Annotated in this window: 43 protein-coding genes and 3 tRNA genes (1 of these 46 running past the window's edge); 31 read left to right on the forward strand and 15 right to left on the reverse strand. The window is 35.5% G+C overall.

Going from position 1 to position 57,671, the window contains the following annotated elements; genetic code table 11:
* From dnaB to V7S76_RS06800, 3 genes are all read left to right on the forward strand, one after another.
* Positions 1-880, forward strand: partial view of a replicative DNA helicase gene (gene dnaB / locus V7S76_RS06790; protein ID WP_459509305.1) — the 3' portion only. 710 nt of this gene lie to the left of the window's left edge; the window shows 880 of its 1,590 coding nt (coding positions 711-1,590); its start codon lies beyond the left edge, outside the window; the stop codon is at positions 878-880.
* Positions 881-1,053: 173 nt separating this feature from the next.
* Entirely contained in the window at positions 1,054-2,229 is a 1,176-nt protein-coding gene (locus tag V7S76_RS06795) for a retropepsin-like aspartic protease (protein WP_459509306.1), read from the forward strand.
* A 16-nt stretch (positions 2,230-2,245) separates the two neighbouring features.
* On the forward strand, positions 2,246-2,701 hold the full coding sequence (locus tag V7S76_RS06800; RefSeq protein WP_459509307.1) for a GNAT family N-acetyltransferase: 456 nt from the start codon (positions 2,246-2,248) through the stop codon (positions 2,699-2,701).
* Positions 2,702-2,757: 56 nt separating this feature from the next.
* Here V7S76_RS06800 and V7S76_RS06805 read toward each other — a convergent pair whose 3' ends face one another.
* Positions 2,758-3,564 carry an SDR family oxidoreductase gene (locus V7S76_RS06805; protein WP_459509308.1) on the reverse strand — a complete coding sequence of 269 codons (807 nt, stop codon included), beginning with the start codon at positions 3,562-3,564 and terminating at the stop codon, positions 2,758-2,760.
* Positions 3,565-3,654: 90 nt separating this feature from the next.
* Here V7S76_RS06805 and rlmD point away from each other — a divergent pair, with 90 nt between their 5' ends.
* The 3 genes from rlmD to V7S76_RS06820 all read left to right on the forward strand — a co-directional run bounded on the left by rlmD (position 3,655) and on the right by V7S76_RS06820 (position 7,257).
* The gene (gene rlmD, locus V7S76_RS06810; RefSeq protein WP_459509309.1) at positions 3,655-5,073 is read left to right on the forward strand and encodes a 23S rRNA (uracil(1939)-C(5))-methyltransferase RlmD; all 1,419 of its coding nucleotides are present in this window, start codon (positions 3,655-3,657) and stop codon (positions 5,071-5,073) included.
* Between the two features lie 1,087 nt (positions 5,074-6,160).
* A complete protein-coding gene (locus tag V7S76_RS06815; protein WP_459509310.1) occupies positions 6,161-6,739 on the forward strand; it encodes a TetR/AcrR family transcriptional regulator in 579 nt (192 codons plus the stop codon).
* Positions 6,740-6,744: 5 nt separating this feature from the next.
* Complete coding sequence (locus V7S76_RS06820; protein WP_459509311.1) at positions 6,745-7,257, forward strand: SRPBCC family protein; 513 nt, start codon at positions 6,745-6,747, stop codon at positions 7,255-7,257.
* Positions 7,258-7,314: 57 nt separating this feature from the next.
* Here the strand turns inward: V7S76_RS06820 and hemF are convergent, their stop codons facing one another.
* On the reverse strand, positions 7,315-8,238 hold the full coding sequence (gene hemF, locus V7S76_RS06825; RefSeq protein ID WP_459509312.1) for an oxygen-dependent coproporphyrinogen oxidase: 924 nt from the start codon (positions 8,236-8,238) through the stop codon (positions 7,315-7,317).
* 12 nt (positions 8,239-8,250) lie between these two features.
* A complete protein-coding gene (locus V7S76_RS06830; protein WP_459509313.1) occupies positions 8,251-8,622 on the reverse strand; it encodes a cyclic nucleotide-binding domain-containing protein in 372 nt (123 codons plus the stop codon).
* Positions 8,623-8,755: 133 nt separating this feature from the next.
* Here V7S76_RS06830 and V7S76_RS06835 point away from each other — a divergent pair, with 133 nt between their 5' ends.
* From V7S76_RS06835 to V7S76_RS06870, 8 genes are all read left to right on the forward strand, one after another.
* On the forward strand, positions 8,756-11,209 hold the full coding sequence (locus tag V7S76_RS06835) for a heavy metal translocating P-type ATPase (protein WP_459509314.1): 2,454 nt from the start codon (positions 8,756-8,758) through the stop codon (positions 11,207-11,209).
* Positions 11,210-11,288: 79 nt separating this feature from the next.
* Positions 11,289-11,453 (forward strand): cbb3-type cytochrome oxidase assembly protein CcoS, encoded by a 165-nt coding sequence (gene ccoS / locus V7S76_RS06840; RefSeq protein ID WP_459509315.1) that lies wholly within the window; start codon positions 11,289-11,291, stop codon positions 11,451-11,453.
* Between the two features lie 7 nt (positions 11,454-11,460).
* Entirely contained in the window at positions 11,461-13,590 is a 2,130-nt protein-coding gene (ccoN, locus tag V7S76_RS06845) for a cytochrome-c oxidase, cbb3-type subunit I (protein WP_459509316.1), read from the forward strand.
* 194 nt (positions 13,591-13,784) lie between these two features.
* Positions 13,785-14,522 carry a cbb3-type cytochrome c oxidase N-terminal domain-containing protein gene (locus tag V7S76_RS06850; protein ID WP_459509317.1) on the forward strand — a complete coding sequence of 246 codons (738 nt, stop codon included), beginning with the start codon at positions 13,785-13,787 and terminating at the stop codon, positions 14,520-14,522.
* Positions 14,523-14,551: 29 nt separating this feature from the next.
* Positions 14,552-14,755 carry a YgaP family membrane protein gene (locus V7S76_RS06855; RefSeq protein WP_459509318.1) on the forward strand — a complete coding sequence of 68 codons (204 nt, stop codon included), beginning with the start codon at positions 14,552-14,554 and terminating at the stop codon, positions 14,753-14,755.
* 39 nt (positions 14,756-14,794) lie between these two features.
* On the forward strand, positions 14,795-16,198 hold the full coding sequence (gene ccoG / locus V7S76_RS06860) for a cytochrome c oxidase accessory protein CcoG (RefSeq protein ID WP_459509319.1): 1,404 nt from the start codon (positions 14,795-14,797) through the stop codon (positions 16,196-16,198).
* Positions 16,188-16,640, forward strand: a complete 453-nt coding sequence (locus V7S76_RS06865) for a FixH family protein (RefSeq protein ID WP_459509320.1) — start codon at positions 16,188-16,190, stop codon at positions 16,638-16,640. Before ccoG ends, V7S76_RS06865 begins: the two co-directional genes overlap by 11 nt.
* Complete coding sequence (locus V7S76_RS06870; protein WP_459509321.1) at positions 16,600-17,328, forward strand: sulfite exporter TauE/SafE family protein; 729 nt, start codon at positions 16,600-16,602, stop codon at positions 17,326-17,328. Before V7S76_RS06865 ends, V7S76_RS06870 begins: the two co-directional genes overlap by 41 nt.
* Before the next feature lie 123 nt (positions 17,329-17,451).
* On the opposite strand, the gene V7S76_RS06875 is transcribed toward V7S76_RS06870, so the two are convergent.
* Entirely contained in the window at positions 17,452-18,516 is a 1,065-nt protein-coding gene (locus V7S76_RS06875; RefSeq protein ID WP_459509322.1) for a response regulator, read from the reverse strand.
* The gene (locus tag V7S76_RS06880) at positions 18,509-19,732 is read right to left on the reverse strand and encodes a PAS domain-containing sensor histidine kinase (protein WP_459509323.1); all 1,224 of its coding nucleotides are present in this window, start codon (positions 19,730-19,732) and stop codon (positions 18,509-18,511) included. Before V7S76_RS06880 ends, V7S76_RS06875 begins: the two co-directional genes overlap by 8 nt.
* A gap of 190 nt (positions 19,733-19,922) precedes the next feature.
* Here V7S76_RS06880 and V7S76_RS06885 point away from each other — a divergent pair, with 190 nt between their 5' ends.
* From V7S76_RS06885 to V7S76_RS06935, 11 genes are all read left to right on the forward strand, one after another.
* Entirely contained in the window at positions 19,923-22,352 is a 2,430-nt protein-coding gene (locus V7S76_RS06885; protein WP_459509324.1) for a TonB-dependent receptor, read from the forward strand.
* A gap of 12 nt (positions 22,353-22,364) precedes the next feature.
* Positions 22,365-25,760 (forward strand): HEAT repeat domain-containing protein, encoded by a 3,396-nt coding sequence (locus V7S76_RS06890; RefSeq protein WP_459509325.1) that lies wholly within the window; start codon positions 22,365-22,367, stop codon positions 25,758-25,760.
* A gap of 150 nt (positions 25,761-25,910) precedes the next feature.
* Positions 25,911-26,276, forward strand: coding sequence for a hypothetical protein (locus V7S76_RS06895; protein ID WP_459509326.1), 366 nt, complete (start codon positions 25,911-25,913; stop codon positions 26,274-26,276).
* A gap of 79 nt (positions 26,277-26,355) precedes the next feature.
* Complete coding sequence (locus V7S76_RS06900) at positions 26,356-28,839, forward strand: YbcC family protein (protein ID WP_459509327.1); 2,484 nt, start codon at positions 26,356-26,358, stop codon at positions 28,837-28,839.
* A 3-nt stretch (positions 28,840-28,842) separates the two neighbouring features.
* Positions 28,843-30,711: a proton-conducting transporter transmembrane domain-containing protein gene (locus V7S76_RS06905; RefSeq protein WP_459509328.1), complete on the forward strand. Its 1,869-nt coding sequence runs from the start codon at positions 28,843-28,845 to the stop codon at positions 30,709-30,711.
* Between the two features lie 18 nt (positions 30,712-30,729).
* Entirely contained in the window at positions 30,730-32,316 is a 1,587-nt protein-coding gene (locus V7S76_RS06910; protein ID WP_459509329.1) for a SulP family inorganic anion transporter, read from the forward strand.
* A gap of 99 nt (positions 32,317-32,415) precedes the next feature.
* The gene (locus V7S76_RS06915) at positions 32,416-33,819 is read left to right on the forward strand and encodes a glycoside hydrolase family 30 protein (protein ID WP_459509330.1); all 1,404 of its coding nucleotides are present in this window, start codon (positions 32,416-32,418) and stop codon (positions 33,817-33,819) included.
* Between the two features lie 2 nt (positions 33,820-33,821).
* Complete coding sequence (locus V7S76_RS06920) at positions 33,822-35,183, forward strand: Gfo/Idh/MocA family protein (protein ID WP_459509331.1); 1,362 nt, start codon at positions 33,822-33,824, stop codon at positions 35,181-35,183.
* 18 nt (positions 35,184-35,201) lie between these two features.
* Positions 35,202-36,596 carry a sialate O-acetylesterase gene (locus tag V7S76_RS06925; RefSeq protein ID WP_459509332.1) on the forward strand — a complete coding sequence of 465 codons (1,395 nt, stop codon included), beginning with the start codon at positions 35,202-35,204 and terminating at the stop codon, positions 36,594-36,596.
* A gap of 9 nt (positions 36,597-36,605) precedes the next feature.
* Positions 36,606-39,092, forward strand: a complete 2,487-nt coding sequence (locus tag V7S76_RS06930; RefSeq protein WP_459509333.1) for a PIG-L family deacetylase — start codon at positions 36,606-36,608, stop codon at positions 39,090-39,092.
* A gap of 3 nt (positions 39,093-39,095) precedes the next feature.
* Positions 39,096-41,177 (forward strand): penicillin acylase family protein, encoded by a 2,082-nt coding sequence (locus V7S76_RS06935; protein ID WP_459509334.1) that lies wholly within the window; start codon positions 39,096-39,098, stop codon positions 41,175-41,177.
* A gap of 389 nt (positions 41,178-41,566) precedes the next feature.
* Here V7S76_RS06935 and V7S76_RS06940 read toward each other — a convergent pair whose 3' ends face one another.
* Genes V7S76_RS06940 through V7S76_RS06955 form a run of 4 tightly spaced genes read right to left on the reverse strand, consistent with a single transcriptional unit; the run spans position 41,567 to position 45,388 of the window.
* A complete protein-coding gene (locus tag V7S76_RS06940; protein ID WP_459509335.1) occupies positions 41,567-42,412 on the reverse strand; it encodes a 3-hydroxyacyl-CoA dehydrogenase in 846 nt (281 codons plus the stop codon).
* Positions 42,402-43,448: a phosphotransferase family protein gene (locus V7S76_RS06945; RefSeq protein WP_459509336.1), complete on the reverse strand. Its 1,047-nt coding sequence runs from the start codon at positions 43,446-43,448 to the stop codon at positions 42,402-42,404. Before V7S76_RS06945 ends, V7S76_RS06940 begins: the two co-directional genes overlap by 11 nt.
* Positions 43,445-44,620, reverse strand: a complete 1,176-nt coding sequence (locus tag V7S76_RS06950; protein WP_459509337.1) for an acyl-CoA dehydrogenase family protein — start codon at positions 44,618-44,620, stop codon at positions 43,445-43,447. The genes V7S76_RS06945 and V7S76_RS06950 overlap by 4 nt, the downstream gene beginning before the upstream one ends.
* A gap of 9 nt (positions 44,621-44,629) precedes the next feature.
* Positions 44,630-45,388: an SDR family NAD(P)-dependent oxidoreductase gene (locus tag V7S76_RS06955; RefSeq protein ID WP_459509338.1), complete on the reverse strand. Its 759-nt coding sequence runs from the start codon at positions 45,386-45,388 to the stop codon at positions 44,630-44,632.
* A 73-nt stretch (positions 45,389-45,461) separates the two neighbouring features.
* Between V7S76_RS06955 and V7S76_RS06960 the strand changes: the two genes are divergently transcribed.
* Both V7S76_RS06960 and V7S76_RS06965 read left to right on the forward strand, forming a co-directional pair.
* The gene (locus V7S76_RS06960; protein WP_459509339.1) at positions 45,462-46,427 is read left to right on the forward strand and encodes a zinc-dependent alcohol dehydrogenase family protein; all 966 of its coding nucleotides are present in this window, start codon (positions 45,462-45,464) and stop codon (positions 46,425-46,427) included.
* Between the two features lie 11 nt (positions 46,428-46,438).
* Positions 46,439-47,635, forward strand: coding sequence for an alpha/beta hydrolase family protein (locus V7S76_RS06965; protein ID WP_459509340.1), 1,197 nt, complete (start codon positions 46,439-46,441; stop codon positions 47,633-47,635).
* A 67-nt stretch (positions 47,636-47,702) separates the two neighbouring features.
* On the opposite strand, the gene V7S76_RS06970 is transcribed toward V7S76_RS06965, so the two are convergent.
* From V7S76_RS06970 to V7S76_RS06980, 3 genes are all read right to left on the reverse strand, one after another.
* Positions 47,703-48,026, reverse strand: coding sequence for a hypothetical protein (locus tag V7S76_RS06970; RefSeq protein WP_459509341.1), 324 nt, complete (start codon positions 48,024-48,026; stop codon positions 47,703-47,705).
* A 122-nt stretch (positions 48,027-48,148) separates the two neighbouring features.
* A tRNA-Lys gene (locus V7S76_RS06975) sits at positions 48,149-48,221 on the reverse strand.
* Positions 48,222-48,264: 43 nt separating this feature from the next.
* Positions 48,265-48,340, reverse strand: a tRNA-Lys gene (locus tag V7S76_RS06980).
* 134 nt (positions 48,341-48,474) lie between these two features.
* Here V7S76_RS06980 and V7S76_RS06985 point away from each other — a divergent pair.
* The 3 genes from V7S76_RS06985 to V7S76_RS06995 all read left to right on the forward strand — a co-directional run bounded on the left by V7S76_RS06985 (position 48,475) and on the right by V7S76_RS06995 (position 53,578).
* Positions 48,475-49,212 carry a hypothetical protein gene (locus V7S76_RS06985; RefSeq protein WP_459509342.1) on the forward strand — a complete coding sequence of 246 codons (738 nt, stop codon included), beginning with the start codon at positions 48,475-48,477 and terminating at the stop codon, positions 49,210-49,212.
* Between the two features lie 122 nt (positions 49,213-49,334).
* Positions 49,335-50,804, forward strand: coding sequence for a DUF1501 domain-containing protein (locus tag V7S76_RS06990; RefSeq protein ID WP_459509343.1), 1,470 nt, complete (start codon positions 49,335-49,337; stop codon positions 50,802-50,804).
* Positions 50,801-53,578, forward strand: a complete 2,778-nt coding sequence (locus tag V7S76_RS06995; protein WP_459509344.1) for a DUF1553 domain-containing protein — start codon at positions 50,801-50,803, stop codon at positions 53,576-53,578. The genes V7S76_RS06990 and V7S76_RS06995 overlap by 4 nt, the downstream gene beginning before the upstream one ends.
* A 1,660-nt stretch (positions 53,579-55,238) precedes the next feature.
* On the opposite strand, the gene holA is transcribed toward V7S76_RS06995, so the two are convergent.
* The gene (gene holA, locus V7S76_RS07000; protein ID WP_459509345.1) at positions 55,239-56,285 is read right to left on the reverse strand and encodes a DNA polymerase III subunit delta; all 1,047 of its coding nucleotides are present in this window, start codon (positions 56,283-56,285) and stop codon (positions 55,239-55,241) included.
* 106 nt (positions 56,286-56,391) lie between these two features.
* On the opposite strand from holA, the gene V7S76_RS07005 reads away from it, so the two are divergent.
* Positions 56,392-56,925 (forward strand): FKBP-type peptidyl-prolyl cis-trans isomerase, encoded by a 534-nt coding sequence (locus tag V7S76_RS07005; RefSeq protein WP_459509346.1) that lies wholly within the window; start codon positions 56,392-56,394, stop codon positions 56,923-56,925.
* Between the two features lie 175 nt (positions 56,926-57,100).
* Here the strand turns inward: V7S76_RS07005 and V7S76_RS07010 are convergent, their stop codons facing one another.
* Together V7S76_RS07010 and V7S76_RS07015 are read right to left on the reverse strand one after the other, a co-directional pair.
* Positions 57,101-57,553, reverse strand: coding sequence for a deoxycytidylate deaminase (locus V7S76_RS07010; RefSeq protein WP_459509347.1), 453 nt, complete (start codon positions 57,551-57,553; stop codon positions 57,101-57,103).
* Between the two features lie 37 nt (positions 57,554-57,590).
* Positions 57,591-57,664 (reverse strand) — tRNA-Met (locus V7S76_RS07015).
* Positions 57,665-57,671 lie beyond the last annotated feature (7 nt).

Consider the following 57,671-nt stretch of genomic DNA (forward strand, 5'->3'; position numbering starts at 1 on the left):
AGCTCGCCCGGGTATGGGAAAGACCGCTTTTGTCGTTTCAGCTTGTCGGAATGCTGCAGTGGAATTTGGTCATGCGGTTGCTTTGTTTTCTTTGGAGATGTCGGCAGTACAATTAGTCAATCGTATTATTTCCGCGGAAGCCGAAATCGAAGCAGAGAAAATTCGAAAAGGAAAATTAGAGCCACATGAATGGCAACAATTACATACCAAAATTAAAACGCTTTTTGAGGCGCAGATGTTTATTGATGACACTCCAGCCTTGTCTATTTTGGAATTAAGAGCAAAATGTCGTCGTTTAAAAGCACAAAAAAATATACAGTTAATCGTCATTGATTACTTGCAATTAATGACAGGCGATTCATCTGGAAAAGGTGCTAGCGGTAACCGTGAGCAAGAAATTTCACAAATTTCAAGAGCTTTGAAGCAGTTAGCAAAAGAATTGGATGTTCCTGTAATTGCACTTTCACAATTGAATCGTTCCACCGAAACCAGAGGAGGAAATAAAAAGCCTCAATTATCCGATCTTCGTGAATCGGGAGCTATTGAGCAAGATGCCGATCAGGTAATGTTTATTTATCGTCCTGAATATTATCAAATCACTCAAGACGAACAAGGCAATTCTTTGTTGGGAATGGGAGAGATTATTATGGCTAAAAACCGTTCAGGATCTTTGGAAAACGTATGGTTGAAGTTTATTGGTAAATTCACGAAGTACTGTGATTTAGATTTTCAGCCTTTTGATTCTGGCAATGCAGGATTTGATTCAAGTGCATTGGGCGACACAGCGGCAGCCTTTGAAAAAAATGACTCTGTGTTCAAAGGTAGTAAAATGAACATGCAGCAGGATGATACAGATCCGTTCAATACGCCGTTTGGATGAGGGAAGAGGTAATAGGTAAAAGGTAATAGGTAATAGGTAATAGGTAATAGGTAAGAGGTAAAAGGTAAAAGGTAAGAGGTAAATGGTAATAGGTAAGAGGTAATAATTAAGAGGTAATAGGTAAGAGGTAAAAGAGAGCATAGAAAATTTATCATTAAAACCACTAATATAAGATGAGCAAACGATTATACAGTCTATTTGTCCTATTGTTAACAATTAGCTGCAATAGGAATCAAACATTTTTTAATTCTGGTCGGGTAGAATCTCTAAATGAGAAAGAAGAAATTATAATCAATCGAATCAATGATTTACCTTTTTGTTCAGTTGAAATAGGAGATAAAAAATATCAATTTCTCATTGATACGGGTGCTCCAACAGTCATTTCAGAAGAAATTTTTGAACGGCTTAATCTGAAGGTTCACCATCAATCTTCTATGTCAGATTCTCAAAACAAAAAGAAAAAAGAAAAATTTGCTATTGTACCAGAAATCAAAATTGGTCGATTAATCTTCAAGGATATTGCTTGTTCCGTTACAACCATTGAAACAAAAGAAATAAAATGTCTAGGTTTTGATGGAATTGTTGGAGCAAATTTATTAGCTAAACTTTTTTGTGAATTCGATTATCAAAAGAATAGAATTACGGTTTCTCAACATTTAAATTCATTTGACCTACACCATCCAGATTTCATCTGGAGCTTTAGACATTTTAGTCAAAAAACACCTAAAATTTTGGGTGAATTATTTAACAAGAAGTTAATGTTCACATTTGATACAGGTTTCAATGGCAACATTAAAATTTCTAGTAATCAAAATCATGTAAAACTAAATTCTACTGATTTGAACATGATAAGTACGGAAGGAATAAGTTCAACGGGATTTTATGGTGTAGGAAATTCTGAAAAAGGCTATTTTTTAAAGAATAACATCAAATTTGATCATGTTGAATTTAAAAATCAATTTATTAGCAGTGGGAAATCCACCTTAATTGGAAATGAATTTTTAAAGGACTATTTGTTTTTAATGGATTGGGAGAATCGAAAAATTTACTTTAAAAAACAAGTCAATGAGGTTGCCAAAACTTTCGATAGCTTTGGATTTAGCTATTTATTCGTGGATGGTAAAGCCAAGGTTGTTCACAAAATATCAGATAAAAATAATCCTATAAATCTAGGAGATGAAATAATTAATATTGATGATGTTGATTTTACTAAAATAGAACCATCCGAAATATGTCAACACTATCTAAACAAAGTTGAAAAAAATAAAGCATCCATTGATATTACGATTAAACGAAACGATCAATACCTCTCATTCCATTTAAACAAGCAAGTCTATTTTAAAAATTAACTGATAATTTTTGAATATGAAAAACAAGATATTTAGAGAGGCAACAAAATTTGATATTCCACAAATTCAGATTGTCCGTAATTCCGTGAAGGAAAATACCTTATCTGACCCAAATTTAGTAAGTGACCAAGATTGTGAAGAATTTTTAACCATCAGAGGTAAAGGTTGGGTGTGTGAAATCGATGATCAAATTATTGGTTTTGCGATTGTTGATCTGATTGAAAATAACATTTGGGCCTTATTTGTTGATCCCAATTTTGAGCAAAAAAGAGTTGGAAGGAAACTACATCAGTTAATGTTAGAATGGTATTTTTCACAAACCCAACAAAACATTTGGCTAGGTACCGAATTGAATACCAGAGCAGAAATATTTTATAGAAAAGCGGGATGGGCTGAGATTGGCTTACATGGAAGCAAAGAAATCAAATTTGAAATGTCTTATCAATCTTGGAAAAAAGTGCTGGATAAATAACCTTGTCGTTTAGTTGAATCATTTAATTTTTTTATAAATCAACCTTTAAATTTCAACTATTTCAACGGACTATCTTTTTCCTTTTTCAAAGTATTGTACACCAAACGGTCCATGAGGCCATTCATCCATTTGTTCAAAAAGACGGTTAATTTACCTTGAAAGGTTAATACCAAGGTTTTCTTTTTGACGGAATAGGCCAGGTAGATTTCGGAAGCTACCTCTTCAGCTGACATCATTTTCTCTTCATCGCGCATGGTTTCGCCAGTAATTTGTCCAGTGGAACCTAAGGAAGCAGAACGAATATTGGAGGCTGTAAATCCTGGACAAGCGATTAAAACATGTACTCCTGTTTCCAATAATTCTGTACGTAATGCTTCCAAAAATCCATTCATAGCAAATTTAGAAGCTGAATAACCCGTTCTTACAGGTAAACCACGATACCCTGCGATGGAAGAAATCCCAATTATTCCTCCTTTGGATGCTTTTAAATAGGGTAAGGCTGCGTGTGTTGCATAGACTGTGCCCCAAAAATTGATGTCCATCACTTGTTTCAACACATTTATATTGACCGTTTCAAACATGGAACGCATGGAAATTCCTGCGTTATTGATCAGTAAATCTATTTTTTTATAGGAATCAATCACCTCAGCTATCATTTCATTGGTTTCCGACTCAGAGCTACTGTCGCAAACAATACCTTTTACGTGTATTCTTGCTTCTTCTAATTCGTTGACTGCTTCTTGTAGTTTCTGTGGATTTCTACCCGTAATAACAATTGTATTACCTCTTTTTCCAAATTCAAAAGCCAAGGCTTTTCCGATTCCAGAGGATGCACCAGTGATGATAACAACTTTATTTTCCATAATATTAATTTACACACGAAGTTAAGCTTTTATCTTTAAATTGGTGGTTAAGACATAAGAAAGCACTATTTTTGCACATATTTTGAAATCATGAGCAGAAAGAAAGACAAAGCCCCACAAATTATTGAACAAGTTGAAATTTTAGATTTTGCCGCAGAAGCCAAATGCATCGTAAAAATCAATGATGAAGTCATTTTCGTTCAAGGGCCAGTCGCACCAGGAGATGTATGTGATTTAAAAATTTTACGTTCCAAAAAGAAATTTAAACAAGCTCAAGCGTTTAATATTACTCCCAGTTCTCCATTTAGAACGGAAGTGGCCTGTAGCCATTTTGGGATATGCGGTGGCTGTAAATGGCAACACGTATCTTATGAGGCGCAGTTAGGCTTCAAAACCAGACAAGTTAAAGATAACTTGGAACGAATTGCTAAAATACCACTTCCAACTTTCCAAGAAATCTTAGGATCTAAAGAGCAATATTATTACCGCAATAAATTGGAATTCACTTTTTCTTCCGCGAGATGGTTAACCAATGAAGAAATTGGTCAGGAGGATTTAGGCTCTATGAATGCCTTAGGTTTTCACGTCCCAGGTCGTTTTGATAAGATTTTAGAAGTAAATCACTGTTATTTACAAGCTGATCCATCCAATCAAATTCGTAACAGTGTACGAGAGTTTGCCGAGAATAATAACATTTCCTTTTACGAGTTAAAGAATCAAAAGGAGGGAGCCTTACGGAATTTAATCATCCGAAATTCAAGTTCAGGAGAATGGATGGTTAATGTTCAGTTTGCTTATGCGGAACCTTTTGAAATAGATTTGATTATGGAACATTTGAAAAATAATTTTCCACAAATCACTTCCTTAAATTATGTCATTAATCAAAAGGGGAATGATACCTTCCATGATTTAGACGTAATATGTTACGCAGGAAAACCTTACATCGAAGAAGTGATGGAAGATTTACGTTTTCAAATCGGTCCTAAATCATTTTTTCAAACGAATACCCATCAAGCCTTGCGATTATATCAATTGGTGAGAGAATATGCGGATTTAACAGGGAATGAAATTGTCTATGACTTATATTCTGGAACTGGAACCATTGCATTGTTTTTAGCTAAATTGACGCAAAAGGTAGTTGGTTTAGAATATGTTGAAATGGCGGTGGAAGATGCCAAAATGAATGCAAAACATAATAAAGTTGAGAATTCATCCTTTTTTGCAGGGGATATGAAAAAGTTATTGACGGATGAATTCATTTCCATCCATGGAAAACCGGATGTGGTGATTACAGACCCACCGAGAGCAGGGATGGATGAAGATGTGGTGCGTCAATTATTAAAAGTTTTACCTAAAACCATTGTTTATGTAAGTTGCAATCCAGCTACTCAAGCGAGGGATTTGGCTTGGTTAGATGAGGCTTATCAAGTAGATGTCGTTCATCCCGTCGACATGTTCCCTCAAACCCATCACGTAGAAAATATTGTTCGATTGAGGTTGAAGAAATAGGTAAAAGGTAATAGGAGGTAATAGGTAATAGGTAATAGGTAATAGGTAATAATGCCAATTAAGGGTTAAAAAACATAAAAATCATTCGCTATAAAAATTTATTTTTGGCCAACGCTTAATCCTAACGAAAGATTTGAACGAAGCGGTAGGCGGAGCTTTGACAATGCGCATGGGCTCTGTGCGACGGGGTCAAAGAAAATAGCCGAGAGCGAGAGTGAAAATCGTTCCGCTTGCGGATTCGTCTTGGATTAAGCAAAAGAAAAAAGTTTTTTTGTTTCTTTTTTTTTCAAAAAAAGAAATGCCACAGAATAAGAATTAGCCGGTAAATTGCATTATAATCCAGGATTGGACTTATCCTCAATCAATTAGTACTGAATTTAAGTGCTTATTTCAACCCTTCATTCGCATTAATAGGTAATAGGTAATAGAAAATGTGAAAAGAGAAAAAACTTGGTGACCCTTTAGTGTTACAACGCATGCTTTAACATCAAGTTCACGGAAATTTTCAATCAGTCCACTTTGTGTGTATTATTAAGTCAAAAGATTTTTGGCGGCATTAGGCTATATTTCTGCTAGCTGAAGCTTTCGAAGCCAAAAGCAGAATAAAGTTATAAACTAATTTTATCAAACAACTGAACTTTTAAAGCATTAAATGGCAGGGGGTAAGGGGACCCATTACCACATAAAAAATAGAAGGGATAATTACCAAATGAAAACTTATATTTTTCTTCATTTAACTTATTTTTTACAAAACATTTTCAGCATGATGAATGATGAAATCTTTGTGAAGTGGTAACAAATTGAGAAATACAGAGAAATAATGTGCCCTCCAAATTACAAATAATTTCATCTTGTAAAATTATTGATTCGTTTTTATCACAGCTGTAAAAAGGTTTTATCACAAAACGACCGGTCGCTAGACAAAAAATTGCATTAAAATATATTGCATCAATTGTTTTTACTCTTGATTCGCATTAAAAGTGTTATAGAAAATTAGAAAAACATCTCATAAGTTCAAAATAAAAATATTTCATTTTATTTGTACCGACCGTTCTGTTTAATTATATTTGACATATATTTATTTCAGATGAACAAAAAACATAACCGAGAGGAAGTTATTCGAGTAGGGTTGACGCTTTTTAGGAAGTCAGGTTATAGTGCTTTGGGGATGGATGAAATTTGTCAAAAGACAGGAATGACAAAAGGGGCATTTTACAATGCGTTCAAAAGCAAGGAACAGTATTTATTGGAAACTATCAGCTATTATGGCAAAAAAAATGTAGAGCGGATTAATGAACAGTTAGATCCTCATCTTGGAATACCAGCCATTGTCCGACTCAAAAATTTCTACCAAGGTATGTTTGAGGCGCAACCCAAAAATGATTTTGTTGGATGTTACATTAACAATATCATGGCAGAATTGTCGGTTGTCAATCCACAAATAGCACATTCGTCTGCAAAGGAATTTGATCTATTTATAGAAGCCATAGAACCCTGTGTAAAAGAAGCTCAAGAGAAAGGAGATTTAACCCTTCACATCGATTCAAAAACCTTAACTGAATTAATTCATACCACATTTTACGGTTTATTAACACTTGTCAAAAGCACCAAAAATTTTCAAAGTAGTATTCAATCAATTCTTATATTATTTAACCAACTAAAGTAAAAAAAATGGAAAAATTAACCACAATTCAACGCGAAATTCAAATCAATCAACCACTAGAGAAAGTATGGGCAGCATTAGCTGATTTTGGAAATATTTGCCATGGACACCCAGGTGTACATAAATCCTATGTTACCTCCTTACAAAATTCGGGAGTCGGAGCCACTAGACATTGTGATTTTACCATGATGGGTGCGAGTGCTGAGGAAAGAATTATCGAATGGAATACCTTAGAAAACATTAAAATTGAAGTTTATCAATTGAAAAAAATGCCTGGTATTGACAAATTAAGTCTGGATTTAGCCATTCACGCCAACGAGGAAAACACCATCCTAAAAAGTACCATGGTTTACAGTATGAAAAATGTTTTTTTCGATTTAATGAATAAATTAATGATGAAAAAAATGAATGCAGAATTATTAGATGGAATTATGGCAGGACACAAATTATACATTGAAACGGGTACCATTGTAACGGAAAAAACCAAGTTGAATGTAAATGAAGTGATTAAAATCAATTAAATCCTGTTCAAAAAAAGTCCCGAAGGATAAAATCTATCGGGACTTTGCAACCTTAACTTACCACTCTATATTCTTTTTCAACAAGGATAAGGTTTTGGCCTCCTCACTTCCTGGATGAGGGACATGGTTATATTCCCAATTGGCTTGTGGGGGTAAACTCATCAATATTGACTCTGTTCTTCCTTGTGATTCAAATCCAAATTTTGTACCTCGATCATACACCAAATTGAACTCTGCATAACGACCTCGTCTGATTAATTGCCATTTTTTTTGTTCTTCTGAAAATATCAAATGTCGATTCCAATTGATAATTTGGGTATAAATTGGGGCGAATTTATTTCCCAAATCAATTAAGAAATCGATTAATTCTGGTAAAGATTGATGTTCAGAGGGAGTAAGGTGATCAAAAAATACGCCACCTATACCTCTAGTTTCTTGTCGGTGTTCTATGTAAAAATAATCATCCGCCCAAGATTTGAATTTAGGATAAAAACGCTCATCATGCCGATTGCAGACATCTTTTAATTGTTGATGAAACCATTGAGCCTGCTCAGGTACTACATAAATTGGAGTTAAATCAATGCCTCCGCCAATCCATGCCATGCCATTGCTTAATTCAAAATACCTAAAATTGGCATGAGAAATAGGAACCATGGGACTAGCAGGATGTAAAACAATCGACACCCCAGTCGCAAAAAATTCCAAATTATTGGATTCTTTCAAATCCAATGCTTTCAACATACTGGGTGTAGCTTTACCAAAAACTTCAGAAAAATTCACACCACCTTTTTCGAATACAGCGCCATTTTGGATAACCCGAGTACGACCACTTCCTCCAGAAGAACGATCCCATAATTCCTCTTGAAATTTAGCTTTTCCATCACAATCTTCTAATTGTGAACAAATTCGATCTTGTAATTTTTTTAGTTCGGTAGCAATCTGAAATTTCGACAAATTAGCTACAACAGTTTCAGAAATCATTTTAATCAGCTTTTAATGTAATAATGGATGAAATAATTCGAACTCTTTTATTTGATGATTTACAAAAAGTTGACTGGTATCAAATTCTTGCAAAAGCATGGTGAAAAACTTTTTATCGAATACCAAGAACTTACATGGCTCTTTTGTTTGAGCATTATAAATATGCTTAGATGATTCTAAAGCTTCTTGAAGGCCAAGAAATACTGGCTTATCTTGTAAAATACCTGTTTGATTATCCACGGCATCCATCAAAATCGACCCTTCCAACAAATAGAATACAAATTCAGCTTTTTGACCTTTTCGAAAAAGAAATTCACCCTGTAGATAGTTGATTTCTATCCCACTGGCCAAAATTTTCCTAGATATTTCCAAAATAGTAGTCATGCTAACATAAATGTGATACGAAAGTAGCATCAATAGATAAGTGTTTTTATGACAATGCTCACGTTTTCAGGTGTTTTTAATCATAAAACAGGAAAAGTTAATCGCTTAATTTTGATTCAATTATTCATGTCTTATGAATTCCATTCTAATAGAAAAAGTAAAAGAAAGCTGTATTTGTTATCATTGTGGCGAAGAATGCCATGATGAAATCATACAATTGGAAGAAAAAAAATTCTGTTGTTCAGGTTGTCAAAAGGTATATCAATTGTTAAATGAAAATTCTCTGAATGATTATTACGAATGTGATATTCAGCCTGGATTATCACCAAGCCTTAAAAACTTTGATTATTTGAATAAAAGCGAATTTAGGGATCGTTTAATTTCATTTTCTAATCAGAATTTATCAAAAGTAAATTTCATTCTCCCAGCGATTCATTGTCGCTCATGTTTGTATTTGTTGGAAAACCTTCACAAGCTTCAGGAAGGAATTATAAAAACACAATTGAATTTTGGAAAAAAGGACCTGACGGTTTGGTTTCATGAAGAAGAAATAAGTTTAGGTGCCTTAGCGAATTTATTGGCTAAAATTGGCTATGAACCATTCATTTCCAATCAAGAGGATAATAACCTGAAGAAAAGAAGAAATTCACAAGAGATACAATTTTTAATCAAATTAGGAATTGCTGGATTTTGTGCGGGGAATAGTATGTTATTCAGTTTTCCCGAATATTTAGGCATTGAAAATGGAAGTTTCAAACAGGTTTTTGGCTATTTAAATCTAGTTTTAGGATCATTTAGTTTATTTTATGCAGGATCAGATTATTTTAGAAACGTTTGGTCACATCTAAAAATTCGTAAAATAACGATTGAACTTCCTATTTTATTAGGTTTGATTGTTGGTTATTCAAGAAGTGTTTATGAAGTTATAAGTCAGACAGGAGCTGGGTACATCGATTCCGTTTCAGGCCTTTTGTTCTTTTTATTGATTGGCAAATGGTTTCAACAAAAATCCTTTGATTTTTTATCCTTTGAAAGAAATTACAAATCTTATTTTCCATTGGTCATTACCAAATTAGCAACGAATGGAAGGGAAGAAAATGCACCTTTGGAAAAGATTCAAATTGGAGATCACTTAATCATTAGGAATCAAGAAATCATACCTGCTGATGCGCTTTTAATAAAGGGTAAAAGTAAAATAGATTATAGTTTCGTTACTGGGGAAAGTGAATTAGTTGCTATTGAAGTAGGAAGTCCGATTTATGCAGGTGGAAAGCACCAAGGTGAATCGATTGAAATTGTTATTAAAAATGATCTAAAACATAGCCATTTAACTCAATTATGGGAACAACAAGCCTTTAAAGATCCTATTTATAAAACAGAAAATTGGGAGAATTTTGCCAATCAAGTGGGAGTCTATTTTACGCTATTACTCTTGAGTTTAGCGGCTTCTGTTGCGACATATTGGATAATTGTTGATCCTAGTAAATGGGCTAATGCCATGGTTAGTATATTAATCATTGCATGTCCGTGTGCCTTAGCCATTTCTTATCCATTTGCATTGGGTCATGGAATCAGATGGCTGTCTCAATTTCATTTTTTCGTCAAAGACATACAGGCTTTTGAACGGATGGCACAGGTGGACACTTTGGTATTTGACAAAACAGGCACTTTGACCTTGCAAGATAATTTGCCTCCTCACTTACATTTAATACGAGATGTTCAACCATTGGAATGGGACTCCTTGTATTCATTAGCCAAACAGTCTACTCATCCTTTGTCCCGACAATTCTGTAAATATCTTTTTGAAAAAGGGTCGAAAAATCAAATGACTATTTCTGCCTTTCAAGAAATTCCAGGCAAAGGATTGGAAGCAAGAATAGGAAATCAATTTTATAAGATTGGTTCTTACAAATATGCAGGGAATCCATTCATTCAAAAGAAAGAAGATTTTTATAGTTCCGAAACGCAATTGTTTTTCCAAATAAATGGAGAAAATATTGGGTACATCGAATTTCCTTGGAGGAATCGAAAAGGAGTAGAGGGAATGCTTCATCAATTGCAGAGAAACTATGACATTTATTTGATTTCAGGTGACAAGGCTTTTCATTCCGATAGTTTGAGTGATTGGTTTCCTGATAAGTCAAAAACAAAATTTGAATGTAGTCCATTAGAAAAGATGCAATTCATCCAAGGACTTCAGAATCAAGGCAAAAGGGTAGCGATGATAGGAGATGGATTAAACGACGCTGGAGCCTTGCAACAAGCAAATGTTGGTATAGCAGTTTCGGATGATCATTTGCATTTTACTCCAGCAAGCGATGGAATTTTAAGAGGATCTGAAATATCCCATCTACCTGATTTCTTGGCATTTAGTAGATATGGAGTTCAATTAATCAAAGCAAGTTTTGTTGTATCTGTTATTTATAACATCATCGGATTGAGTTTTGCTGTGCAAGGAAATTTATCACCTTTAATTGCGGCCATATTAATGCCGGTTAATTCGATAAGTATGTTGATCATTGCTACGGTAGGAATGAATTGGAAAGGAAAAAAATTAAAAGCATGGATAAATCAGTTGAGAACGTGATGAAAGTCATAATTTTTAACTGATTAAACTTCGACATTTACTCCATCATTATTTACAAAGTTCAACTATCATCAATTATATGGAAATCATCTTCGTCATGATTGGTTTAAGTTTACTCATGGGAATTGGCTTTTTGACGGCCTTTATTTGGTCCATTAAGACGGGACAACAAGATGATTTGATTACTCCTAGCTTACGAATCATCACAGAAGAAATCGATTTACAAAAAAATAAAATCAAATAATACGCTTATGAATTCACAAACGACTACATTAGAGCAGTTTTCCTATGACAATAAGACAGTTCGAAATTTTGCAATAGCAACAATTATTTGGGGAATTGTGGGCATGTTGGTTGGGGTTATCATTGCATCTCAGCTTTTTGAACCAGCATTTAATATTACACAATATGGAACTTTTGGAAGAATTCGACCGCTACATACCAATGCAGTTATTTTCGCATTCGTTGGTAACGCAATATTCGCTGGCGTTTATTACTCCTTACAGCGATTATTAAAAGCTAGAATGTTCAGTGATTTTCTATCCAATTTCCATTTTTGGGGTTGGCAGTTGATTATCGTTGCAGCAGCCATCACATTACCTTTGGGCATTACTACCTCACATGAGTACGCAGAATTGGAGTGGCCGATTGATATAGCGATTACGTTGGTATGGGTTGCATTTGGAATAAACATGTTTGGAACCATCATTAAACGTAGAGAGAGACATTTGTATGTTGCCATTTGGTTTTACATCGCCACGTTTGTCACAGTTGCCGTTTTACATATAACGAATTCGGTACAATTACCTATTTCATTATTCAAAAGTTATTATGTGTACGCAGGCGTACAAGATGCTTTGGTACAATGGTGGTATGGCCATAATGCGGTGGCATTTTTCTTAACAACGCCCTTTTTAGGCTTGATGTACTACTTTTTACCGAAAATGGCTAATCGTCCGGTTTATTCCTATCGTTTATCTATCTTACACTTTTGGGCTTTAATATTCATTTATATTTGGGCTGGACCCCACCATTTGTTGTATAGCAGTTTACCTGATTGGGCTCAATCTTTAGGAGTTGTATTTTCCATCATGTTAATTGCTCCTTCTTGGGGAGGAATGATCAATGGCTTATTAACCTTGCGTGGAGCTTGGGATCAAGTTCGGGAAAATACCATTTTAAAATTCATGGTTGTTGGTATTACTAGTTATGGAATGGCCACGTTTGAAGGTCCTATGTTGAGTTTAAAGAACATCAATGCGATTGCTCACTTCACTGATTGGATCGTAGCACACGTACACGTCGGTGCATTAGGATGGAATGGATTCTTGACCTTTGCGATGTTGTATTGGTTAATACCAAGAATTTTCCAAACCACATTATATTCCGAAAAATTGATTAAAACCCACTTTTGGATTGGTACGATAGGTATCGCTTTTTATGCTATTCCCATGTACATTTCAGGATTTACGCAAGGGATGATGTGGAAGCAATTTACTCCAGAAGGGACCTTACAATATGGAAATTTCTTGGATACAACTTTGCAGCTAATTCCCATGCACCAAATGAGAGCAATCGGAGGGACCTTGTATTTAATTGGGGCGATCATCATGGCTGTCAACTTGTTTAAAACCATGGCACAGGGCACTTTATTGGCCAATGAAGCAGCCGCAGCAGCGCCATTAGAAATATTAGAAGAAAAAGAAATAAAAGGAGCCCATTGGCACAGTTGGATCGAAAGAAGACCCATACAGTTATTGGTGGCATCTTTGATCATGATACTTATTGGATCCTTGGTGGAGTTAGTGCCGACATTCATGGTCAAATCGAATATACCAACCATTTCTGCGGTTAAACCTTATACATCATTGGAATTAGAAGGTAGAGATATTTATATTAGAGAGGGTTGTGTAGGTTGTCATTCACAATTAGTTAGACCGTTTAGAAGTGAAACGGAACGATATGGTGAATTTTCTAAATCGGGTGAATTTGTATACGATCATCCATTTTTATGGGGTTCAAAAAGAACAGGGCCAGATTTACACAGAGAAGGAGGCAAATACCCTGATTCATGGCATTATATCCACATGCGTGAACCTCAAGCTATGTCGCCAGGCTCAATCATGCCTAGTTATGGATTTTTGTTTGAGCAGACATTGAATACATCTCAAACAAAAGACAAATTGGCTGCTATGCAAAAATTAGGTGTGCCTTACAGCCAAGAGCAAATTGATGGTGCAGTGAATGATTTAAAAATTCAAGCCAAAGAAATTCAAGCTAGATTGGCCAATGAAAAAATCAAGGTTTCGGAAGATAAAGAAATCATTGCCTTGATTGCTTATTTACAAAGATTAGGTACCGACATTTCAAAAAACAAATAATATGTTCAAGCAATTTATTTCGATCATACCTGGCGCAGATTCTTTCATGATATTCTCATTGGTGGTATTCATGGTATTCTTTGTACTAGTTGGCGTTTATCTTTTTTGGATAGACAAAAAACACCTAACTAAGATGGAAAATTTACCATTTGAATAGGTACTAAAATTTTTGACAATTATTAATCATTATATCTATGACCAATACAACTGAAATTTGGTTAATGAGTTTAATCATCTTAACAAGTATCGTAATTTTAATTGTAACGATACAATTATCAAGGGTATTAAATCGACTTACACATCAAGAAAAGGAAGAATTCGACAAAAAAGAAAGTAGAAGTTGGTGGGAAAACTTTACTGGACTCCGTCCATTAGAGGAAGAAAAAGATTTAGAAATGGAGCACCAATACGATGGAATTATTGAATTGGACAATCCTACACCTCCTTGGTTTATGTATTTATTTTATCTGACAATTATATTTGCCGTCATTTATGGCGTCACTTACCATGTAATACAAGATGGGAATATTCAAGAAACAGAATATAAAGTTGAAGTGGCTATGGCCGAAAAAGCAAAAGAAGCGTATATGAAGAAATTTGCGAATTCGGTCAATGAAAATAATGTGACTCAGTTAAAAGATCACAAAGATTTATCAGAAGGTGCAGAAATCTATAAAACTAATTGTGTAGCTTGTCATGGCGAAAAAGGGCAAGGGGGAGTTGGGCCCAACTTAACTGATCATTTTTGGCTTCATGGTGGCAAAATCAATGCTCTATTTCATACAATCACCAATGGAGTACCTGAAAAAGGAATGATCGCTTGGAATAAAACACTGAACCCTATACAAATTCAGAAGGTTTCATCGTTTATTCTTTCGTTAAAAGATACGAATCCTACTGGAGCAAAAGAACCACAAGGAACAGAAGAATAAAAAAACAAATACTTACTATTTAAACAATTATGGAAAAGAACATTGGAAGACGTGATCGAGTATTTAGATATTCCATCGCAATTATTTTGGGAATTTTGACTTATTCAAGAATTATCCCATCTGAATTAGCTATCCCAGTATATATTATTGCGGTAATTATCGCTTTAACTGGGCTAAGTCGAATTTGCTTATTATATAAACCGTTTGGGATATCAACCTGCCGAGAAAAGTAATTTATCTAAATGAAGGTCCGGCAACGGACCTTCTTGATTATGTCGAACATCAATTTAGAAAATGATGATTATCGGAATCATCTGTATAATCAATCAAAGGACGGGAAACGACTTTGGATATACCCAGGAAGGATCATAGGAAAACTTTACCAGCTCCGAAGTGCGTTTGCTTATTTTTTATTAATCGTTTTATTTGGATTACCTTGGATAGAAAGGAAAGGAGAACCTGTTTTTCTATTTAATATCATTGAACGAAAATTTATATTTTGGGGAGTACCCTTTTTCCCACAAGATTTTCATTTGGTCGCCATAGGATTGGTAACATTTTTAATATTTATCAGTTTATTCACTGTCATTTTTGGCCGAATTTGGTGTGGTTGGGCTTGCCCACAAACCATCTTCATGGAAATGTTTTTCCGAAAAATAGAATATTTCATCGAAGGAGATGACAAGGCACAACGCAGATTAGATGCAAGTCCTTGGAATCAAGAAAAAATCATCAAAAAAGGATCTAAGCATTTGATATTTCTGATTATTTCATTTGCAATTTCCAATACGTTTTTGATGTATATCGTCGGTAAAAAAGAATGGTTAAAATTAATCAGTGAACCTGCTACAGAACATTTGACTGGTTTTATTGCTATTTGGATTTTTACAGCTGTTTTTTATTTTGTTTTTGCTCGATTTAGAGAAATGGTTTGTCTAGTGGTATGTCCATACGGAAGATTACAAGGAGTATTATTGGATAATAATTCTATTTTGGTCCAATATGACCATAAAAGGGGAGAACCTCGAGGGAAAATCAATAAAATAGAAACGACAGACAAAGGAGATTGCATCGACTGCCATTGGTGTGTAAGAGTTTGTCCGACGGGCATTGACATCCGAAATGGAAGTAATCAATTGGAGTGTATTGGATGCACGGCCTGCATCGATGCTTGTGATGAGGTCATGGAAAAAGTGAAAAAGCCCAAAAATCTAATTCGATACGATTCGTTAAATGGTATAAATTCAGGTACCAAATTACAATTCAGTAAAAGAATCATGGCATATTCAGGTTTACTGGTCTTACTATTAGGTGTATTTGGCTATTTACTATGGAGCCGAAAATCATGGGAAAGCACTTTGTTAAGAACACCTGGAATGACATTCCAAATCGATGAGAAAAAGCATGAAGTCAGTAATTTATATCAATTAGAAGTTTTAAATAAATCATTGGATTCTCAAAGATTTAAAATTGAAGTACAACAACCATTTCAAATTATATGGGTTGGTAAACCTATTTCTAATTTAGAAAAGGGGAAAATGAGTAAATCAGAATTTTTCATTTCGGTCAAATCTGGACTTTGGAAAAACCATGAAAAAATCAATTTGGTCATTACGAATGCACAAGGAGAAAAAGAAACATTAAAAACTAGTTTTATACAACCGGATGAAGAATAAACATAATGGCTTTTCATGGGGTCATGGTATCATTGTTACATTTATCATGTTTGGACTCTTTATGGCATATTTTTATGTCAATATGTCCAAGCAAGAAATCGACCTTGTAGGAGACCATTATTACGAAGATGGCCAAAAATACCAAGAGAAAATCGATATCCAGAAAAAGACGCGCCTATTAATTGATAAAGCGAACATAGATTTTGACAGCTCCTTTCGTTTGGCTAAAATTCATTTTCCTGTAGGAACAAGTCAACTTAAAGTGGATTTCTATAAACCTGCAAACCAAAAAGAGGATAAACATTTTCAAATTAATCAGCTAAAAGATTCAGTTTGGATAATGGACACTCGCTTTTTGACCAAAGGTCCTTGGAAAACAAGTATTTCTTGGGAAAACAAAGGTGAAAAATATATGTCTGAATCTAGATGGATCATTCCCTAACATGCATACTTGGTATTATACATTTCTGATTGGATTAGCTGGAAGCTGGCATTGTGTGGCCATGTGTGGGCCCTTGATGATGCACGTAAAAGTGAATTCATTTAACAATCCAATGACCAGATCGAGAACGCTTTTATATCAAAGTGGTCGAATTTTCATGTATGGTCTATTGGGATATATCGTTTCCAGCTTGGGTTCCATATGGGTATTCCCTAGCACTTGGTATTATTTTTATCTATTTTCTGGAATTATTTTACTATTCATAACTTTCGGGAAAATCAGGGATTCGACTTTTACTTTTATCTATACTCAGCTAGGTAAACCTATACAAAAATTAGGTAGCCGATTGGGAATTTATGGCTATTTTTTATTGGGGATGAGCAATGGCCTTCTGCCATGTGGATTGGTATTAGGTGGGTTAAGTATCGCATTACTACAACCAACTGGATTTTTAGGATTCATAAGTATGCTTGCTTTTGGATTTGCGACTATACCAGCACTTCAAGCTAGTTTTTGGGGATTAAACTGGTTAGGGAATATACATCAAAAAGGATATCAATACGTAAAATACATGGGGATTTTAGTTGCAACAATTCTCCTTTTCAGGGCAACTTTTGGATTAATGGCTAGTCAATCGAATTACCTGAGCCATTCAACGTTAGCTCCGATTATTTGTCATCCGTTTTAGGAAGGAGAAGAAAGGTAATAGGTAATAGGTAATAGGTAATAGGTTTTTCTCTTTTCTCTTTTCTCTTTTCTCTTTTCTAGTTTTCTCTTTTCTAGTTTTCTCTTTTCTAGTTTTCTCTCTTCTTCAATATTTCAAATCCCTCAAACCATTTACATTCAAAATGGTCATTTCTCCACCTTTGATTTCCAATAATCCTTCTTTTTTAAAATCACTCAATGTACGGATAACCGACTCCGTAGCGGTACCTACACGGGAGGCCAAATCCTCACGAGATAAACGAATAACGATAGTTTTATGAGAATCTTCTCCATATGTTTTTGCTAAATCATAAAGAGCTAAAGCAACCCGTTTTCGAAGGGATTGGTAGGCCATGGAGAATAATATTTGTTCATTTTTTATCAAATAAGAGGTTAATGCTTTCCTAAAATGAATTTCTAAATGGATATTCGATTTTAAAAGTTGGTTAAAATCATTGGCTGAAAAGCTGAGAACTTTGCAATCCTCCAAAGCTTCAGCACTTTCTCGATATTGTTGATTCTCCAAAATATCTACAAAACCAAAAAATTCTCCTTCGTGAATAAAGGAAGTAATAAAATACTTACCTTCCTGATTCGTATGAAAGGTTTTTACTTTACCTTGTTGGAGGTAAAATACCCGAATAGGAGAGTCTCCCTCCGAAAAAATCGTATTTTTTTTATGAAAAACGTGGGATTTCTTATCCCCATCAAAATGTTCAAAATCCAAAAATTGAAGTGCATCTTGAGCTAATTCAAAATCCGAATTAGCCTCTGCCAAATGAAATTCTAGATTTGAATGATTTTTCTTTTTCAGGCGAGATTCAATCGCACGCAAAAGTTCTACTTCTTGAAAAGGCTTGGTTAGATAATCATCAGCACCCATTTCCATTCCTTTTCGCATATCGCTACGATCCGTTTTGGCAGTAAGAAAAATGAATGGAATTAGGGATAATTGTGGTTGAGTAGAAAATACTTGCAAAACACCAAATCCATCTAAATGAGGCATCATTATATCACAAATCACCAAATCAGGCAAGATACTTTTCGCTTTTCTTACACCTTCAATGCCATCCGCTGCGACCTCGACCTCGTATCCAGAAAGGTCCAATAATTCCGCTGTATTTTCTCTAATATCAACGCTATCTTCGATAATTAATATTTTTTTACCCATGATTATATAATTCAGGAATTCGAATGATTAATTCCGTTCCTTGATGTAACTCACTTATTATTTCTAAACTACCTCCCAATAATTTTATGTAGCGATCAATCAGATGAAGACCCAATCCAGTTCCAGGGATCACAGTGGCATTACTTCCTCTAAAAAAACGTTCAAACAAATGTTTTTGATCTTCCTGACTAATTCCTATTCCCTGATCTTGAATTTGGATGACTAAATTCTTTTCCTCGGAAAGTACATGAATCAAAACATTTTTTTCAGAAAATTTGAGTGCATTGGAAAGACCATTAATCAATATTTTTCTCAAAATAGATGAATCTGTATTCCAAACAATTTCTTCTTGTATATTGGCTTGAATTTTCTGATGCTGTTTTTCATAAGGTGTCAAATCCACCAATAAATCGGTCACAAATTTATTCAAATCGATCAAAGAAGAGTGTAAATCGATGGTTCCTGATTCCAATTTTCCAACAGCTAAAAATTCTTCTAATATTTCCGTTAAATGACTTACAGATGCCTTAATTCGTTGAATATGAACATCTCTTTTGGCTTGTTCTTCAGTAGTTTTATATTTTTCAATTAGCGAAGCGGAGCTAAGTATGGAAGTCAATGGTGTTCTAAATTCATGAGAAGCCATGGAAACAAACCGAGTTTTCAAATCACCCAATTCTTTTTCCTTTTGAAGGGAAATTTCCAATTCTTTGGTATTGGCCTCTAATTTGGCCAAGGTATTTTGCAAAGCTTGTGTTCTTGCAATCACTTCTTCCTCTAAAGACTCGTTTAATTGATTAATTTCTTGATTCTTCAAAATCAATTCCATTTCAACCTTACGCTTCAAGGTTACATCACTCACAAAGGCAATGTGGTAAAGTTGATCATTTTCTTTAAAATGACTTAAACTTATTTCAACTGGAAATAAAGTTTCATTCTTCCTTTTGGCCTTCAAATCCAAACCTACACCCATGGGTCTAGCCTGTGGTGATTTTACATAATGCGATTGATGATGCGCATGTCTTTCTTTCAAATGATTGGGAATTAATACGGAAATATTTTGACCAATTAATTCTTGATCCTCATATCCAAATAAATTATCTGCAAAACGATTGGATAAAATGATGATGCTTTGAGAATTAGTTACTACAATACCAATGGCAGCCTCATTAAAGATGGCACCAAATTGAAAATTGGAAGTGGGTTTTGATTCCAAAAGCTTGGGATTAAAATGAAATCAAATTTAACTAGATTAAAGCAAAGAAAGAAAAGAGAATTGAGAAAAGAGGAATGAGGAACGTTTAATTCAAAATATTGAATTTCGTCGCAAAATTCGGCAAAAATGAGAATTCGGTATAAATAATATGAATTTGTCTTTATACCTTAGAGGTTATCTAAACTTATTTATGAAACAAATATTACTTCGTAGTACGATTGTCTTTTTAGTATTCAGTATAATTTCATTTGAACTGGTTTCCCAAAACAATGGAAAAGGAAAAATCAAGGGGGAAATTATCGAAGCCTCTTCCAAGCAAGCAATACCTTTTTCAAGTATCCGTATATTAAACGGCACCAAATTAATCACCGGCGGTATTGCCGATGAAAAAGGAAAATTTTCCATCGATGTCAATTTTGGAAATTACAATGTAATGGTTGAAAGTATTGGTTTTGAGTCGATTTCCATCAAAAATATCATTTTAAGCAAAGAATCATCCACAACCAATCTAGGTACATTAGAGGCAAAAGCCAGTGCCAAAACATTGGAAGAAGTCACGGTTAAGGGGCAAAAAGCAAGCATGGAATTGGCTTTGGACAAAAGAATTTTTAATGTAGGAACAGATTTAGCCAATAAAGGTGCTACTGCGACTGAGATTTTAGGCAATTTACCTTCTGTTCAAGTAGATGGAGAAGGAGCTATTAAATTGAGAGGAAGCGATAATGTTCGGATATTGATTGATGGTAAACCATCCACATTGGTTGGAATTAGTGGAGGATCGGGATTACAATCGCTTCAAGGTAATTTAATCGATAAAGTAGAAATCATCACAAACCCATCTGCACGCTATGAAGCAGAAGGTATGGCGGGGATTATCAATATTGTTTTAAAGAAAAATCAGAGTCAAGGATTTAATGGAGCCATAGAAACTACTACAGGATATCCTGAAAATTTAGGAGCGACTGCTATAGTTAATTACCGAAAAAACAATCTGAATTTCTTTTTAAACTATGGCTTATTTTATCGTAGAACTCCTGGTAGAGGAAATCTTTACCAAGAAGTGTACAATGGGAATACGACAAATTATCTTCAACAAACATCCAAAAATAATGTAACCGGGATGGTGAATAATATTCGAGGAGGTGCCGATTATTTCTTTAATGAGAAAACGGTATTAACGGGTTCGTATATTTTCAGAAGAACGGATGTTCAACGGATTTCGGATTTCAATTATTTAGATTATCGAAAAAGTTTAAGTTCCTTGTACAGCAATACCGATCGCCAACAAGATGAAAAAGAAGCAGAGCCCAATGCTGAATATGCCTTAACTTTCAAAAAAAGTTATGCCAAAAAAGGCAAAGAATTTACAGCTGATTTGAGATATTTAGATTATTGGGAGCGTTCAGATCAAACCTTTACGCAGGTCAGTAAAAAGGGAGATGGCTCTGCTTTTCCTGAAAATTCAAGAATTCAAAAAGCCTTGAACGATGAATTTGAGCATCAATGGATACTTCAAGCTGATTATATTAATCCGATTGGTAAAGATGCCAAAATTGAAACTGGGCTCAGGACTAGTTTTAGAGATATGATCAATGATTATATCGTAACAGAAAAGCAAGCGAATGGTCAATTTACGGTAATGCCCAATTTGAAAAACATTTTTGTTTACAAAGAAAACATATCAGCGGCCTATGCAATTTTTGGAAATAAAATGAAAAAGTTCTCCTATCAATTCGGAATTAGAGCAGAGGTAACAGACATTCAAACAGAATTAGTCGATACCAAAGTGAAAAATCCCAGAAATTATTCCAATTTATTTCCTAGTGCCCATTTAACCTATTCAGCTTCGCCTGATAATTCCTTCCAAATTTCTTATTCTAGACGAGTGCGAAGACCTACTTATAATGATTTAAGTCCATTCGTTACCTTATCTGATCAACGAAATTTCTTTTCTGGAAATCCAAATTTGAATCCTGAATTTACCAATTCTTTTGATTTAGGGCATTTGTATTACTTTGACAAAGGAAGCATCAGTTCATCTTTGTATTATCGTCAAACGATGGGTAAAATTGAACGATTCAGATCCGTTGATTCCCTAGGATTCTCTAGAACTTTACCTCAAAACCTTGCTGATCAACAATCCTATGGTTTAGAGGTTGCCGGGTCATTTAATTTTTCCAAAATTTATCGGGCAGATTTAAGCATCAATGCATTTCGAGCAATTACAGACGCAAGTAATATTTTTGCTACCTACCAAAGCGATACTTATTCTTGGTTTGCCAGACATGCCTCAAGGATAAAAGTGGGTGGAACAGTGGATGTACAAATAAGAGCCAATTATGAAGCACCTCAACAGACACCACAAGGATCCAGAGGACATATAGCTTGGATGGACATTTCAGCTGGGCAAGATATCATGAAAGGAAAAGGTACCTTAACTTTAAATATTTTAGATGTGTTTAGTTCTAGAATCATGCGAATGGAAGCCAATGGAGTAGGTTTTTATACGCGAACTGAATCTCAAGGACGTTTAACTCAAGTGAATTTAACTTTTAATTATCGTTTTAATACAACCAAGCAAGCTGCGAAACAAAGACGCAGTATGATGGACGAAGAATAACATTTATCGACTATGAAAAAAAGAATCATTTTAGGTGTTTTCCTAGCGCAAGTAGTATCTTTTTCTTGCATGAACCAATTGGAGAAGGAAACTTATAGGGTCATATTAGAAGATCCAGAAAATATTCAAGAAAAAGCTAAAGCGGCGAGGGAAAAGACTTCTATCAAAATCACCGATGGACTGGTCATTACTCGTTGGGCATCCGATTCATTGGCACCAGACCCAGTTGCCATGGACATTGATGACCAAGGTGCCATTTATTTAGCTCGTACCAATAGACAAAAAAATTCAGAATTTGATATTCGTGGACATCGAGATTGGATGACCGCTTCCATTGGACTCCAAAGTGTGGAAGATAAAAGAGCCTTTTTGCGTGAAACTTTTGCCCCTGAAAAAAGTGCTCAAAACGATTGGTTGAAAGATTTGAATGAAGACGGTTCACATGATTGGAAAGATCTTACAGTTGAGAAAGAAGAAATTTGGAAAGTTGAAGATAAAGATGGAGATGGTTTGGCGGATCGTTCAACTCGTATATTCAATGGATTCAATGATGAAATAACCGATGTAACTGGTGGCCTTTTAATTCGTAAAAAAGATGCTTTTATTTCTGTCGGCCCCGATTTATGGAGATTAAAAAACACTCATAAAAAAGGAATTTTAGAGAATCCTGAATCTATTTCTCATGGCTACGGTGTTCATATTGGATTTGGAGGTCATGGAATGTCGGGTGTAGTAGAAGGACCGGATGGTAAAATTTATTGGCAAATTGGTGATATTGGTGCCAATATCACTGCCAAAGATGGTAAACAATATAAATTCCCGAATTCAGGAGTGATTGTTCGTTCCAATCCAGATGGTAGCGATTTTGAAGTTTACGCTTCTGGCTTGAGAAATACACATGAATTTGTTTTTGATCAATTCGGCAACTTAATTAGTTCCGATAATGATGGAGATCATCCGGGTGAAAGCGAAAGATTGGTGCATGTCGTGGAAGGTTCTGATGCAGGTTGGAGATCCAATTGGCAATATGGAAAATACACTGACCCTAAAAACAATGCTTACAAAGTATGGATGGATGAAAAATTATTTGTTCCAAGATGGGAAGGTCAAGCGGCTTATATCATTCCACCGATCAAAAATTTCCACAATGGACCAACCGGAATGTTGTTCAATCCAGGAACAGCATTAGGCAAAAATTGGTTGAATAAATTCTTTTTAGTGGAATTCGTTGGCGACGCTAGCCGTTCTCATATTTGGTCATTTGATCTTAAACCAAAAGGTGCCAGTTTTGATTTCAACTCGGAAGTGGATGTTTTGAGTGGTATTTTACCTACGGGCATTCGATTTGGTCCTGAGGGAGCATTGTATGCAGCGGATTGGGTATTTGGATGGGATACGAAAAATTTTGGTCGAGTATGGAAAATTGATGTAACTGACAAAACAAATGATTTAAATGAAGAAAGAGCTAAAACAAAAAGCTTGATTCTGTCAGATTATGAGAAAATGCAGGCCAATCAATTATATGATCTTTTATTCTATTCAGATTTAAGAGTACGCCAAAAAGCTCAAATGGAATTAGCTGCCCGCGGATCTAGTTCTTTGGCAATATTCCAAAAAGCCATTGAGCAAAAAGAAAATCAATTGGCTAGAATTCATGGAATTTGGGGATTAGGTCAATTAACAAAATTGAGCCGAGAATCAGTTTCAACAACTTTGAATGGTTTATTAACAGATAGTGATGATGAAATTAAGAGTCAAGCTGCCAAAATCATCGGAGATCAATTCATCACAGGTGGCGAAAACCAATTAATTACCTTATTGAATGCTCAACAACCGAGGTTAGCCTTTTTTGCGGCACAAGCCTTGGGTAGGAATAAGGTTGAAAAGGCTATTCCTGCTTTGATAAAATTGCTTGAAGTCAATAATGATCAAGATATTTATCTACGCCATGCTTCGGTATTGGCATTGGCTAGAATTGGTAAAGAAGATGCTGTTTTAGCTTTAAGTAAATCAACTAACAAAGCATTAAGAACAGCGGCGGTATTGGTTTTAAGAAGATTAGCTAGTCCAAAGATTGTTGCCTTTCTAAATGATTCAGATGAATACATTGTAACAGAGGCAGCTAGAGCCATTAATGATGATGAATCCATCATGGAAGCCTTACCAGCCTTGGCAAACACTTTGTCGAATAGTCAATTTAAATCTGAAGCCCTATTGAGAAGAGCCATTAATGCTTGTTTACGAGTAGGTACTCAAAAAGAAATCGATTTACTAATTCAATTTGCGGAACGTCCCGAAATCAGTGATGTTATTCGTGCTGAGGCCATTGCCACTTTGGGTTCTTGGGCTGATCCATCCGTTTTAGATCGTGTGGATGGACGCTATAGAGGAAAATTAGAAAGAAATCCAAAAGATGTGGTAGCTAAAATTCATTCGAAAATTCCACAATTTTTAAAAAGCAGCAATGCGGAAGTGCTAATAGCAACGGCTAAATTATTGGCAGAATTACAGATTCAAGATTTCAAAAGTGAGCAAACGCAATTGTTTTTAAATCATTCGAATGTCAAAGTGAGAGTGGCCCAATTGAACTCACTTAGTGCATTAAAAGATCCGAATTTAGCTTTATTGGTTCAAAAAGGGATGGATGATTCGGATAAAGCAGTAAGAGCTTTATCCTTGAGTTACTTAGATAAGGTAAAATTAAGCAAAACTGAATTACCATTAATTACCAATTCCATCATGGAAAAAGGTAGTTTACAAGAGCAACAACAGCTATTGCAGACTATGGGAAAAATGCCTGCTGAAAATACTTCAGACATTTTGAACGATTTGGTTCAAAAAATGATTCAATCTAAGTTACCAGAAGGAGTGAAGTTGGATTTAATTGAAGCAGTTGAAGCAAATAATTCCAAAGATTTAGTAGCAAAATTGGATGCCTTAAAAACCAAAGGAACCTTAACCGATGAGTTCAAAGAAGCTTTATTTGGAGGTAATTTACAAGCAGGATATTTCATCTTTTTCAGAAATCCAACCGCTCAATGTGTAAGATGTCACAATGTAGGTGGTGAAGGAGGAATTGTTGGACCAAGTTTAAAAGGCATTGGTGGAAAATTAACCAGAGAACAATTATTACAAGCCTTAATTGAACCAAGCGCGAGAATTGCCCCTGGTTATGGAAATGTTTCTTTGGTATTAACAGATGGCCAAGAGGTAAATGGTACCTTATTACTGGAAAACGAACATGAGATTCAAGTAAAAACCAATGAGGCGGAACCGTTGAAAATAGCTTTATCCAGAATTAAATCCAGAGAAAATAGCCCATCTGGCATGCCACCAATGGGTAGTTTATTATCTAAAAGAGAAATTAGAGATGTTGTTGAATATTTGAGTTCATTAAAAACCAAATAGTCAAACTCAAAAAAAAGAATGTAATAAATAGCTTAAAAAATAGTACAAAATCTAAAATTTAATTTTTATTAAATTTGATTTTGCTAAAATAGAAAGCTATTTATTCATTCTTATATAAAAAAAAGTACATTTGAAACAAATTTCACCACCATGAAGCTAAATAAAATCCTGATTTTATTTATTTCGATTTTCTTGTTTTCGATAGAGGCTCTATCGAACGGAAATTCCTTTCATGGTATTAACTCAGAAAATTACACCACTAAACAGTTACATTTCAAAAAAACGGAATCGAAAGAAATCAATTTTTTTAACTTTCTTTTTGAGGAAGAAACCGATTCATCTGAAAATGAAGATGATTCGGAAACAGATCAAATCCTCTTCGATTTCCCCAATGATTCCAAATTTTTCACCCGCAATCTTGAACTCCAATCTAAATTAGGAGTATCCTTACAACAGAATATCAATTCTGCGCTGGTTCTTCCCATCTTTATTTTATTCCAGAATTTTAGGCTTTAGGAATTCCCAAACGTAATCAATTACGACTTATCCTTTATTCAATTCGCCCAATTGGGAATAATTTACCATAAATCATTTTATGCATTCAGGATTCAATGAACACCAAGTGATTCATGATTTGAAGCACTTTTTACCTGCACAGGCTCCTTTAATGGACTTTGTGCATCATAACACATTACATGCCTTTCAGAATTTACCATTTCACGAGGCATTGGAAAAAGCCAATACACAATTGGGTTATCAAGTTTATTTCCCACTTGAAACCTTTAGAGAATTGTATGCTCAGGGAAGAATTTCCATCCAGCAATTGGATAGAATTATTGAACAAAAAGGAACTATTTCGAGAGATCAACTATTAAAAGGGGATTTAAAACCCAATGTATCACCTCGAATTGGCACCTTAAGAGGTCAATGGAAAAAACAATATAAAATTGATTTGGATGCATTGGTACATCCTAATTTATTTCGTTTGATATCCAGTTATTTGGACCAAGGAATATCCATTTGGAATTTCCCGACGCATGTAGATGGTTTTCTAAGTTCCATTAGAGAAGTTGAAAGCAACAGTTTTGTCAGTTTATTTAAAACCAAAAAAGCAAAGGAATTATTACTGAACCGTGAGCTGCAGGTAGAAGATCTATTAAAGCTTTTGGTAGGAACTGATTTCAGCTATTTTGAACATTACTTGTTCGATCAACAATTTGCCCACCAAGGATGGTCTGGAATGGTTTCTACGGTGGAAGATTTACCACAATCTTTATTGGATCGCAGAAAAATAAGTTTAGAAGAATTAATTCATTTGGAATTAATCTTGGAAATAGATGCCTTAGAATACAAATTAGGGAATGGGGCATGGAAACCAATTTCCGAAAATCTACAGGATACCATTGTACCCTTGCATGCATCTATTGAAAAATCAGAATACTTAGATGCTTGTTCCGTATGGCAAGAAGCTTTTGAATGGACCTACTATGACCAAGTACTAGCAGGTATTCAACAAGAAAAAGTGCAAGAGAAGGAAATTATTTCCAAAAGTTTCCAAGCGCTTTTCTGTATTGATGATCGAATTTGCTCCTTTAGAAGGTATTTGGAAAGTTTAGATAACCGATGCGAGACATTCGGAACTCCTGGATTCTTTAGTGTTGAATTCTTTTACCAACCCTTAGGTGGCAAGTTTTATACCAAACTTTGTCCAGCACCTGTCACACCGAAATATTTGATCAAAGAAATAGGAGAAGGCAAAAAATTGGAGAAAGACTTAAACTTTTCCAAGCATCATCACAACTTTTATACAGGTTGGATAATGTCCCAAACATTGGGATTTTGGTCTGCCATTAAATTGGTCAGTAATATTTTCAGACCAAGTATGACACCGGCTACAGCCTCATCTTTGAAGCATATCGATAAATTTTCTTCTTTGAAAGTGGACTTTGATGCATTGAATGAAAGTGAAAATGGACTTCAAATAGGTTTCAAAGTCGAGGAAATGGCGGTCCGGGTGGAATCTTTATTTAGAAGTATAGGACTTGTCAAAGACTTCGCTAACATTATTTATGTGGCAGGTCATGGGGCAAGTTCGGTCAATAATCCACATTACGCTGCTTATGATTGCGGAGCTTGTTCTGGTAGGGCTGGATCAGTCAATGGACGAGTAATTAGTCAAATGGCCAATAAGCCTGAAGTTCGAGCCATTTTGAGAAAAAATGGTATTGACATTCCAGATGAAACGGTATTTGTAGGTGCTTTGCATGATACAACTCGAGATGAAATGGTTTTTTATGATGATCAATTACAAAGTGATTCATATCATCAAATTCATCAAGAGCATGTGAAAACCTTTGAAAAAGCATTGGATTTAAATGCCAAAGAACGTTCCAGAAGATTTGAATCGATCGATACTACTTTAAGCGCCAAAGAAATTCACAACCAAATTTTAATTCGATCTGTTTCCATTTTTGAGCCAAGACCTGAATTAAATCATGCTACTAATGCTTTGTGCTTAGTCGGAAGAAGGGAATTGTCGAAAGGTTTATTTTTAGACCGAAGATCCTTTTTAAATTCATTTGATTACCGGGTTGATCCGGAAGGAAATTATTTATTCAATATTTTAAAAGCCGCCGCACCTGTTTGTGGAGGTATTAATTTGGAATATTATTTTTCAAGAGTAGATGGAGAGAAATTAGGTGCGGGAAGTAAATTACCTCATAATGTGATGGGACTTTTCGGAGTAGCGAATGGAATTGATGGCGATTTGCGTCCGGGTTTACCCTCACAAATGACAGAAGTTCATGATCCCATTCGATTGTTGTTAATGGTAGAGCATTATCCAGAAGTGATATTGAATACCATTCAAAAATCAGCAGAAACCTACGAATGGTTTATCAATGAATGGGTTGTATTAGTTGCCATTGATCCAGAGACCAAGGACATTTCTTTGTTCAAAAATGGTGAATTTACTTCTTATCAACCCTTATCCAAGAATTTGCCGAAGATTGATTCTTTGGAAAAATTATTGGAGAGTCATCAAGATAATTTCCCTGTTTATATAATAAATCAAAATTAAACCATGCAAAACATCCTTCCAATTTTTATTTGGGTTCCTTTGGCTGGTTTTCTAATCAGTTTGGTTTTACCGAAAAATAAGGAAAAACTTATTTCAGGTACCGCTTTTGGAATCGTAGGCATGCAATTAAGTATGGCTACAGCCTTTGTACTTTATTGGTTATTTTTAGGTACACCAACCATTCAATTAGCTGACATCATATTGTTCAAAAACGAAGAATATGTCTTTCAAATCGATTTTTTATTCGATCGAATTACGGCCGTATATTTAATGGTAGGTGCTATTTTAACCTTTTTGGTCACTGTTTACTCGAGGTATTATTTACATCGAGAATCAGGTTATAAACGCTTTTATAGTACAATATTATTCTTTTATCTAGGGTATTGCTTAACAACCCTTTCGGGTAATTTAGAAACACTTTTCACCGGTTGGGAAATTTTAGGCATATCATCCTTTTTACTAATTTCATTTTATCGTGAACGGTATTTACCTGTTAAAAATGCGGTCAAGGTGTTCTCGATTTATCGAATTGGAGATGTGGGAATTATTTTAGCCATGTGGGCAAGCCATCATTTATGGCATGAGAATATCACCTTTTTTGAATTAAACAATGCAGAATTGGTTCATGAGCATCTACAATCGCACAGTGCCATCGGTGTATTTATCTCCTTAATGTTTTTGTTATCCGCCACAGCGAAATCGGCACAATTACCTTTTTCATCATGGTTACCGAGAGCCATGGAAGGCCCAACACCTTCATCGGCCATTTTTTATGGTTCTTTATCGGTACATATTGGGGTCTTTTTATTGATGCGAACATTTCCATTTTGGGAATACCAAACCTCTGTTCGAATTCTAATTGGTGCCTTGGGATTAATAACGGCAATTATTACCACCGGAATCGCCAGGGTTCAATCGTCGGTAAAGAGTCAAATTGCTTATGCCTCCATCGCTCAAATTGGATTAATTTTCATAGAAATATCCCTAGGTTTTGAAAATTTAGCCTTGTTTCACTTTGCGGGAAATGCGTTTTTAAGAACTTATCAATTATTGGTTTCGCCATCAGTGGTCAGCTATTTAATCCGAGAACAATTTTACCATTTTGAACCCAGAGCCACAAGCATGGAAAATTCTTTTCCAAAGAGAATTCAATATAGCCTTTATATGCTTTGTTTGCGCGAATGGAATTTAGATTCTTTGATGTACCAATATTTATGGAATCCCATTAAGGTAGCAGGTGAGAAGTTGAATTTTGTCAATATCAAAAGATTGATTTATTTCTTCTTGTTGATCCTAATTGCTGGAGTTTATTTAATTATTCACCAAGAATATATTCCAAAACAACTTTTAGCAATTATTCCAAGTGTTATTGCTTTCCTTGCTTTAATCATGGTTTTAAAATCGTTTACGCAAAGAAGAAGTATTCGAATGAGTTGGATATTGGTCATCATGAATCACTTTTTTATTGCTTTAGCGATGTCATTTAATGAAAAATACGACATCATTGAAACGATATTATACCTAAGTGGAATTTCAGTAGCTGGAATTATAGGTGCATTATGTTTGCAAAGGTTATTTAAGCAAGAAGGTAAAATTACCTTAAATCGATTCCAAGGACTTTCTGAAAATCATCCAAAAATTGCCTTGGTCTTTTTATTAGCCTGTTTAGGTATGACGGGATTTCCCATCACGCCAGCCTTTATTGGAGAGGATTTAATCTTCTCACACATACATGAAACGCAATTTGTTTTAGCAACACTTGTTTCATTATGTTTCATTTTAGATGGATTAGCGATTATTCGAATTTATGCTCGTGTATTTATGGGACCTAATTATCGCACACATTCTGATTTTTCAAACAGATATTTTTAAAATTTATTTTTATAAATCATGAAATCAAATTCAAATTTACCTAAGGATGGCTTAGCAGGATTAAAGGAAAACTTTGCTAGTGATGCCACATCCGGTTTTATTGTGTTTTTATTGGCCTTACCACTAAGTTTAGGAATTGCCAAAGCATCAGATTTTCCACCCATCATGGGACTCGTTTCGGCGATTATTGGTGGTATTGTGGTAAGTTTTTTTAGTGGATCTAGATTGGCCATTAAAGGGCCTGCGGCAGGTTTAATTGTCATTGTTGCGGGGGCAGTAAGTGAATTTGGAGGTGGAGAAATTGGCTGGCATTTGGCTTTAGGGGCAATGGTGGTTGCAGGCTTGGTTCAGATACTCTTTGGCGTTTTTAAATTGGGAAAATTAATGGACTTTTTTCCATTATCTGCCGTTCACGGAATGCTTGCTGCCATCGGTTTAATCATCATTGGTAAACAAATTCCTGTTTTTTTAGACGTCAATCCAGCCTTAACCAAAGGTAAAGAGCCTTTGGAATTATTAGCTTCCATACCCGAATTTGTTCGTGAAATGGATCCTAGAGCTACCTTTATTGGTGTCATAAGTTTAACCATTATGATGGCTTGGCCATACATTAAAAATGCACTCGTTAAAAAAATACCAGCCCCATTAGTTGTCTTATGTATCGCAATTCCAGCAGAATTAATCATGGATTTCCAGCATACAGAACCTCAATATGCTTTGGTTCATATTGGAAATTTATTGGATAATGTCAAATGGAATGTGGATTTCAGCGGATTTCAACAAACAGGAATTTTCATCAAATTTGTCATCATGTTCGCTTTGGTGGGCTCATTGGAATCTCTATTGACGGTAAAAGCCATGGACATGCTAGATCCATTTAGACGTAAATCAAATGCCAACAAAGATTTGATTGCCACAGGAATTGGAAATACGATAGCAGCGGTATTGGGTGGTTTACCCATGATTTCCGAAGTCGCTCGTTCATCCGCCAATAATGCTAATGGAGCTAAAACACGATGGGCAAATTTCTTTCATGGATTTTTCATTTTACTTTTTGTTCTTTTAGCTTCCCATTTAATTGAATTAATTCCCAATACGGCATTGGCAGCCATGTTAATTACGGTAGGAATTAAATTAACTCATCCAAAGGAATTTATTCATACCTTGGAAAAAGGGAAAGAACAATTGCTCATATTTATCGTGACCATCATTTTCACCTTGGGTGTTGATCTTTTGGTAGGTATTGGCGCGGGTATACTGACAGAAATAATCATCAATATTTTTAATGGCAAACCTCTAAAAGCTATATTTAAAGCACCTACAGAGGTTTCTTTTACCGATGATCAATATTTAGTGGAAATTTCAAAGGCCGCAGTTTTTACCAATTTCCTTGGAATTAAACGTAAATTAGAAGCCATTCCTCCGTCCTTTAAAGTGACCATCGATTTGAGTAAAACTAATTTAGTCGATCACTCCGTAATGGAAAACATTGAACATTTCAAACATGATTATGAACACAAAGGAGGATCGGTTACAATCATTGGTTTAGATGACCATAGAGCAGTTTCAGGTCATAAAGCCGCAGCAAGAAAAAAAAATAAATAAAAGATTTAGATCAAGAATGGGGAAGGCTTTTCCCCATTCTTCATTTAAGAATTACAATTTATTTCCTATATTTAGATTCTTGTTTGAACCTATTACAATATGAATCTCCGATTACCTAAAATACTTCTAGCAGTACTTGTATATGCATGTATTTTACCAAGTATTTCTTCAGCGCAATCAAACATTCAATCTTGGGTAACAAGTGCTAGAGATCAGAAATTTCTTCAAGAACAAGGTGCTCAACAATTTTCATCTACTCCATTTCCGAATCTAAATACCCTAGAAACATTCCCTGATAAACGATTCCAAAAAATTGATGGATTTGGATTTACTTTGACAGGTGGAAGTTCCTCTTTAATTTATCGTTTGCCTACATCTATTCGAAAAAATCTTTTGCAAGAGCTTTTTGGAAATGGTCCCAATTCGATTGGCATTTCCGTTTTAAGAATCGGAATTGGAGCAACTGATTTAGATTCTGCGGTTTATTCCTATGACGATTTACCCAATCAAAAGGAAGATTTAGCATTAAGGTATTTCAGTATTCAATCGGAAAAGCGTTTTCAGATCCCCTTGTTAAAAGAAATCTTAAAAATTAATCCAAAGCTCAAAATCATTGCTACGCCTTGGAGTCCGCCTACATGGATGAAGGATAATGCATCTTCAAAAGGTGGACAATTAAAACCCCAATATTATTCCGTTTATGCCGCTTATTTGGCCACATATATTCAGTCCATGCAAAAAGAAGGCATACAAATTTTTGCGATGACTCCTCAAAATGAACCATTAAATCCAGATAATAATCCAAGTCTTTATTTTCCTGCCAATCAACAAAATGAATTTATCAAACATCATTTAGGTCCAATATTTGAAAAAAAACAGCTACAAACTAAAATATTATTGTTCGATCACAACTGTGATCATCCGGAATATGCCATTGAAATCCTCAATGACCCTGTCACTCGAAAATATGTAGCAGGTTCTGCTTTTCATTTGTATGGCGGTGATATTCGTGCCATGTCTACCGTACGAAAAGCTCATCCCGATAAAGATGTTTATTTTACCGAACAATGGACGGGTATCAAAGGAGATTTTGAAGGTGATTTTATGTGGCACTTGAAAAATGTCATCATCGGAGCAATGAATAATGATGCAAAAACCGTTTTAGAATGGAATTTGGCCAATGATACCGCTTGGGGTCCACATACACCGGGCGGATGTTCTGAATGTTTAGGTGCTTTAACCATTTCCGATAAAATTCAAAAAAATGTGGCTTATTACATCATCGCTCAAATTGCCAAATTTGTACCCGCTGGTTCTGTTAGAATAGAAATGTCTCTACCTAAAGGTTTTTTGGGCACTGCATTTATTCGTCCAGATAAGAAAAAAGTAATTTTATTATTGAATGAAGAGGAATCACCCCAATTATTTCAACTTAAAAACAAGCATAGTTACCAAAAATTAAGCATTCCAGCTAAATCAGCAATAACCTATTTAATCAATTGAATATGAACTCATTCAACATTAATCGTAGAAATTTCTTAAAAGGAGCAACCTCCCTTTTGGCATTAAGTCAATTTGGCGCCTATGGATTGGATTTAATTCATCCCAATAAACCTTTAAAAGTGGCATTGATCGGTACGGGATGGTACGGTAAAAGTGATTTATTTCGACTGATGCAAGTGGCTCCAGTAGAGGTAGTAGCTCTTTGTGATGTAGATAAAAATCAATTGAACGAAGCTGCTAGACTAATATCGGAAAGAACCAAATCCAATAAAATTCCTCGCTTGTATGGTAATTACCAAAAACTACTAGCTGAAAATGAATTGGATATGGTGTTAATTGGTAGCCCAGATCATTGGCATCCATTACAAATGATTGATTCAGTGAAAGCTGGGGCGCATGTATATGTTCAAAAACCTATTTCAGTCGATGTATTGGAAGGTGAGGCCATGGTTGCAGCAGCGAAAAAATACGGCAAAACGGTACAAGTTGGGACTCAAAGAAGAAGTACTCCGCATTTGGTGGAAGCAAAAAATAACATCCTCGACAAGGGATTATTAGGTAAAGTCGCACATGTGGAAATGTATTGTTACTACCATATGAAAAATAATAGTAATCCGCCTTTACAAGCCGTTCCTGATCATTTTGATTATGAAATGTGGACGGGTCCAGCACCTTTAAGACCTTTTGATGGCCTACCACATACTTCTTGGTGGAGAGCCTTCATGGAATATGGAAATGGTATCATGGGAGATATGTGCGTACATATGTTTGATCAAGCCCGATGGATGCTAGGTCTAGGGTGGCCAAAGAAAATCAGCTCAGAAGGAGGGATTTATGTGCAAAAAGGCGGAAAATCCAATATTGCGGATACTCAAACCGCTGTTTTTGAATACGATGGTTTAAATTGTGTTTGGCAACATCGTTCTTGGGGAAGCTCAGTAGATAAAGATTATCCATGGGGAATAACCATTTATGGAGAATTAGGGACATTGAAAATGAGTCCGATGAGCTATGACTTTATTCCACAAGGAAAAGGGGAAAAAATTCATCAAGATTGTGTGTATGAAAGAGAAAAATACCCAGAAGATGTAACAGAAAAAAGAATTGAGATTCACGCTGCTCCAGCCACTCGAGCGCATTTTTTAAATTTCTTAGCAGCCATCGATCAGAAATCAAAACCAATAGCAGACATAACAGAAGCTCATATTTCAACCGCAAGTTGTATTTTAGCCAATTTATCCATGAAATTAGGCCGGCCTTTAGTTTATGATCCTATTTTAAAAATTATTCCAAATGATCCAGAGGCTACCCAATTATTGGCTAGAGAATACAGAGGTCCTTGGAACAGAAAAATGTTATACTAAACTAAACTAAACATAACTATGAAAAAATACCTTTTAATAATTGGATGCATCCTTGCACAATTCTCAGCCTTGGCTGATGTTCAACTTCCTGCCATCATTGGCGATCATATGGTTTTGCAACAAAAAAGCAAAGTGAGATTATGGGGTTGGACAACCACTCCAAGTGAAACAGTGAATGTAAAAGTTTCATGGGATACAACTCATTTTAAAGCCATTGCTAAATATGGTCATTGGGTTCTAGAGGTAAATACACCGTCAGCATCTGAAAATCAAAGCATTCAAATTTCTGGATCAAAAAATACCCTACAGATTTCAGATGTGCTAATAGGAGAGGTTTGGTTATTTTCTGGACAAAGTAATATGGAATGGAGCGGTGATCAAAGTTTGCAAGAATCCTTGGATGAAATGCCCAATGCTACCAACAAAAGTATTCGGTTCTTTTATATTCCAAAAGCCACCGCAGATTATCCTCAAGAAGATTTAAGAGCAAGATGGGTCGTTTGCAATCCGGAAGCCATGAAATCATTTTCAGCCATTGGTTATTTCTTCGGGAAAAAAATCAATGAAAAACTGGGGGTCCCGATGGGATTGATCAATTCCAATTGGGGAGGTACACCAGCCGAAGTTTGGGTACCACAAGATAAAGTTTTAGGTAACCCCAAATTGGTAGAATCTGCCAAAAAATTGCAAACATTTGATTGGTGGTCAAGCCGTGCTGGCGATAATTACAATGCCATGATTGCGCCCATTTTGAATTATCAAATTGCAGGCGTATTATGGTACCAAGGAGAAAGCAATGTGAGTCAATATTCCACTTACACCGAATTAATGAATGAATTAATCCTTTCATGGAGAGCGGGATTCAATAAAAATCTACCTTTTTATTTTGCTCAAATCGCCCCATATGATAAATATCCAAGTAATTTAGGTGCTAAATTACGTGAGGCCCAAACTAGAAATTTGGCATTAGAAAATACAGGAATGGTCGTATTAACCGATTTGGTTCCAGATGTCAGCAACATTCATCCGACTCAGAAAATTGAGGTAGCCAATCGTTTCGCCAATTTAGCTTTGGTGAAAACTTATGGACAATCAGCCGGACCGATGATGTATCCTAAATATGACAGACATCGCGTAGAAAAAGATAAAATCCGAATATATTTCAAGGAATTGGGAGGAAAATTAATGACCAAAGATGGGGCTGAGCCTAGCCATTTACAAATTGCTGGAGATGATCAAAAATTTTATCCTGCTAAAGGTAAAATAGATGGTAACAGTCTGGTTGTTTATTCCGATCAAGTACCTAATCCTGTAGCAGTAAGATATGCATTCAACAATATTGACATGCCCAATTTATTTAGCAAAGATGGATTACCCCTTAATTTGTTCAGAACAGATAATTGGGAAAACTAATATTTACTTATGAAAAAATTCCTTTTAATTAATCTTTTTGCCTTAAATCTGTATTCCACATTTGCTCAACAAAAGAGTAGTGCTCAATTATACGAAGATTTAAAAGCGATTCAAGTGTTAGGCACGGTTTTGCACGTTGCGGCACATCCAGATGATGAAAGCACCAATGTATTAACATGGTTTGCCAGAGATCAACATTGGGAAACCAATTATTTTTCATGCACCAGAGGTGATGGAGGGCAAAATTTGATTGGAGATGAACAAGGAATTGCCTTAGGTTTAATTAGAACTCAAGAATTATTAGCAGCAAGAAGGCTAGATGGTGCTCATCAGTTTTTTTCGCAAGCCATCGATTTTGGTTTTTCGAAATCAACGGATGAAGCGCTTAAAATATGGAACAAAGAATTAATTCTTTCCAATTTGGTCTATGTGATTCGAAAAACTAGACCCGATATCATGTTTACCCGTTTTCCTCCTGATTCTAGAGCGGGACATGGGCAACATTCTGCCTCTACGGTATTGGCTATTGAAGCATTCAAAGCTGCTGCAGACCCGAATCGTTTTCCTGAGCAATTAAAAAATGGAATAACTGTTTGGCAAGCCAAAAGGTTACTTTGGAACACATTTCGATTCCCAGGATCAGCCAATTCCACCATATCTGAAGATCAATTCAAATTTGAAATAGGAAATTTTATACCAGCGCTTGGACAAAGCACTGGCGAACTTGCAGGTTTGAGTAGAAGCCAACATAAAAGTCAAGGATTTGGATTCGCCATTGATCGTGGAAAAACAACTGAATATTTTGTGACCTTGGGAGGAGATAGTCCAAAAACACATATCCATGACGGAATAAATACTTCTTGGTCTCGAATCTATCAAGGACAAGCCATTCAAGAAGATATTGATCAAATCATTCAGAACTTTAAAATGGATCGACCTTATTTGAGCGTTGAGGCCATGATTAATCTGAAAAGAAAGGTTCAAGGTATTTCAGATCCATTTTGGAAAAAGAAAAAATTGGAAGAAATAAATCAATGGATTATCCAAGCATCATCTATTTACTTCAGTGCAAATACCGACAAAGGAATGGTTGCCAAGTCGGATACTTTAAAAGTAAAACATGAATTCATTGTTCGTACCCCCATTAAAATTGACAATTTATCGTTTAAAACACTGAAAGAGGATACAACTTATTCCAATAAAGTAGCTGCTTATAAAAAAGTCAATTGGACCAAAAACATTGCCGTAGGTGATCAAATTAGTCAGGCCTATTGGTTGGAAAAAATGAGACAAAAAGGTCATTTTGGAAATGATAATCCAGAAAAAATAGGTCAAGCAGATGTAGATCCTGCCATTATCAGTACAGCTAGCTTTGCTATTTTAGGTGAACATTTTGAGATTAAAAAACCGGTTCAAGAATTGATCATTGATCCTGTAAAAGGAGAATTAAATCAGCCCATTGCGATCACACCGAAAACAACATTTAGTATTATTCCCAATATATTATTGTTGCCCAAGGGATCTAAAGCCAAAAAATCAACTCAAGTTGTCATTACAGCATTGAGTAATCTATCACCAGGGAGAATTCGAATTTTAAACAATGAAAACAAAGAATTTGGTGTATTTAACATGACCAATAGTTTACACAAAGGTGAACGATTATCCATTCCTTTGCAGTTTTCTGAATCGGATTTAATCCAAGATGGCAAAATAACATACAGCTTTCAAGTAGAATTTGATACCCAAAAAGGTCGTTGGACAGATTCATTGGAATTGCAGAAGATTTCTTATGACCATATTCTAACCCAACGTTATTATAACAAGGTTTTATTGGAAGTTATTCATACTGATTTTGCCAAAAAAGGTAAACTGATTGGTTACATCAAAGGAGCAGGGGATCGTGTTCCTGAAGCATTAAGTCAAATGGGCTTTCAAGTAAAAATGTTGAATGAGACCGATCTGAAATACGAAAATTTAAAAAATTACGATGCTGTCGTTGCAGGAATTAGAGCCTACAATACCTTGGAATTTATGCCAAATGCCTATCAAGATATCATGAAATACGTAGAAAATGGGGGCAATTATGTGGTGCAGTACAATACAGCGAGTTTCTTAGGTCCTATGAATGCTGAAATGGCACCGGTTCCTTTGAAAGTAGGTAGAACTAGAATCACCGATGAAACCGCTAAACCGGAATTTATATTGCCTGAACATCCGGTCTTTCATCAGCCGAACAAAATCACTTTTGATGATTTCAGCGAATGGGTTCAAGAAAGAAGTATTTACAATGGCGTTTCCGAAGATCCTAGCGTGGAATTTCCTTTGGGATTTACGGATCCAAAAGAAGCTTCAGACAAAGGAAATATTGCTTTCATTCATTTCGGAAAAGGTCGATTCATTTATACCGGTTTAGTCTTTTTCAGAGAATTACCAGCGGCAGTCCCGGGCGCGTGGCGTTTATTTTCCAATCTCATTTCCAATCCTAACAGTAAATAACCGATGAATTTTAAAGCACTATTTTTGCTTGCCATACTTATTCAATCATTTTTAACATTTTCCCAAAATGTTCAAATTCCAAAAATAAATGTTGAAAAAATCAACATCGCCCGAGATGCTTACGGTGTCCCACATATTTTTGCACCAACCGATCCCGAAGTTGCTTACGGATTAGCCTGGGCTCATTCGGAAGATGATTTCAAAACCATTCAAACCCTAATTCTAACTGGTAAAGGTAAATTAGGAACCTATTTAGGAAAAAAAGGTGCACCAGTCGATTTTGTTTTTGGTCTTTTGAATACTCGAAAAGTAGTTGATGAGCAAATTAAATCCATGGACCCTAAATTTTTACAACTACTTCAAGGTTATTTAAAGGGTCTTGAGGCTTATGGGCTTGCTCATCCCAAAGAAGTTCTCAACAAACATGTTTTTCCCATTGCTATTGAAGATTATATCGCAACAACCATGTTCTCAGTAGCTGTATTTTGTGGAGTAGATCGGACATTACCCAAAATTTTGAATGGTAGTATTCCTGAATTGGAAAATTTAAAAGGGGAAGGTAGTAATGCTTTTGCCATTAAATCGAACAAATCAGCCAGTGGAGAACCCATGTTGGTCATTAATGCTCACCAGCCAATTGAAGGAGCTACCGCCTTTTATGAAGCGCATTTGCAATCGGAAGAAGGTTGGAATATTTTGGGTGGATTATTTCCTGGCGGTCCTTTAATTTTTCATGGAGTAACGCCTAATTTGGCTTGGGCACATACCGTAAATATGCAAGACAAAATCGATGTATATCAATTAGAAACGGACAAAAAGCACCCTAACCAATATAAAGTAGATGGAGAATGGTTAAGTTTGGAAAAGAGAAAAATCAAATTACAAATCAAAGGAATTCCATTTCCAATTTCTAAAATGGCTTATGTTTCCATCTATGGTCCTACTGTAAAAAGTCCAAATGGAACTTATTTTTCTTTGCGATTGCCTTCTTTAATGGACGCAGGTGCTTTGCAACAGTGGTATGCCATGAATCGATCAACCAATCTGAAAGAATTCAAAACAGCTTTGGAACAAAATCATTTGGCCATGTTTAATATTATGTATGCCGATAAAGAAGATAATATTTTTTATGTTTCCAATGGTAAAATGCCTTATCGCAATCCTGATCCTAAATTTCAATGGAGCAGTACTTTGCCAGGAAACACCAAGGCAACTTTATGGACAAAGTTCAAGCCCTTTAGCGAATTACCTCAAATGTTAAATCCTAAAGCAGGATATTTATTTAATACCAATCATTCGCCATTTATGGCCACGGCCGAAAATGAAAATTTAAATCCATCAAATTTCGACAAAAACGATGGTTATGAAACCTATCACAATAATCGAAGCAGAAGAGCGAAAGACCTCATTGATACCTATGAAAAAATTTCCTGGGAAGATTTAAAGCGCATCAAATTTGATCAACAATTACCAAATAAAATTCTCTATCCATATGGCATTAGTGCCGACTCCTTGTTCTTAGTCAATGAAAATGATTACCCTCAATTAAGTTCAATCATAAAAGAATTGAAAAATTGGAATCATGTGGCCTCCGCGGAAAGTAAAGGTGCATTGATTTATAATTTGGCCTATTATTACATTCCAAAAACATTTGGCAATGAAAAAGGTAGCCACTTAAGTATCGCTCAAGCTGTTCAAACCTTTCAATATATACATGATTTTCTCATGAAAAATTACCAAAGAACGGATATTACGTTGGGAGATTTTCAACGCCTAGTTAGAGGAAATGAAAATTGGCCACAAGGTGGAATGCCTGACGTTTTAGCCGCAGTAATGTCGGATCAAATGGATGAAAAACACCGTAAAATGGTTTCAGGTGATGCCTATATTGGATTTGTTCGTTTCCCAAAAGATGGTTCACTTCCCATCATTGAAACAGTCAATACATTTGGTGCAAGTTCCCATCCTGAATCCACCCACTTTGCAGATCAAAGAGCTTTGTATCAAGCTCAAAAAACGAAGCGGATGACTTTGGATAAAAATGAGATATTAAAATCAGCGGAGAAAGTGTATCATCCGAAATAAATCATACCTCATAATTTATTTCGTTTCTTTCGCCGGATTAACCGCAAATTCATTTACAAGAACTAAAAATTAATAACGTTCACTGATCTCGGTTACTGAGCTTGCCGAAGTCTTAAACCCAAAAGCGTTAAATAAAGAGCGAAAATATGTAAAACTTTGTGCCCTCCGTGTTAAAATGAATGGTTTAACACAAGGGACACAAAGATTATTAAATCCATCTTCTACGGATAGAATATTTTCTCAAAAGGATTTCAACCCTTAATTCGCATGATTACTTTTACCTATTACCTATTATCTATTACCTATTACCTATTACCTATTACCTTTTACCTATTACCTTTTACCTATTACCTATTACCTTTTACCTATTACCTTTTACCTATTACCTATTACCTATATTTATAAAACCCTTCTCCCGACTTTTCCCCTAATTTCCCAGCATCGATGTAGGTTTTTAAGAGTTCCGCAAAAGCTTGTGAAGCGGGATCTGGGAGCGTGTGGGTAACGTGCCAAGCGGTATCTAAACCAATGCTGTCTAATATACCAAAAGGTCCCATAGGCATATGGAAATTGACCATCCAAGATTTATCAATATCCTCTACAGATCCAATTCCTTTGGTTAATAATTTACCAGCGGCACCAATGCAAGCTAAAAGCATGGCATTAAAGATGTAACCATGGTTTTCTTTATGAACAAAAACCGGAACTTGGTTAATGGATTTTCCAAACTCTTCCAAAATAGGAACTAAGCTTAAATCAGTTCCTGGATGCGGCATAATATCCACCACTCGTGAATAAAAAACATCATGAAAATGCAAGGCACAGAATTTTGTAGGTCGACCGCTAATTTCAGCGAATTGCGATGGCAACATGTAGGATGAATTAGTTGTAAAAATTGTTTTAGAAGGTGCCATTTTTCCAAATTTTGCCCAAACATCCTTTTTTACCTGTTCATCTTCTAAGACACTTTCATTGATGATATCTGCATCCAAAACCGCCTCCGAAGCATCCAAGGTGAAAAATATACGTGTTAAAGCAAGTTGAGAGTTTTCACTTGAAATCAAATGACTTTTCTCTAATTGTCCCAAAATTTTCAACATCAATTTCTTCGAAGATTCAAAAGCCTCCTCTTTAATATCATAAATTCGAACCTGATAGCCAGAAATGGCACATTGCAAGGCAACTCTTGTACCTAAGGTTCCAGCACCCAAAATGCAAACATTTTTAATTTTCATGGTATATTTTCTTAGTTTGAATACTTCTTTGAGCCAAGGTTCCAAAAGCTCTAACCACCTTAATTAACTCACCAAAACGAGGATCATTCGCGAATCCTTGAGAAAATCGTTGATAGATTTGCTGGGCAATGGCCGCTACTTTAAAAACCCCAAAAACATAATAAAAAAGAATTTGATCAATATCTAGACCACTGCGAGTAGCATAATATTCCACCACTTCTTTCCGTGTGAAACTTCCTTTTAAATGACTTAAACTGAACATTTTTAATTCTTCGACATCTTCCTCTTCTGCCCAATAGGCTAATAAGGTGCCTAAATCCATCAAAGGATCACCTACTGTAGCCATTTCCCAATCCAACACAGCAACAATTTGTGGATTTCCCCAACTATCTAATACCAAATTATCAAATTTAAAATCGTTGTGAATGAATGAAATGTTGGTAGGGTGAGTTGGTAAATTATCCATCAACCAAAGAGCAGCATTTTCTAAAGTTGGGATTTCCTCCGTTTTAGCTTTTTCATACCGACCAATCCATCCTTCAACTTGCCTCCTTACATATCCTTCGGGCTTTCCCAGATGAATCAAACCCGATTCAGTTAATTCCAATTGATGAAGTTCAATGAAACTATCCAAGGTATTAATGGATAATTCTCTAAAAAATTGGGCGTCTAAATCTTGTCCTTTAGGTAATTTATTGCGCAAAATCTCACCATGCACCTTTTCCATTAAGAAAAAGGGTGCCCCAATGATATTGGTATTTTCACATGCCAAGATGCCTTTAGGAGTCTTGGAGTAAGAGGCTTTTTCCAAGGCTTTCAAAACGTTAAACTCGCGAAGCATATCGTGCGCTTTGCTAATTTTTGAACCCAGAGGGGGTCTTCGCAAAACCACTTCTTGTCCGTCGATTTGCAACAAATAGGTTAAATTGGAAAATCCACCTTTGAATTGTTTCCATTTGATTTCCTGGCAATCGGGAAAACCATTTTCCAATAAATATTCCCTCAAAGAATCAATTTCCTGGTTTCCTAAACTCATTTGGATTGATAAGACTTTAAAATATATTTTGCCAAAACAGTTTTATGAACTTCATCCGGTCCATCGTAAATACGAGCCCCACGTTCATGCCTATACCAAAAAGAAAGAAGTGTGTCATCTGTAATTCCGTAAGCGCCATGCACTTGAATAGCCCTATCCACCACTTTCATTAAAACATCAGACACATAAAATTTGATGGTAGAAATATCTACTTTTGCAGCCTTGGTACCTACCGTTTCTATTTGATTTGCTGTATCTAAAACCATTAAACGGGCTGCCTTAATTTCAGCATAGCTTTCAGCAATCCAATTTTGAATAGTTTGCTGGCTCGCCAAGGATTTATGAACATCTAACTCTCTGCTTAAAGCTCTTTCACACATCATTTGCAATACCCTTTCACAAATACCAATCCAACGCATGCAATGATGAATTCTACCAGGGCCTAATCTTTCTTGTGCCAAAGCAAATCCTTGACCTTCTTCTCCAATCAAATAACTAATAGGTACCCGACAATTCACAAATTCAATTTCACTATGCGATAAATAATCTTCGCCCACATCACCCATAATGGGGATGTTACGAATTAAGCGATACCCAGGTGTATCCAAAGGCACCAAAATCATACTTGCTTGTTGGTATTTATTCTCAGCATTAGGATTGGTTACTGCCATAACAATCGTAAAACTTGCTCCATCAGCAGCAGTGGTAAACCATTTATGGCCATTGATAACCCATTCATTACCATCTTGAAAAGCGGTTGTAGATAGATGAACAGGATTACTTCCTGCATGTTCAGGTTCCGTCATGGCAAAACAGCTACGAATTTTGCCTTCTTGCAATGGTTTTAAATACTTGGATTTTAAATCACTATTCGCAAACCTGTGCATCAACTCCATATTGCCAATATCAGGCGCTTGGCAATTGAAAACATAATGGCCCATCGGACTTTGTCCTAAAACCTCAGAAATCCTCGCAAATTCAAGCAAATTTAAACCTAAACCACCTTCTTCTTTGGATAAATGAGGAGCAAATAAACCCTTTTCTTTGGCCAAATTCCTTAATTCATTTAATCGAGGCAATTGAGCTTTAAACGAACCATAAATTGCACCCATCTCAATGGGATAAATATAAGTTTGAATAAATGCTTTGTACTGATTAACTAATTCGTTCATGTTTATTTATTAAATAGTTAAACCTCCATCAGCTGTGATGACGGAACCCGTTGTGTATTTGGCCATTGGTGAAGCCAAATACAAGGCTGCAGAAGCTATCTCTTCAGGACTTCCCATACGTTTAATGGCTAAGCCTTTGAGGACACTTTTTAAGATTTGATCATTGCTCCATAGAGCCTCTGAAAATTTGGTTTTGATTAATCCTGGACAAATAGCGTTTACTCGAATTTGATCAATTCCCCATTCCTTGGCATAGGCTTTTGTCATGGATATCAAAGCGGCCTTGCTAACACTATAAATTCCTAAACCCGCCTCAGGAGAAATTCCGCCCACTGAACTAATATTGATAATCGAAGGATTGGAAGATAATTTCAAATAGGGATAACAAAGGTTCATCAAATGAAATGGCGCTTTAACATTTACTTGCATGATTTTATCAAATGCATCTAAAGTCGTTTCTTGAATAGGACCAAAAACGGGGTTGGTGGCAGCATTATTGACTAAAATATCAATTTGACCAAAATGATCAATGGTTTTTTGGACCAAAGATGATAATTCATCCATTTTGGCAACATGACATGCGATTCCAATCACCTCCAAACCATTGCCACGCATATCGGCAGCTATTTCATCGAGTGTCACTTGATCCCGACTGCTGATAATAACTTTTGCACCCGCCTCCGCAAAAAATTGTGCAATACTTAAACCTATCCCTTTACTTGCTCCTGTAATTAAAGCAACTTGACCTTTTAAAGTATTTGAATTCATTTATAAAATTTTTAAACAATTTAAAGATTAAATATGGTAATATTGCCAATGTAAATAATTAAAATTTAAACGAATGAAACAAGTTGTATTTCACCAATACGGTAAACCAGAAGATGTTCTCGTGTTAGAAGAGTGTTCAAAACCCTTACCTCAAAAAGGGGAAGCCCTCATTCGAATAAAAGCAAGAAATATCAATCCATCTGATTTGATGTTCATTCAAGGCTTATATGGTATTCAGGCTCAATTACCCAGCTCTGCAGGGTTTGAAGCCATGGGTGAAATTGAAGAAATTGAAGAAGGGCAGATGTATCCAAAAGGAACAAGGGTCATGTTCACCGCAGCGGGTACTTGGAAAGAATATATTTGTTTGCCTGTTCAGCAATTAATTCCAGTGCCCAAAAACATGAGTGATGAAGTAGCTTGTCAAGCATTTGTAAATCCTATTACAGCTATGGGCATGTTGGAAAGTAGTGGATTACAAGCAGGCCAATACCTAATAATTACTGCAGCAGCCTCCTCATGGGGAAAAATGGTCATTCAGATGGCTGCGCAAAAAGGTATAAACGTCATTGGAACCATACGTAATGATGAGCAAAAAGCAACTTTAATGGATCTTGGAGCAAAATTAATTGTCAATGTAGAAAAGGAAAATTTATTTCAATCCTTAAAAAGTCTAGGCATAAAAGGAGTAGATTCCATTTTTGATGCAGTAGGAGGAAAGCTCGGAGCTGAAACACTGAATTGCTTGAATAAAGGGGCAACCATGTGGGTTTTTGGACTTCTCAGTCTTGAACCAATTCCACTAAATTCTGGAATTCTAATTTTCAAAGACCTGCAAATAAAAGGATGGTGGTTGAGCACCTGGTGGGAAAATTTAGCGAAAGAAAAAAGGATGCAAGTTATTCAAGAACTTTTCCAACTTTTGGGATCAGATCAAATCAGATTGGATATAGATGCTACTTTTCCTCTGGATCAATACAAAGAAGCATTGGCAGCTTATCAAACCAAAGGAAGAACTGGTAAAATATTAATTTGTTAAGGCATTTGATTATGAAAAGGATGACAATAAATAGGAGAAATTTTACACAAAAATCACTTTGGAGTCTGGGAGCTACATTTCTTCTTCCGAATATTTTAACTAGTCTAAATTTAGATGAAGTAGAACTTTGCCGAGGTAAATTTTTTACAGAAGAACAAGGGAAAAAGTTTTTGAAGGATCATACACCCAAAAATCTCACTGAGTGGCAAACGAGAAGAAAAAACATTAAAGCCCAAATTTTATCGGGCTTAGAACTCGATAAAATGCCCGCGCCTGTCAATTCCCAACCAGTGATTCATTCACTCAAACAAATGGAAGGTTATACAGTCGAAAATGTTTATTTCGAAAGTTTGCCCGGTGTCTATGTTTCGGGAAACTTATATAAACCTACCCAAAAAAAAAGTCAGTATGCTGGAATTTTATGTCCGCACGGACATGATTCTGCCAAAGAAGGTCGAAAAAGGGAACAAGCTCAAAAACGCTGTGCAAGCTTAGCACGTATGGGTGCTGTCGTTTTTACATGGGATATGATTGGATATGGCGATTCCAAACAATGTAGTCATGATTTGAAAAAAGCTCTCAAATTGCAAGTAATCAATGGAATTAGGTGTATCGACTTTCTACTAAGTCAAGATAAGATAGATAAAAATAGAATTGGAATAACAGGTGAGTCGGGTGGGGGTACCCAATGCTTTTTACTAACGGCATTGGATGAACGAATAAAAGTTTCAGCGCCAGTCGTAATGATTTCGTCCTTCTTCTTTGGTGGTTGTAACTGCGAAAGCGGAATGCCTATTCATAAAAAAGGTAGTTACCAAACCAACAATGTTGAAATTGCAGCATTAATGGCACCCAAGCCGATGTTAATGGTTTCAGATGGTGATGATTGGACAAAATTTACTCCAGATGTAGAATATCCATTTATGAAACATATTTATCACTTATATGGACAAGAAAAACAAGTGGAGAACGTTCATTTAGCCTTGGAAAAACATGATTATGGACCTAGTAAGCGCAAAGCGATGTATCACTTTATGGCCAAGCATTTAAAATTAGATTTACAATCGATTCAAAACGATAATCATGAAATAGATGAAAGCAAATCCAAGCTTTTAACTGCCGAAGATTTATCAGCGTTTAATCAAGAACACCCATTGCCCCTTAATGCGCTTATTGGAGATCCAGCTATTGATCTAATATTAAGGTAAAAAGACCTCAGAATGCAAATTAAGAGTGAAAATATTCAATCGCCTTTAGCAATGACTTCTGAATGAATTAGATATTAGATAATTTCCGATGTTCAAATTTCACATCTAAATCCTTCCAATATTCCTCTTGAATATGATGAAATTTTCCATTTGAGTTGAAAATCAGAATATATTTTGTCAAAGTATCGTCAATTTGTACTTTAATGAATTCATCATTTTTATCTAAAATAACAATTTTCATGGAATCAAAATTTTGTTTTAATTCTGATAAAGTTAAATTTTTCAAATCTCCTAACTGACCAAATTGGCTAACATATGGTTTTTTAAGAGGGAAAATCTTAAATAGTAAGTGCTGAAATACAGCCTTTATTGATTGAGAAAAGGTTTTCATTATGATTATCTAGAACACTAAAATTTGTCCTAAATATATAAATAATTCCATACTAATCTGTACTTAGTAAATGAAAATTAGGTGAAAAACCAAGAAATTGTGTGAATTGAATGAATTTGAAGTGATCCCGCTGGGATTCGAACCCAGGACCCATACATTAAAAGTGTATTGCTCTACCAACTGAGCTACGGAATCATATATGTAAATAAATAAAAAAACCACCTTATTAGGTGGTTTTTGGTGATCCCGCTGGGATTCGAACCCAGGACCCATACATTAAAAGTGTATTGCTCTACCAACTGAGCTACGGAATCATCAAGCTCGCGCTTGTATATAAATTGGTTCACTCAGGAACCGAAGGGAAGTTTAGCCACTGGCCAACTTCAGCTTGCAAAAGAGCAACTTTTTTCCCTTATTGCGGTGCAAAACTAAGACAGTTTTTTGAAATATGCAAGCAAGTCATCTAAATAAAATTATATTTTTTATCTTTTTTTCTTTTGTAATCATACAACAAGCTAATTCCCAAATAGATAGAAAACAACTCGCTAAAGCTGATTCTCTTTTTAATTCCAATCGTTTACTGGAGGCAGAAAAATTATATCACCCCCTTTTAGTAAACAATAGTAACCAATCCGAAAAAATCAAATTACGTTTGGCATATATAGCCAAAGTGAAAAATGATTGGTTAAAAGAATTGTATTTCTTAGCTAGTATTCAATCCAAAGAAGCAAGCCAAGGTATCGCCAAACGAATGGAAGAAATAGGCGTCAACCATGACTTAAGTGGTTATGAAATTAATTGGAAAAATCAGCTATATTGGCTCTATTTTAGTAAATATCCCTTCATACTCGGAATTTTAGTATTTCTAGCCATTTATGTTTCCCTCATTTTCATTCATAAAAAAAATCAAAATAAACCCATCAAACTATTCCATCTAATTTCATTATCCTTCTACCTGCTTTTTTTAGTAGCATTTGCAAATTTTCCTGATTATTTAAACTTTGGAATCGTAATGAACGATAAAACCTATTTGAGAGATTTTGCTTCATCTGCTGCACCCATTAAAAAGACTCTCAAAAAAGGTAGCCTAATTACTTATTGGGGCAATAAAGACATTTGGGAAAGATGCTTTTTTGAAGGAGAATTCGGTTTTATTAAATCCGATAACTATTTGAAAATTAATTGAGAAGGTTTGTGAAGAGAGATGAGAGATGAGAGAAGATATTTTATTTGGCTTAACTGAAATCTTTACGTAAAAATTGGAAAAACTCCTGAAAATCCATTAATTTCCTGAAAAATCTCTAAACCTTGAAAAATATTCTACAAGAAGCACTTGAAAAGGAAGCCTTATTTGCTACAAGGCGTCATTTTTTGTCGCAAATTGGCACCGGTTTAGGATCATTGGCCTTTGGAACAAGCCTTTTGAATTGTTCAAACCCCTCGAAAATTTCTGAGTCGAATCATCGACTACCTAAAATTGCTCCACATTTTGGTAAAGCCAAGTCGGTCATATTTTTACACATGGCAGGGGCACCCTCACAATTAGAATTATTTGATTATAAACCCACTTTGGCCAAATTTGATGGAAAAGAATGTCCCAAAGAATTAATAGAAGGAAAAAAATTCGCATTTATTAGAGGAATTCCCAATCTATTAGGCCCTAAAGCCAAATTTGACCAATTTGGTCAAGCAGGTCATTGGTTTTCAGATCATATACCTCACATCGCCACACAATCCGACAAAATAACATTTTTGAAGGGTATGTATACTGATCAATTTAATCACGCTCCTGCTCAATTATTAATGCATACAGGCTCTGCTCGTTTGGGAAAACCTTCGATGGGATCTTGGGTGAGTTATGGACTAGGTTCGGAAAATGAAAATTTACCAGCCTACGTCGTCCTTGCTTCTGGTGGCAAAAACCCTGATGCGGGTAAATCGGCTTGGGGGAGTGGTTTTCTGCCGTCCATTTATCAAGGAGTACAATGCCGATCAGAAGGTGAACCTGTTCTTTTTATCAAAAATCCTGATGGGGTTAATGCTGACATAAGAAAATCAAGTATCAATACCATTAATTCAATTAATGAAGAAACTTTTAAGGAATACGGAGACCCAGAAACCGTTGCAAGAATCGCCCAATATGAAATGGCCTACAAAATGCAATCTTCCGTTCCTGAGGTTATGGATATTTCCAAAGAACCCAGCTATATCCAAGATTTGTATGGTACTCAACCTGGAAAAGAATCCTTTGCAAATAACTGCCTATTAGCCAGAAAATTAGTTGAACAAGGTGTCCGATTTGTCCAATTATTCGATTGGGGTTGGGATACGCATGGTAACGTCAAAGATGGTTCTGTCGATTGGGGTTTACGTCAAAAATGTATGCAAACAGATCAAGCAGTTTCTGCACTTTTGATTGATTTAGAACAAAGAGGATTATTGGATGAAACCTTAGTGGTATGGGGAGGCGAGTTTGGTCGAACACCCATGCAAGAAAATAGAGAAGGTAAAAAACAAGCCTATTTTGGAAGAGACCATCATACGGATGCTTTTACCATGTGGTTGGCTGGAGGAGGTATCAAAAAAGGCTTCTCTTTTGGCGAAACGGATGATTTGGGCTATTCAACTATCCAAGGAAAAACATCTGTTTATGACCTACAAGCCACTATTTTACACTGCTTAGGATTTAATCACGAGGAATTCACTTTTCCTTTTCAAGGAAGAAATTTCCGATTAACAGATGTTTTTGGGAAAGTTATTAAACCCGTTTTGGCATGAAAATTTGGCAATTGGCCATTCTTTTTACGGCCTTTTTATTGACGAATTGTACCTACTTCCAAGAAAATAAGGAAACGGTAGATTATAATTTACATGTCAAACCTATCCTCAATAAAAATTGTATTTCTTGTCACGGAGGTGTCAAAAAACAAGGTGGATTTAGTTTACTTTTTGAGGAAGAAGCTAAAGGCATTACTAAATCGGGTAAACCTGCCATTATCCCTGGTCATCCAGAAAAATCAAGCTTCATTCAAAGACTTCATAGCAAAGATCCAGAAGAAAAAATGCCCTATCAAAGACCTGATCTAAGTCAGGCCGAAATAGAAATTTTAACCCAATGGGTCAAAGAAGGTGCCAAATGGGGAACTCATTGGGCCTATAAAAAATTAGAAAAGCCGGACGTTCCTGGACAAAATTTTTGGTCAAGCTTTTGGAAGAAAATAGGTTTAGGCTCATCTTGGGAAGAAAATGACTTGGATTATTTTGTCTCCGAGGAGCATCGTCGCCTACAATTAAATCATTCTACAAAATCAGAAAAATCCGATTTGTTAAGAAGAGTCTATTTCGATCTAATAGGTTTACCACCTAATGCAAAAGAATACCAAGAATTTGAAAAAGATAACCGTTCTAATGCCTATGAATTGCAAGTAGATAAATTACTGGCTTCACCGAAATTTGGAGAGAAATGGGCAAGTATGTGGATGGATTTAGCCAGATATGCCGACACCAAAGGCTATGAAAAAGACGATGGTAGAACAATATGGAAATACCGCGACTATATTATTCAATCCTTTAATTCGAACAAACCCTATAATTTGTTTATCAAAGAACAATTAGCGGGAGATTTATTACCCAATCCCAAAGAGTCCGATTATATAGCAACAGCCTTCCATCGTAATACGACCAACAATGATGAAGGAGGTACAGAAGATGAGGAATTTAGAACTGCAGCCATTTTAGACCGAGTGAATACAACTTGGGAAGTTTTACAAGGCACTAGTTTTAATTGCGTCCAATGCCATTCACATCCTTATGACCCTTTCAAGCACGAGGAATATTATCAATACATGTCCTTTTTTAATAATACGAGAGATGAAGATATTCCAGATGACTCGCCAAATTACAGACATTTTAGTGCCAGTGCCAATGGAAAACTAGACAGCTTGCAAAATTTTCTAAAATCTTTGCCTGCAAAAGAGCAAAAAGACTGGTTAAATATGGTTCGTTTTGTGGAACCTAAAATTCATCCACATTGGGCCGATGAATTTGTAAAGGCAGCTTTATCAGACAATAAATACTTAGCTCCGAGTAACGGTGGTTCTGTCAGATTCAAAGCTGTTCCATTAAATAATAAAACGAATTTATTGATAGCCTGTAGAAACAACGGACCAGCGCCTACGTATGTAAAAATACATGTTGGAAAGTTGAATGGTCCCGTCATTGCAAAAATTAAACTAGATACTACTTTACAAGAAAAATATGCAAAAGCCAAAGGTTATTGGGTAAAAGGTTGGGCATATGTATTTTTTAAAATTCCTAGCTTTCCGGGTAAACAAGATTTGTATTGGGAATTTAGTAATTCCAAAACCAAGCCTGAACAAACCACGGCCACCATTTCATTTTGGGCCCTAACACCTGAAATTCCAACCAATTTAAAACATACGAATTTTCCAAAAATTGCCTTTCAATTAATCCAAACACAAGCCGAACTTACTACACCAGTTCTATTGGAAAATCCTTTGGAATTCCATAGACCAACCAAAGTTTTCATTAGAGGATCCTGGTTAAATCAAGGTAAAAAGGTAGAAAGAGCCATTCCAGCCATATTTAAACAAAATAACATCAAAGACCGCCTCGAGTTGGCGGATTGGATGGGTGGAGAATCCAATCCTTTAACTTCCCGTGTGGCGGTAAATCGATTTTGGGAACAATTATTTGGAACGGGAATCGTAGAAACCTTAGAGGATTTAGGTTCTCAGGGCATTTCTCCGAGTAACCAAGCACTATTGGACCATTTAGCTTATGTATTTCAATATCGAATGGGTTATCGACCGAAAGAGATATTGAAATACATGGTTATGTCAGCTACTTATCAACAAAGCTCTAAAATTTCAACAGAAAATTTAGAAAGAGACCCTTCGAATAAATACTTAACTAGAGGACCTCGAATTAGACTTAGCCCTGAACAATTGCGGGATCAGGCATTGGCTTGGTCAGGATTATTGTCGAATAAATTAGGTGGACCAAGTGTGATGCCAGAGCAACCGGATGGGATCTGGAATGCGCCATACAGCGGAATGCAATGGAGAAAAAGTGATGGAGAAGATCAATGGAGACGATCTTTATATACCTATTGGCGCAGGAGTAGTCCATATCCAACCATGGTTTCATTTGATGCTGGAACAAGAGATATATGCTTATCTAGGCGTATTCGTACAAATACACCCATGCAGGCTTTGAACACCTTAAATGATCCCGTTTTTGTTGAAGCAGCAACATTTTTCGCCAGAAAGTTCCCAAAAATTACGGGTGAAGAATTTATTCAAAAAGCTTACCAAACGATGTTTGGTAAATCCATACCAGCAAACAAATTGAGAATTTTGAATCAATTTTATCAAAATACGCAAAAACATTATTCGGAAAATAAACAGGCTAGTAAGGAATTTTTACGTTGGTGTCCTGATAATCATTGGCCCAAAAATACAGCTGAATACATTTCTAAATCATTGACTGCCAATATTTTATTTAATTTAGATGAGAGTGTGGTTAAGTAATATTGTTGTCAGGTAATAGGTATTAAGTAATAGGTATTAGGTAATAGGTAATAGGTATTAGGTTTTAGGTATTAGGTAATAGGTAATGGCACATTTTTCTCTTTCTCTCTTCTCTTTTCTTCCTTGAGTTAAATAGGGGATATGTTTTTAACACAATAGACACAAAGATTATTCAACCCGACTACTAAGGATGTTTCATTGTAATCGCTCACAGCCACCTTTTGCAATCACAAAAAAAAAATTTTTTGTGATTTATATAATCTGGTCTTTAATGGTTAATCCGACGAAATAAATTATGAGGTATGAATTATGAGTTATGAATTTTAAAAACGCTCATAATTCATACCTCATAATTAAATTGATTCGTCTTGGAATAACTTGAAGAATTTAAGTTTTTTTGTTTCTTTTTTTCTAAAAAAAAGAAATGCCTTAGAAAAAGAATTAGCCAATAAATTGCAATGCTTTATGGAATGTTGAGATAATAATGAATATTTTAACTCTTAATTCACATTATTACCTATTTCCACTCTTTTCTTATCTAAAATCATCTCATCCAATAATTTTATCAAACAACTGAACTAGTAAAGTTTTAAATTGCAGGGGGTAAGGGGCCCCATTTCCCCTTAAAAATTGGTCATCATAATAGCTAATTGAAAACTGATATTTTTAATAAGTAACTCGATTTATTCGTGCTACTATAGAACTTTCATACTTCGACAAGCTCAGTAATTGAGATCAGCGAACGTTATTTATTTTTAGTTCCTATGAATGAATTTGCAGTTAATCCGACGAAAGATTTGAGCGAAGCGGTAGGCGGAGCTTTGACAATGCGCATGGGCGATGTGCGTCAGGGTCAAAGAAAATAGCCGATAGCGAAGTGAAAATCGGGCCGCTTGCGGATTCGTCTTGGAATAACTTGAAGAATTTAAGTTTTTTTGTTTCTTTTTTTCTAAAAAAAAGAAATGCCTTAGAAAAAGAATTAGCCAATAAATTGCAATGCTTTATGGAATGTTGAGATAATAATGAATATTTTAACTCTTAATTCATATTATTACCTATTTCCACTCTTTTCTTATCTAAAATCATCTCATCCAATAATTTTATCAAACAACTGAACTAGTAAAGTTTTAAATTGCAGGGGGTAAGGGGCCCCATTTCCCCTTAAAAATTGGTCATCATAATAGCTAATTGAAAACTGATATTTTTAATAAGTAACTCGATTTATTCGTGCTACTATAGAACTTTCATACTTCGACAAGCTCAGTAATTGAGATCAGCGAACTTTATTTATTTTTAGTTCCTATAAATGAATTTGCGGTTAATCCGACGAAAGATTTGAGCGAAGCGGTAGGCGGAGCTTTGACAATGCGCATGGGCGATGTGCGTCAGGGTCAAAGAAAATAGCCGATAGCGAAGTGAAAATCGGGCCGCTTGCGGATTCGTCTTGGATTAACTGGCAGAATTTAAGTTTTTTTGTTTCTTTTTTTCTAAAAAAAGAAATGCCTTAGAAAAAGAATTAGCCAATAAATTGCAATGCTATATGGAATGTTGAGATATTAATGAATATTTTAACTCTTCATTCGCATTAATAGGTAAAAGGTAGAAGTTTGTGTTGAAGGGAGCTTATCATACTTCTACATCATTTTACATGTTAAATCAATTAATGTAAAATCATAAAACTCAAATCCAAAATAATATCACGGTCAGAAACATTTTTACCAATCACTCCTTTCATTTTCAAATCCGCATTTTTGAGTTCCTCTAATATTCTTACCACTTTCCCTAAAGAATAATTCTTTCTTGCGGTCGTATAATCACGAACAAAATAAGGATTTAAGCCTGTTTCTTTGGCTATTTCTGCATCGGAAATATTGCCTAAATCATGTACTTGAAGGACTTTAGAAAAGAAATTATACAACAAGATAATCATGGGTGCTACAGGATTTTGTTTGGAATTCTCTGCAAAGTGAAAAGCAATTTTTTGCGCTTTTTCCACATTCTTGTTCAGCATCGCCTTTTGAAATTCAAAAAAATTATATTCCCGGCTAATTCCAATAAATTTTTCCACCTCAGCAGATCCAATTTCGGAACCTGCTGGTACATTTACCATCAACTTATTGGCCTCAAATGCCATTCTTTTTAAATCAGATCCCACATAGGTTACCATCATCTCCAAAGTATCTGGTTTCATGGTTAAATTGGCTGAAGCTAAATAATCTTTTAACCATTGAGCCACTTTGTCATCACTGATTTTCTTAGAAGCAACAATAATACCGTGCTTTACTAAAGGAGCAAATAATCTGGATTTATCCGTCAGTAAATTTTTAATCGTAAAAACCAAAAGGGTAGAAGGTGTAGGGTTGGAGCAATAATCTTCGAAGGCTCGCCATTCTTCATCCGCTTTATCTTTAGCTGGTGCTTTCCCTTTACCCATATTTTCTAAAAAAATGGCCTCTTTAACGATAATTACTTGTTTTTCAGCCATCATAGGGAATCGTCGGGCATAAGAAACAACTGACGCCATGGAATGATCTTTCCCAAATAAAACGAACTGATTAAAACTTTGTTCGCTCGGATTTAAGACATTATTTTCAAAGGATTCTGTTAGCTGATCAATAAAAAAAGGCTCATCTCCATGAATCAAATAGATAGGAGCAAGTTTGTTTTGCTTAATATCTTTTAATACCTCTTGAACACTTTTGATCATAGCAATTCCATTTAAAAATCAGAAGTACAAAACTAAACAAAAGCTTACGGTTGCAAAAATTATCTAGGAATTAACGTCTAGATTATCAATTTAATCCCGTAGGTTTGTGGCAAAAAAGATAATCAACATGCAAATTGCACCCAATTCGGTAGTTTATATTAGCTACCAACTTTCTTTCCCAGATGAAAATGGACAACCTGAAGTGGTTGAAATTGTTGGCGAAGAAGAACCGATGGTATTTATTCACGGATTAAGTGGTTTACCAGAAACATTCGAAAATAATTTAGCAGGACTAAAAGTTGGAGATGAATTTGATTTCAGCATTTCGGCAGAAGAGGCTTATGGCCAAATTGATCCTAACGCAATCATTGATCTCCCAAAATCGATATTTCAAGTAGAAGGACAAAATGCTGATGAAATTGTAAAAGTTGGTAATTTCATCCCAATGACAGACGACCAAGGCAATCGTATGCAAGGATTGGTCATTTCAATTAGCGAGGATACTGTAAAAATGGATTTTAATCATCCATTGGCTGAAAAAGAATTGATTTTTATTGGAAAAGTTTTAAAAATTAGAGCTGCAACTCCAGATGAATTGGACCATGGACATGTTCATGGAGATGGAGGAGTGCACCATTAAATAGGTAAAAGGTAATAGGTAATAGGTAATAGGAATTAGAGCAGAGTCGAACCCTCTATTTTATACTTACACAGTTTATGGGGTAGTGTCTAAAAAATAAATCACTTATTTTAAAACAAATACTCAAGGCTACCTATTACCTATTAACTTTTACCTATTACCTATTACCTTTTACCTAAACCTCATACTTCTCCACTTCCACTCCAAATTTCCGTAGAAAATCGACACCCTCATCCGAGGGTAGTCCTTTGTATGCTGCATAAGAATTCAAATAGATCACCTTCTTGATTTTCATGCTGTAAATGATACGAGCACATGAAATACAAGGAGAAAGCGTAACATAAATGGTTGAATTTTCTAAGGAAACCCCATTTTTTGATGCATAAAGTATGGCATTTTGTTCCGCATGTAAGGCCAAAGAACAAGAACCTTTGGAATCTCTAGGACAACCGTCTGAACCAAAATCCTCATCGCAATTGTGGGTACCTGCTGGTGGACCATTGTAACCAATGGAAATAATGCGTGTATCTTTTGTTAGGACAGCACCGACTTGTGCTTTGGTACAATGAGATCTAAGAGCTAGATTCTCAGCCAATTCCATGTAAATTTTATCAAATGAAGGTTTCATAATTGAGCAAAAAAAATCCCTGCTTGCAGGGATTAAGTAGCGGGGAGCAGAATCGAACTGCCGACCTTTGGGTTATGAATCCAACGCTCTAACCATCTGAGCTACCCCGCCGAATTGG

Source organism: Aquirufa sp. ROCK2-A2, from assembly GCF_054558485.1.

What these genes read in the sequence shown, in the direction of transcription:
- V7S76_RS06940 (WP_459509335.1), bottom strand. Translation starts at nt 42,412, where the DNA reads ATGAAAATTAAAAATGTTTGCATTTTGGGTGCTGGAACCTTAGGTACA.
- V7S76_RS06900 (WP_459509327.1), top strand. Translation starts at nt 26,356, where the DNA reads ATGCATTCAGGATTCAATGAACACCAAGTGATTCATGATTTGAAGCAC.
- V7S76_RS06960 (WP_459509339.1), top strand. Translation starts at nt 45,462, where the DNA reads ATGAAACAAGTTGTATTTCACCAATACGGTAAACCAGAAGATGTTCTC.
- V7S76_RS06805 (WP_459509308.1), bottom strand. Translation starts at nt 3,564, where the DNA reads ATGGAAAATAAAGTTGTTATCATCACTGGTGCATCCTCTGGAATCGGA.
- V7S76_RS06820 (WP_459509311.1), top strand. Translation starts at nt 6,745, where the DNA reads ATGGAAAAATTAACCACAATTCAACGCGAAATTCAAATCAATCAACCA.
- V7S76_RS06995 (WP_459509344.1), top strand. Translation starts at nt 50,801, where the DNA reads ATGAAAATTTGGCAATTGGCCATTCTTTTTACGGCCTTTTTATTGACG.
- V7S76_RS06925 (WP_459509332.1), top strand. Translation starts at nt 35,202, where the DNA reads ATGAAAAAATACCTTTTAATAATTGGATGCATCCTTGCACAATTCTCA.
- V7S76_RS06890 (WP_459509325.1), top strand. Translation starts at nt 22,365, where the DNA reads ATGAAAAAAAGAATCATTTTAGGTGTTTTCCTAGCGCAAGTAGTATCT.
- V7S76_RS06935 (WP_459509334.1), top strand. Translation starts at nt 39,096, where the DNA reads ATGAATTTTAAAGCACTATTTTTGCTTGCCATACTTATTCAATCATTT.
- V7S76_RS06950 (WP_459509337.1), bottom strand. Translation starts at nt 44,620, where the DNA reads ATGAACGAATTAGTTAATCAGTACAAAGCATTTATTCAAACTTATATT.
- V7S76_RS06865 (WP_459509320.1), top strand. Translation starts at nt 16,188, where the DNA reads ATGAAGAATAAACATAATGGCTTTTCATGGGGTCATGGTATCATTGTT.
- V7S76_RS06875 (WP_459509322.1), bottom strand. Translation starts at nt 18,516, where the DNA reads ATGGGTAAAAAAATATTAATTATCGAAGATAGCGTTGATATTAGAGAA.
- V7S76_RS06835 (WP_459509314.1), top strand. Translation starts at nt 8,756, where the DNA reads ATGAATTCCATTCTAATAGAAAAAGTAAAAGAAAGCTGTATTTGTTAT.
- V7S76_RS06985 (WP_459509342.1), top strand. Translation starts at nt 48,475, where the DNA reads ATGCAAGCAAGTCATCTAAATAAAATTATATTTTTTATCTTTTTTTCT.
- V7S76_RS06830 (WP_459509313.1), bottom strand. Translation starts at nt 8,622, where the DNA reads ATGACTACTATTTTGGAAATATCTAGGAAAATTTTGGCCAGTGGGATA.
- rlmD (WP_459509309.1), top strand. Translation starts at nt 3,655, where the DNA reads ATGAGCAGAAAGAAAGACAAAGCCCCACAAATTATTGAACAAGTTGAA.
- V7S76_RS06915 (WP_459509330.1), top strand. Translation starts at nt 32,416, where the DNA reads ATGAATCTCCGATTACCTAAAATACTTCTAGCAGTACTTGTATATGCA.
- holA (WP_459509345.1), bottom strand. Translation starts at nt 56,285, where the DNA reads ATGATCAAAAGTGTTCAAGAGGTATTAAAAGATATTAAGCAAAACAAA.
- ccoS (WP_459509315.1), top strand. Translation starts at nt 11,289, where the DNA reads ATGGAAATCATCTTCGTCATGATTGGTTTAAGTTTACTCATGGGAATT.
- V7S76_RS06885 (WP_459509324.1), top strand. Translation starts at nt 19,923, where the DNA reads ATGAAACAAATATTACTTCGTAGTACGATTGTCTTTTTAGTATTCAGT.
- ccoG (WP_459509319.1), top strand. Translation starts at nt 14,795, where the DNA reads ATGTCGAACATCAATTTAGAAAATGATGATTATCGGAATCATCTGTAT.
- V7S76_RS06795 (WP_459509306.1), top strand. Translation starts at nt 1,054, where the DNA reads ATGAGCAAACGATTATACAGTCTATTTGTCCTATTGTTAACAATTAGC.
- V7S76_RS06855 (WP_459509318.1), top strand. Translation starts at nt 14,552, where the DNA reads ATGGAAAAGAACATTGGAAGACGTGATCGAGTATTTAGATATTCCATC.
- ccoN (WP_459509316.1), top strand. Translation starts at nt 11,461, where the DNA reads ATGAATTCACAAACGACTACATTAGAGCAGTTTTCCTATGACAATAAG.
- V7S76_RS07010 (WP_459509347.1), bottom strand. Translation starts at nt 57,553, where the DNA reads ATGAAACCTTCATTTGATAAAATTTACATGGAATTGGCTGAGAATCTA.
- V7S76_RS06970 (WP_459509341.1), bottom strand. Translation starts at nt 48,026, where the DNA reads ATGAAAACCTTTTCTCAATCAATAAAGGCTGTATTTCAGCACTTACTA.
- V7S76_RS06930 (WP_459509333.1), top strand. Translation starts at nt 36,606, where the DNA reads ATGAAAAAATTCCTTTTAATTAATCTTTTTGCCTTAAATCTGTATTCC.
- V7S76_RS06850 (WP_459509317.1), top strand. Translation starts at nt 13,785, where the DNA reads ATGACCAATACAACTGAAATTTGGTTAATGAGTTTAATCATCTTAACA.
- V7S76_RS06910 (WP_459509329.1), top strand. Translation starts at nt 30,730, where the DNA reads ATGAAATCAAATTCAAATTTACCTAAGGATGGCTTAGCAGGATTAAAG.
- V7S76_RS06895 (WP_459509326.1), top strand. Translation starts at nt 25,911, where the DNA reads ATGAAGCTAAATAAAATCCTGATTTTATTTATTTCGATTTTCTTGTTT.
- V7S76_RS06905 (WP_459509328.1), top strand. Translation starts at nt 28,843, where the DNA reads ATGCAAAACATCCTTCCAATTTTTATTTGGGTTCCTTTGGCTGGTTTT.
- V7S76_RS06815 (WP_459509310.1), top strand. Translation starts at nt 6,161, where the DNA reads ATGAACAAAAAACATAACCGAGAGGAAGTTATTCGAGTAGGGTTGACG.
- hemF (WP_459509312.1), bottom strand. Translation starts at nt 8,238, where the DNA reads ATGATTTCTGAAACTGTTGTAGCTAATTTGTCGAAATTTCAGATTGCT.
- V7S76_RS06920 (WP_459509331.1), top strand. Translation starts at nt 33,822, where the DNA reads ATGAACTCATTCAACATTAATCGTAGAAATTTCTTAAAAGGAGCAACC.
- V7S76_RS06800 (WP_459509307.1), top strand. Translation starts at nt 2,246, where the DNA reads ATGAAAAACAAGATATTTAGAGAGGCAACAAAATTTGATATTCCACAA.
- V7S76_RS06945 (WP_459509336.1), bottom strand. Translation starts at nt 43,448, where the DNA reads ATGAGTTTAGGAAACCAGGAAATTGATTCTTTGAGGGAATATTTATTG.
- V7S76_RS06955 (WP_459509338.1), bottom strand. Translation starts at nt 45,388, where the DNA reads ATGAATTCAAATACTTTAAAAGGTCAAGTTGCTTTAATTACAGGAGCA.
- V7S76_RS06965 (WP_459509340.1), top strand. Translation starts at nt 46,439, where the DNA reads ATGAAAAGGATGACAATAAATAGGAGAAATTTTACACAAAAATCACTT.